Raw genomic sequence first — 57,671 nt, forward strand, 5'->3', positions numbered from 1 at the left:
GTAATGCTTCTTGATCAAGACTTGGGTCTACTCCCCAACTAACTTCTGCATTTGAAATTGAACCGTCTTTTTCAACAATGAAAACAACAAGCACCTGTCCTTCTATTCCATTCTTTTTAGCATAAGAAGGGTATTTCATATTCTTTTTAATCCACTCCCTTAGCTTGGCATCACCACCAGGAAATGAGGGAAGTTCATCATCTACATTAGTATTTTTCTCTTTACCGTGCTGTGTAACCAACTGATATTCAGACTGCATATTCAGGGGTTTCACAGTATAAAGGGCACTCTGTTCTGACTTATTCTCACAATTATACGCCACCAAAGAATATGCCCATTGCATTACATCATGCTGAGGTTCTGCCGTTGTATGACTCTTGCTATCTGCCGAAAACATTGCAATGGGTAGCGCAAGACCGAAAAGTGTAAGGATAAATATATTTTTGTTCATATCTTGTTTGCCGTTTATTTGTGTCTGTTTTATACCGAATGAAACGTGCTTGTAGCCCTATGACAACGCTTTTAAAAGGGTTTAAGCACTATAACAATTTGGGTTACAAGTAGTTTTATATGCTGTTTTATTATGCGAAATTAATGCTTTTTGCGTAAAGACGCAATAATTTATTAGCTTTTTATGTTTTATAACTTATAAAATATAAAATTCAGATTAAAAAGAAGTCATAACTTAGGCTGGTTTCTGGCATTTAAAGATAAAAGGAACGTCCCCTCTTTTTTCTATTCCACAATGCTCTCGTTATCAATTCAAGCATAAATGAATAATAAGAACAACAATAGAATATGGGAAAAGAGTGGTAAAAGAACAGAAAATACTCCGTCTCTTTTCTAATTTCCATTATTCTCTGATATAAGAATGAAGTATAGGACTATACCAATATCGAAGATTTTCAAATAAAAAGGAAAAGTATCAAGCGGGAGTTGTTTCCAAAAATGGGAAACAAAAAAGTATAAAAAAAAGAAATAAGGACAAAGGAATTAAACCTTTGCCCTTATATTTCTGTATTATTGTAACTTGAATGTTACAGGCACATTGTACTTAACACGTACAGCGGCACCATTTTGTTTACCTGGTATCCACTTAGGCATTTGACGTACAACACGTGCTGCTTCTTTATCAAGTGATGGGTCTACAGAGCGAACTACTGTAACGTCTGTAACTGATCCGTCTTTTTCTACAACGAAAGCAACGATAACACGTCCTTGAACACCATTCTCTTGAGCGATTGCAGGATATTGAACATGGCTACCAAGCCACTTCATTAACTCTGCAGGTCCACCTGGGAATGAAGGCATTTGTTCTACGATATCAAACACCTTGTTTTCTTCTACGTGCTTAGGAGGTTCTGGTTGTGCAATCACTTCTTTGGCTTTTAGCACAGTACCACCATCTTCGTCGTTACCTTTCACATTGAAAGAACCAATCGCAGTCTTAGTATTCATCAACTCGTTCTGCGTCTTTATTTCTTCTTCAGGCTTAACTTCTGCGTCCTTCTTGATCACAGGAGGGGTGAACTTAATAGAAGATTTCACTTTCTCAACAACCTGTTCTTGCTCTTGAACTTTTGGTTTTACCTTTTGTTCAACCTTAGCTTCTTCTTTAGGTTGGTTCAATTGTGAAAGTTGGTTCACTTCTGTGACATCGAATTTTGCAGCTCTTTCGTCTGCCATCTTCTTCAATGCTAAACCAGCAAATATGAGAATAGCAAGAATAATAACGGCAATAATAGAGATGATGTTACGTTTAGTTGTGCCTTTACGCAACTGATAAGCACCATAAGCCTGGTTCTTACCTTCGAACACCAAGTCGGTCCATTCACCTGAAACTAAATCTATTTTTGACATTTGTTTTCAGTTTTAAATTGTTAATTACATGTACCGATTAATTATTGAATATTGGCTTTCTTCAATAATTGAAGATCCTTATCACTTAACTTATCGATAACGTACTTACCTATGCCGTTAATTTGCATCTCATCTAGAGCATCAACCATGTTCTTGTATTTAGCGTCGTCGGTTGATTTGATAACGATTGTCATTGTAGAAATCTTACCACCATCAATCTCTCCGGCCTTAATCTTACCTAATTCTGCATTATAAATAGAATCGGTATATTTCTTTGGGTCAGCTAAACGCTTCTTATCAAGAGCTTCTTTGGCTGTTAAAACCTGCAATACAGGTTGTGTTCCATCTTCTGTAACGTGAGTTCTTAACACCTTACGAATACCATCTTTGCTCCAGTCTGTTAGCTTTAAACATGAAGGATCATCATACTTTGGAATACCTTTAATATAATAAAGCTTGTTATCTTTAGCTAGATATAATGTAATTGTGTAAGATTCCTTACTTACAGATTTGTCTGCGTCATTCACATTCTTGTCGTTACTAGGCATACTTAACTCCATTGATTGGGGTTTTGCCAATGACGTACAGACCATAAAGAAAGTGATCAAAAGCATCATCATGTCCACCATCGGTGTAAAGTCTACACGGGTGCTCATCTTTTTCTGCTTGCCACCTTTGCCTTCGCTTAAATCTACGTCCATTGTTAATCCTCCTGTGTTTTTAATGAAGTTATAAGATAGTAACGATTCTCTTGCATGTCTTGAAGTTCAGACATCACCTTCTTGATGACTTTATAAGGAGTTCCTTCGTCAGCTTTAATCGCAAGTTTAATGTCTTTATTGACATTCTTTGCAGACTTAACCCAAAGTTGGAATTCACTCATTTTGCCATCAATACTATCTGTAGGGATACCTTGTCCACTGATTTCCTTAGCCATATCTGCTTCATCAAGATTTAGATAAGCGCTAAGTTTGTCCATTGGAACACCCCACATAGGATCTTTCTGGAACTTCTCTTGCTGTTTACCAGTAAGAGACACACCGAATGTACCTGTCATATCTGAGAGTACTTCAGCAACCTGAAGTTGGTTGTCCATGCTCATAAACACTTTACCTTGCTTATCAACAAGAATGTTTAGAACATCTTTCTCAGGTACTTTGATCTCAGAAACCGAGTTAGGCGTAAGCACTTTCACTGGTTCATTCTTTACGAATGTTGATGTCAACATAAAGAATGTAAGCAAAAGCACCATCACGTCCGACATCGGAGTCATGTCGATCCAAGTGGATTGCTTTTTAATTTTTACTTTACCCATAATGATAAATGTGTTAAAGGGTTAGCAAAAATTAAGCTTCTTCTGTGTGGTTAGCTTCAAATGTCTGAGCAATAGAATAACCAACCTCATCAAGAGCGTATGTCAACTTATCAATCTTGTTTGTGAAAGTGTTGTAAGAAACAACAGCAAACCAAGATGTTGCGATACCAGACGCAGTGTTAACCAACGCTTCAGAAATACCTTCTGACAAAGCCAAAGAGTCACCACCACCACCAGCTGCAAGCGCTGCGAACGAACGGATCATACCGATAACGGTACCAAGAAGACCGGTAAGTGTACCCAATGTTACGATAGAAGCGATAATTGGAAGGTTCATTTGTAATGTAGGCATTTCCAATTGAGTTGCTTCTTCGTGAGCTTGTTGAATCTTAGAAACCTTTTGGCTTAGTTTTAAACCTTTAGAGTTTTCCATTTCTTTGTAAGCATTCAAAGATGCAGAAACAACGTTAGCTACAGAACCTTTTTGTTTGTTGCAAAGGTCTTGTGCTTTAGCGAAGTCGTTTGCATTCAACGCTGCTTTGATGTTTGCAACGAATTTAGAAAGAGAACCCTTACCAAAAGCTGTGTTAAGAGCCAACCAACGCTCAACAGAAAGAGCTAATACAGTAAGCAATAAACCTTGGATGATAGGTACGATAAATCCACCTTTGTACATCAAACCTAGGATGTTACCTTCTTTTACTGCTGCAGTAGGATCGTTATTAACGAAGTTGTCTGGGTTACCCAATACAAACTTGAAAATACATACTGCAATAATGAAACATACAACGATCACCCAGAACGCTGCTCTGATTCCTTGAAAGCCCTGTGATTTCTTTGGGCTGGCTGCTTGTTTTGTTGTTGCCATAATTTTTGAGTTACTTTAGTTATTAATAATTTTAATTGTTATTATTCGTCATTTATATTTTTCTTAAGACGGATGTTTTATTGACATTAATCAAACTTAGTCCGTCCAAAGAATAACGCAAAGATAATTATTTTATGCAGAAACACAGCGGTCATTAAGAAGTTTTAACGGCATTACGATATATTTCTCCGTTCTTTCTTCTTTTTTGCCACCGTTTTTCTATTTTACTATTGTAGCTTAGCCAAAGCCACCTTTATTCTATTAAGAGCTTCGGTTATTGTTTTATCATCTGTTGCGTAGCTCATTCTGAAATAATCAGGAGCTCCAAAGGCATCTCCGCTCACTGTTGCCACATGTCCTTCTTCAAGCAAGTACATAGCAAAGTCGGTCGAATTAGAGATTTTATATTTGCCATATTCCTTTCCAAAGAATGAAGAACACTTAGGGAAAAGATAGAATGCGCCTTCAGGAACATTCACTTCTAATCCTGGAATATCTTTTGCAAGCTTTACAATTAGATTTCTTCTGCGTTCGAAAACCAAGCGCATATCTTCTACGCATTGTTGACTTCCAGTGTAAGCAGCCTCTGCAGCCTTTTGACTAACAGAGCAAGGACCACTTGTATATTGTCCTTGTAGCTTGTTACAGCCTTTTGCTATCCATTCAGGAGCAGCCAAGAAACCAATTCTCCAACCAGTCATTGCATAAGCTTTCGACACACCATTAATAATAATTGTGCGTTCTCTCATTCCAGGGAACTGCGCAATTGATTCGTGATTGCCTATATAACTAATGTGTTCATATATCTCATCAGACACAACATAAAGGTTTTCGTGTTTCTTAATCACCTCTGCTAAAGCTTCGAGTTCATCTTTAGAATAAACCGAACCTGTTGGATTACTTGGAGAACACAATATCAACATACGTGTTTTCTCAGTAATAGCATTTTCTAATTGTTCTGGAGTGATTTTGAAGTTTGTTGAAAGATCAGTAGCAATATACACCGACTTTCCGCCTGCAATCTCAACCATTTCAGGATAGCTCACCCAATATGGAGCAGGAATAATAACCTCTTCACCTGGGTTCACCAATGCAAGAACTGCATTACACACACACTGTTTTGCCCCGTTTGATACAGAAATGTCAGTAACGCCATATTCTAAATGATTTTCGTTTCTTAGCTTTTCAACAATTGCTTTACGAAGATCTACATAACCAGGAACAGGAGAATAGCGAGAGAAGTTATCGTCTATCGCTTTCTTTGCTGCTTCTTTAATATGGTCAGGGGTATTAAAATCAGGTTCGCCAACACTCATATTAATGACATCAATGCCATTAGCTTTCATTTCATTACTCTTTTGAGACATGGCAAGTGTTGCCGAAGGAGACAGTCTTTTTAAACATTCTGATAATTGTGTCATTATTTTAAGATTATAAATTAATACCGCAACAAAAATAATAAAATAATTTGTTATTTAAGATAAAAGGTAAAACTTTTAAGTTTTTGCAAGACAAAAATATGCAATTTGCAAGAGAATTATTCTCTAAAGCAAACTGCATATCTTTGAATAGTGCAAAGAAGCCACTTTTCCTCTTCACCTATTTATATATAAGGGCATTGATATAAGACGAGTGTCTTATGCCCCTTTTTCTCTTATTCTAATGAAAGAGTGTGACCCATACGGTCTTTTTTGGTCTTCAAATACTTGTAGTCGTATTTGGTTGGAGCAATTTCAATTGGCACATTCTCTACGATTTCAAGTCCATAAGCCTCCAAACCAACTCGTTTAGTAGGATTATTGGTTATCAAGCGCATTTTATGTATTCCTAAGTGACGCAACATTTGCGCTCCATAGCCATAATCTCTTTCGTCGGGTTTGAATCCTAAGTGAACGTTAGCCTCAACAGTATCCATTCCTTCTTCTTGTAGTTTATAAGCCGCCATCTTGTTCATTAGGCCTATACCTCTACCCTCTTGTTGGATATAAATAATCACACCTTTGCCTTCTTTCTCAATCATTTGCATTGCTTTGTGTAGCTGTTCGCCACAATCGCAACGCTGACTGCCCAAGATGTCGCCAGTAGCACATGACGAGTGCACACGAACCAAAACAGGTTCATCTTCTTTCCACTCACCTTTCACTAAGGCAAGATGCTCCACCCCGTTTGTTTTTTGGCGGAAAGGAATGATGCTAAAGTGTCCATATTCTGTTGGCATATCAGCTTTTACACCCACTTCAATAGCCGATTCTTCCTTCAAGCGATAAGCAATAAGGTCTTTAATGGTAATGATTTTCAGATCCCATTCTTGTGCCATCTTAATCAAGTCTGGCATTCTTGCCATGGTACCATCTTCGTTCATGATTTCCATTAGTGCTCCAGCAGGATACAAACCAGCAATATTACATAGGTCGATAGCAGCTTCAGTGTGTCCACTTCTGCGCAAAACGCCATTTTCTTGAGCATATAAAGGATTGATATGACCTGGTCGTCCGAATGTTTCTGGAGTTGAGTTAGGATCTGCTAAAGCTTTAATTGTTGCCGCTCTGTCGCTTGCCGACACACCTGTTGAGCAGCCTTCTAACTTATCTACAGTTACAGTAAATGGAGTTCCAAGCATCGAAGTATTATCATTTACTTGGCGAGGAAGGTCAAGTTCTTTGCAACGTTCCATTGTAATGGGCACACAAAGCAATCCTCTTGCGTTTTTCAACATAAAGTTCACCTTTTCAGGTGTTATCATTTCTGCAGCAATAATCAAGTCACCTTCATTTTCACGGTCTTCATCATCCACCACAATAACAAACTTTCCTTCTTTAAAGTCTTTTATGGCTTCTTCTATACTGCTTATCTTAAATTCTTCTTTTTCCATATTATAATTATGTTCCTTTACGTTTTATTTTTGTTGAATATTATCTATTTCGTCTACAATTAGCTTGTTTGTCACTATCAGTTTTTTGATGTCGTTTGCCAATCGCAATCTAAATCGCCACATTCTAATATAAAGAATAATTCCAAGAGGGAAACAAATAGCTGCCAACACGTTGTATCTCTTTCTATCAAAAGGACGTGTATGAGCCTTTGCCGACAATATTGGAAGCTGATTTAGATAAGCGATTATTCTCGAACTACGGGTATTTGCTAAGTCTTGCACAACCTCTTCCAATTGCTCACTCAATCGTTCAATTTCGTGATCGTCTTGGTATTTAAAGAACACTTTAATAGGATTGGGCAGACGGAGCAATTTCTTTCTTTTCAAATAGTCGTCAAACAAACCGTCTAAATATCTTAGTTTCTCTTTAGATTCTTCGTAATGAGGTGGATAAATCACCACTTCTTTCAAAGCAAGGTGGCGTTTTAGGCGCAAGCCCAATAGCTTTGTAAAGAACACTCGATAGGCATCCATATTGAATACCACAGAGTCGTTATTGGCTTTGTAGGTCACAAACACTGCAATAGGCGTCAATACCATCATTGCAAGGGTCTTTCCAAACCATATTGCCCATATACCTTCACGAGCCATTCGATAGCCCGAGTTATCTAATATATAGTAAGTAATGAACACCAACACCGATACAATGATCGGAATACCTAAGCCTCCTTTTCGGATAATGGCTCCCAGTGGGGCACCAATAAAGAAGAAGAGCAAGCAAGATAGTGCCAATGTTATTTTGTTATAAGCTTCTATCCAGTGGAAACGTATTGCCACATCGCCATCAACGGTCAGCATACTACGATAGTCTAACTCACTAATGTCTCTTTGTATGTTGGCAATTGCACTGCTCACAGCTTGTTGTTTCTGTGCGCTCGACAATTTACTATAATCTGTTTCTACGTCGAATGTCTGTTTTAACGATGCTCGCTTGGTTTCTAATCGCAACGAGTCACGGCTCGTTTTTACTTTTACAGGATTGTACAAATACGACAATTCTTTAAAGTTCACATTTCCTACGCTGTCGTAATAGTGGTTCAACGAGTCTAACGAATGCCAAATAGCACCCATACTCTTGCTCTTTGCACTTCCACTTAACAAAGAAGCGTCGGTCAAGTTAAATCCATCATCAAAAGGAATAATGATCTTTTTATCCACAAAAGTTTCACGACGATAAGGCACTGCCGCTGTGTTTGTGAACTCTTGAGATTGCATATTCTCGAACCATTCACCGCTCCAAAGCGACAAAAGAAGGTGTTTTCTGTCGGCAGTAGACTGCAACATACCCGAGTCGGCTAAGATAATGGCTTGGTCTTCATAACTTCCCGTCATACGATAAATCATGATTCCATATAGCTTTCCTGTTTCATTATCTTTCTTTTGCACATAGATGTTGCTGTTAGGAATACCATCATAGAACACACCCACAGGTATTTGGGTTTCAGGACTCTTATCTCTCATCGACAATATCAGCTGAGCTAGTTTCAAATTGGCAGTAGGACCGATATTGTTTTGGAAATAAAATGAGGCAAAAGCAATCATGATTGTAATGACGATAAGACCTCTAAACGATTGCATGAGCGATATACCCGCTGCCTTAATAGCTGTTAGCTCACTGCTTTCACCTAAGTTTCCATAGGTAATAAGCGATGATAACAAGATGGCAAGGGGCAACGCTTGTGGAACGAGCATCAAGCCCATGTACCAAAAGAACTGTGCAAGCACGTCCATGGTAAGGCCCTTTCCTATCAAATCGTCAATATAACGCCATAGGAATTGCATCATTAGTACAAACTGACAAATAAAGAATGTACCAATAAAAAGCATTCCAAATTGCTTGACAATAAATATATCTAGTTTCTTTATTCTAAACATTACACTTACTATTGCTTTATTCAAAGCCTATAATAGGCTACAAATTTAGTATAAAAAAACGACATTCGTCGTGCTTTATCTTTTTTTTCACTTCCACACACTCAAGTTTTCTATGTTCATCGATATTGAAGTGCATCGCAACAACATTTTAAACAGACAGGAAGAAGACTACATATCTACAAGAAAATTGCCCTTTGTTGCATATTTCTACACATCAAAGAGCAATCTTTTTTATTCGTATTATCAAAGCAAGGCGAACCTTTTCCTTTTATTTTATGCTTACGAAATAAGGCTTTTCTCTATCAGCTAAACCCAATTCGATGATATATTTCTGCGGATTAGGCTTTGCCATTTCAATTGAAAAGCCCATAGGACAGCCATTTTTATTGGGCATTCTTTCATCAAAAGTGCACCAATCGAACACCATTTTCGAAACATACACATTGTTATAAGATAGCTTACAGAATGTTTTTCCATCTACAACAAGCTCTTTTATCTTCTGTCCTTTCACCAAAGCAGTATCTATCACCGCCTTATTTGTTGCACGCTCAATAACTCTTATGTGCACAACGTCTAACTCATTACTTCGTGCAAGTAAGGCATCTATCCCGCCTTCGGTTCCAAAGTCGATCACATCTTTATTCACAGAAAGTTTTTCTTTAAAGTCTAAAGCATCGCATGCTGATAAAAAGCATGCAACAAACGCCATTAAAGTAAAGGCAACTAATTTAAAATTTTTCATAGTTCCATCTTGTTTTTTAAGTTGTTAAATCTGCACCTACAATTATTCTCCACCACACGAACATTACAATAAACAAACCCAACTTGTTCAATTCTCAACAAGTTAGACATCTATTTTTTGGCTTTTATTGTGTTATCCGATTAGAATGAATTATTTTCAAGGGCAACAAAAGTAAAATTACTGGGGACAAAACTACTTATAAAAAACGATAAGTAGTACCTAAGCGAGGGTAAAAGATGCTAAAAATGGATATAAAAAGAAAAACGCCTAAGAAATAAATCTTAAGCGTTTTGTTTGCGTTGTAGCGGGAACCGGGATTGAACCGGTGACCTCATGATTATGAATCATGCGCTCTAACCAGCTGAGCTATCCCGCCATTAGCCGTTAAAAGCGTTGCAAAGGTAATACATTGTTTTTAATCTCACAAATATTTTTTATTATTTTTCTGCTTTTTGTTCATTCCTCTTGCATTTAAGCACACCGCAACTGCTCGGCAAAAGCTATGTTTTTAGAGCGCAAAAGCATTGACATTACACGCTAAAAGCTATGCTTTTGAAAAGCAATAACAATACTATTGCTACACCATGCGTAAGTAGTTAGAAGTCAAACTATTTACAAAAGAAAAACAACTGCGATTTCTTTATACAAAAGAGATGCAGTTGTTCTGATTAAGAGAGAAAGGAAATAATCTTTAGTTCTCTATTGTTTGAATTATTCTTTATTGATTATTTTTCTCAAAACAGCAATGAATAAAAGTTCAAACAGAAAACCAAAGAGAGTATTTTTATTTAGTTACTATCAATAAGATGTATTCTTAATGGCAATACAACATCACTAAGTGCCACCTCATTTACTTGTAATAATTTCACTTTAAGATTCAACCATATACCTTCTTTCTTTGCTTCTATCACCTCAAAACGTGGTTCTAAGAAGTAAGCATCAAGGTCTGAACCTCTATTAGATGCTGCTTTCCACACTGGAGAGAGATAATTTCCATTACTCATACGCACCTCTTCTCTTTCTAAGTCTAAGTAACCATAAGACTTTTTCAAGCTAAAATGCACATTTTTAATCCAGTTTTGAATTGGAAGAGCCTTCACTTTTGCAAGTAAATCGCCATCAGCAGAAGAGCGAAAACGTTTTCCCATATAAGCACCAAGGTCGGCTGTTGTAGATAATCCCAACTCTGTTGCAAGCAAACTCAATGGTTTAAAGCCTTCAACTTCTTCGGTAAACTCTGCTAAAACATTCTCATTACCACTTTTATCTTGTAGCTCTATGGTTACAGAAAGTGTGTTTTGAGAATCGCTTTTGTTTACTGATTTAAGGATTGGAGCATAAATATTGTTATCATAATCAAAGAAACCAGCATAGAACACAGCTGCATTTTCGTAAACACCACGCATATAATACTCTGCAGCTACTTCTTTTTTCAATTGTAGCTTCGATGCATAATAAGCATTTTTATCGAAAGACAAAGTGGGTTGAGCATAGACTCCAGAACCAACATAGCCCTTATTCCCATTGTAAGTAACCACAAATGTAAGTGTACCAGTACTTCTACCACTTTTAAACTCAAAATTACTTATCTGCAATTTTGCAAGGTCGTCGGCAGTGTACTTATAAACATTTTGTGAGTTTTGCTCTAAAACCGTGAAGTCTACAAATTGTGAAAGGTATTCAGCTGTGTACTTTTCGTTTTTCTTTAAACGATAAAGTGTATCGAAATCGAATTGTGTTTGATAGTCAACCCCATTTTTCCACTTAACAGAAAGGCGGTGCGACATATCATAATCTGATGGTTTCTTTGCGAAACCTGCATAAGTGATGGTGTGCGAAAATGGTTTGTTTTGAACCTTTCCCGATACTAAAACTTTAAAAGTTCCTTCGCTATCGTTACGCTCTTGAATAGAGGTTGAAAGCACTTCGAGGGCCTTTCCATTAACAGTCTTTGCACTTGTTTGCGCTGTTAGCGATTCAATTGCCTGATAAACATACTTTGTTTTATCGAGATTAAAATAGCTAACAAGGTCGTTATCTGTCACTTTTATATCTTCATTGGTAGGAGTTGGGGGCGTAGGAATAGGGTCATTTCCAGACGAACTGCCTCCACATGACGCCATAATAAGCCCTACGATCATTGTTATCCAAATTTTCTTCATACCTAACTTCTCTTGCAATCTGTTTTATATACAATCCTTCTTTAAGCCCTTTCTACACTACTCCATCTTGATAGTCAACACTTTTCAGATCTAAAGAAGCGCTGCAAAGGTAATAAAAATAATTGAATTTTGAGGTAAAAGCAATGTAAAACACCCCCTAAAAACAATAAAATTGCACATATTACCCGCGAAACAACACGACATTAAAAGGGCAACAATCACGAAAGAAAAAGAGAGCTAAAATTGAAAATTTCACCTTTAACGAATTGAAAAGTATCATTTTAAGGCATAAAATATAAAAACACACGAAAAAAGGAGGGGCATTTCTGCTTATTTTTTATACCTTTGCAGCATTAATCACATAATTAATAATAACAATGCCCGAAACAAAACAAATTAAAACCGCATTGATATCGGTTTTTCACAAAGATGGTTTAGACGAGTTGCTTGCTACACTGCACGCTCAAGGAGTTAAGTTTTTATCTACAGGAGGTACTCAACAATTTATCGAATCATTAGGCTACGAATGCCAAAAGGTAGAAAGTGTAACCTCATATCCTTCTATATTAGGAGGTCGTGTTAAAACTCTTCACCCTAAAATATTCGGCGGAATATTGTCACGTCGTGAACATGAGGGCGATAAAAAAGAAGTGATCGAATACGAAATACCTGCTATCGACCTTGTAGTGGTAGACCTTTACCCATTTGAAAAGACTGTCGAAAGTGGCGCATCTTCAGCAGATATCATCGAGAAGATTGATATCGGAGGTATCTCTCTCATTCGTGCTGCAGCTAAAAACTTTAATGATGTGGTTATTGTTCCTAGTAAAGAAGAATACAGCATACTACTCGATATCTTAAAAGAGAATGGTGCTCAAACCACACTTGCACAACGCCAAATGTTTGCAACACGTGCTTTTGGTGTTAGTAGTCATTACGACACAGCAATACATAGCTGGTTTTCTTCACAAAAATAGAATATCAAAGAACTGTTATTGAGGTTTGATTGCCTTCTTATCACACATAAAGCACAAACCGAGAAACAACAAGTTAAAAAGAAATAGAATATGGGATTTTTTTCATTTATCCAAGAAATTGCAATGGACTTAGGTACAGCTAACACCATTATCATCAGCGATGATAAGATAGTTGTAGACGAACCTTCGGTTGTTGCACTTGACAGAACAAACAACAAGATGATAGCTGTGGGTGAGAAAGCTAAGCTCATGTATGAAAAAACACATGACAACATCCGCACAATACGTCCTCTTCGTGATGGAGTTATTGCCGACTTCACTGCTTGCGAGCAAATGATGAGAGGCTTAATTAAAATGGTTCACAGTGGAAGTAGATTATTCTCTCCTTCTCTAAGAATGGTTATTGGTGTTCCTTCAGGCTCTACTGAGGTGGAACTTCGTGCCGTTAGAGACTCTGCAGAACATGCTGATGGACGTGATGTTTATCTTATCTTCGAACCAATGGCTGCCGCAATAGGTATCGGTATCGATGTAGAGGCACCCGAAGGCAACATGATTGTTGACATTGGTGGTGGTAGTACTGAGATTGCAGTTATCTCTTTAGGTGGTATTGTGAGCAACAACTCAATCCGAATTGCAGGAGATGACCTTACAGCAGATATTCAAGAATACATGAGTAGACAACACAATGTGCGTGTAAGTGAAAGAATGGCAGAGCGAATTAAGATACATGTAGGTTCTGCTCTTACCGACTTAGGTGACGAAGCACCTGAAGATTACATCGTACATGGTCCTAATCGTATCACAGCTCTACCAATGGAGGTTCCCGTTTGCTATCAAGAAATTGCGCATTGCTTAGACAAAACAGTGGCAAAGATTGAGAATGCGGTGCTAAGTGCATTGGAAAACACTCCTCCTGAACTATATGCTGATATCGTAAAGAATGGTATCTACCTAAGTGGTGGTGGTGCTTTACTTCGTGGTTTAGACAAACGTTTACAAGATAAGATTAACATTCCATTCCATATTGCAGAAGATCCACTTCACAGTGTGGCTAAAGGTGCGGGCATTGCATTGAAGAATGTTGATCGCTTCTCATTCTTGATGCGTTAAGAACAAAGCCTATGAGAAACCTTTTAGAGTTTCTATCTAAATATAATCATTGGTTTGTTTTTGTTGTCTTAGAAATCATTAGTATCGCACTTTTATTTCAATACAACAGCTATCAAGGTAGTGTTTGGTTCACATCTGCCAACTCTGTTGCTGGAAGAGTGTATGAGTTGAGCGCAGAAGTGGAGAAGTATTTCTCGCTTGTAGATGTGAATCAACAACTAAGTTTGCGCAATATTGAGCTCGAACGACAAATAAACGTGCTCGACCAACGCATTCTTAACACCACAAAGGATAGCTCTAACATCATAGTCGATAACAAAGAGTTATTCAATGGCTTTCAAATCATACCCGCAAAGGTAGTTACCAACTCGGTAAATGAAAGCGATAACCTTATAACTCTCGACAAAGGACGAGCTGATGGCATTACTCCTAACATGGGAGTAGTGAGTGGTTTGGGTGTAGTGGGCATCGTTTACATGGTTTCGGAACACTATTCTATCGTGTTATCGGTGCTTAACTCGAAATCAAACATTAGCTGTACGATTAAGAATAAAGGCTATTTAGGATACTTACATTGGAACAAAGGAGCAAGTGATTTTGCCTTTTTAGATGATATTCCACGTCATGCTCGACTCAATAAGAACGACGAAATCGTTACAAGTGGATATTCTTCAATATTCCCACAGGGTATAACTGTTGGTAAAGTAACCAATGCTTACAACTCAGCAGATGGTTTATCCTATCGCTTAAAGGTGAAATTAGCAACCAATTTCAGTACGCTTCGTGATGTATTCATCATTAACAATGCCCCAATGCAAGAGCGAATTGAACTGATGAGGGCTGCTCAAGACTCCATTCAAGAAAACGAATAAAATAAATAAAGATAGCATTCAGGCTATAACCAGCAAGAAAAGGACGCATATTCTTTTTCTTGTTGGTTTCTAATTAGATTGGAAATATCCAGGCAAACACCAGCATAAAGGAAGAAAGAAATAATGACTTCGAAAACACTTAAAAGTATTTTATGGTATGTACTATTACTTCTTGCACAAGTATTAGTGCTTAATCATATTCATTTATTTCAATGCGCTACACCTTTATTATATATATATATGGTGATTGGAATACGTCGTAATATTCCAAAATGGCTTTCTTTAACTGCTGCTTTCATAACAGGTTTAATCGTAGACATATTTGCAAACACTCCAGGAGTGGCGGCTGCATCAATGACTTTCATTGCTCTTATACAGCCATATCTGCTTTTATTGTTTATGAACCGTGAGAGTCCCGAGGATTTAAAGCCTACTCTTAGAACTTTAGGATTTGCCCGTTTCATCTATTTTGCATTACCATTAATACTCATTTTCTGTCTACTCTTCTTCACATTAGAGACCTTTAACTTCTTTAATTGGATACGATGGCTCGAGTGTATCGGTGGAAGTACATTGTTAACATTGATACTTATTCTTGCAATTGAAAACATAAGAAAGAACAATGGTTGATTATAATCTCGAAAAAAGACGTTTTATTATAGGTGGAATTGCGATGGGAATTGTTTTAATTTACATCGTAAGGCTCTTCACTTTGCAGTTATTAAGCGACGATTATAAGAAAAATGCCGACAGTAATGCATTCCTAAAGAAAGTTGATTTCCCTTCTCGTGGCGTGATATACGACCGCTCTGGAAAGCTTCTTGTTTACAACCAGCCATCTTACGACATCATGGTTGTGATGAATGAAGAAAGTGGAAGGCTCGATACTACGGAGTTTTGTAACGCCATTGGTATTACAAAAGAGTTCTTCATCAAACGTATGAAGGACATAAAAGACCGCTCGAAAAACCCTGGCTACTCTCGTTTTACACAACAATTGTTCATGAGTCAGATCTCAGATAAAGAGTTTAGTGTATTCAGAGAGCGTATGTTTAGATTTCCAGGATTCTACATTCAGAAACGAAGTGTACGCCTTTATCAATACCCTTACGCTGCTCATGTATTGGGAGATGTGGCAGAAGCGTCTCCAAGTGATATCGAATCAGACGATTATTATCAACCAGGTGACTACATAGGAAAGCTCGGTGTGGAGCGTTCGTATGAGAAACAGCTACGTGGAGAGAAAGGAGTTCAAATCCTATTGCGTGATGCTCACGGCCGAATTCAGGGTAGTTATCAACACGGAAAGCTTGATCATAAACCCGTTGCAGGTAAAGATTTGACTCTAAGTATAGACCTTCAGCTACAAGCTTTGGGTGAAAGATTGATGGAAGGAAAGATTGGAAGCATCGTAGCTCTTGAGCCTTCAACGGGCGAAGTGCTATGTATGGTGTCTTCACCAACGTACGATCCCCGACTAATGGTGGGCAAGCAACGTGGTAAGAACAACCTTGCTTTATCTCGAAACGTGTGGAAACCGCTTCTAAACAGAAGTATTATGGGTCAATATCCACCTGGTTCAACCTTCAAAACATCGCAAGCTCTCACCTATTTAACCGAAGGAATCCTCACTCCTACAACGATGTTAAGCTGTCATCACGGCTTTTATTATAAAGGACTTCACGTTGGTTGTCACGCACACTCATCGCCTTTGGCTGTAACCGAAGCCCTAAGTACATCATGTAATGCCTACTTTTGCTGGGGACTTTACTACATGATAGGTAATAAAGGCAAGTATGGCAACGTCGATAACGCTATGAATACATGGCGAGATTATATGGTTAGTATGGGATTTGGATATAAATTAGGAATCGATTTGCCTGGAGAAAAGCGTGGATTGATACCTAATGCCACCTTTTATGATAAGGCTTACAAAGGTTCTTGGAATGGATTAACTGTCATTTCTATATCTATTGGACAAGGAGAGGTGAATCTTACGCCCCTACAAATTGCCAATCTTGGCGCCACAATCGCTAATAGAGGATATTATTATGTACCTCATGTGGTGAAGAAAGTAAAGGGAGAGCCACTCGATACCTTATATACAAGAAAGCATTACACCAAAGCAAACCGCCGTTCTTACGACTGGGTAGTAGCTGGTATGCGCTCTTCTGTTATCAAAGGAACATGTAGATCTGCCAATAGAGCAGACTATGCAGTGTGCGGTAAGACTGGTACTGCGGAGAATAGAGGGCACGACCACTCTGTATTTATGGGCTTTGCGCCTATGGATAGCCCCAAGATTGCCATTGCAGTGTATGTAGAAAACGGTGGATTTGGAGCCGATTATGGTGTACCTATTGGCTCTTTAATGATGGAACAATATATAAAAGGAGGCTTATCTGCCAACTCTGAGAGAATGGCAGCAGACTTCCAACGACGCAGAATAGCATATGGTTCAGGTGACAGGTAGAAAAAAAGAGAAGTCAACGAGCATTCTTAGCTCCTTAGACTGGTGGACAATAGCTATATATATCGCACTACTTGCTTTTGGATGGCTAAGCGTGTGCGGTGCAAGTTATACCTATGGCTCTACCGAAATACTCAGTTTAAGCTCTCGTTCAGGCATGCAAATTGTTTGGATTGGAACGTCAATATGCCTTGGTTTCGTTCTTCTTATGATGGACGACCGCTTTTATGACACCTTTGCTTACGTTATTTACGGCCTACTCTTACTGCTTCTCTTTGCCACTATCTTTAATCCTCACGAGATTAAAGGCTCCCGTTCGTGGATTGTTATGGGACCCTTGCGACTGCAACCCGCTGAGTTTGCGAAGTTTGCCACGGCATTAGCGGTTGCAAAGTTTATGGGAAGATATACTTTTAGCATGCAGAAATGGAAGGATTTTGCCATTGCCATTGCCATTGTTGTGTTGCCAATGATCTTTATTATTGGGCAAAAAGAAACAGGTTCTGCACTGGTTTATTTCTCATTCTTCTTGATGTTTTATCGTGAAGGAATGCCAGGTAGCGTGCTGTTCACAGGAGTTGCCATGGTGGTTTACTTCGTTGTGGGCATTAAATACGAAGCGGTTATGCTGAGTGAAACCCCCACTTCGGTTGGAAAATTCATAGTATTACTTCTTGTTCAACTCTCTTCAATAGGCATGATTCATGTTTATTGCAAAGAGAAACAAATGGTTCGACAACTTCTTGCATTGACTATAGGAACAACAGTCCTTGCTTTCCTCTTTGCAAAGTTCGTTATTCCATTTAATATTGTTATTGTACAGATTATTTTAAGTGTGTTGCTCATTCTTTATTTCATTTATAATTGGCTACACACTCGCATACATAATTATCTTTATATTGCGCTATTCTCTATCGGTTCTATTGCTTTTTTCTATTCAGCAGACTATGTATTGAATAACGTAATGGAGCCTCATCAAAGAGTTCGAATCAACGTTTTGCTTGGATTAGACGAAGACTTGTCGGGCGCAGGCTATAATGTTCACCAAAGTGAGATAGCTATTGGCAGTGGAGGTTTAAAGGGAAAAGGATTCTTAAACGGCACACAAACAAAGCTAAAGTTCGTTCCTGAGCAAGATACCGACTTCATTTTCTGTACCGTTGGTGAAGAAGAAGGCTTCTTAGGGTCGGCAGGTGTGCTCTTATTATTCTTGGCATTGATCCTGCGTCTCATTCATCTTGCAGAACGACAGACCTTTAAATTTGGAAGAATATACGGCTATTGCATTCTTAGTATCTTTCTCTTTCACGTTTTCATTAATGTGGGAATGGTATTAGGTTTGTTGCCAGTTATTGGTATTCCGTTGCCTTTCTTCAGCTATGGAGGTTCTTCTTTGTGGGGATTCACCTTGCTTCTATTCATCTTCTTGCGAATAGATGCTTCTCGAAACTTAGTTCGTTCTTAGCATAATACCTACATCTGAGATTCCAGGAAGAATCTCTCTCTTCATGGCATGACGCACAACAAGCGCCAAAGAATCGCCCTCTTTTAGGCGAAGAGTAGACAAAGGGAAGTCGTATTGATAGTAGCTCACCCCTTTACCCTCAGCATTTCCTCTCGAATCCATTATCGCACAATTCAAAGTGTCTACTCTAATGTCTTTCGAAGGATATATTTTCCGTTCAACAACTAAGCTCAATCCCGTGAAAGGATAGTCGCTTGTAATGCGCAACCCCACTCCAATAGAATAGAGACCGCTTGTTTTTATGCGAGGAATGGCATACGAAATAGTGTCGTTTCGCTCCCACCCTGCAATTGAAGTATGTTGATAACGATGATAAACAACATTTCTTTTGCACGACATGCAGAATGTCAATATCGTGCAAAAGAGAAAGCATAAATAGGCAAAGTGCCTCAATTTATTGTTGTTTTGTTGGTTGTTCACTGCGTGGAGTATTGTTTTTTACATTCTCATTAGAATGTTGTGGCACACCATTTCGGCGATTTTGTCCTCTGCCACCATTTCTGTTACCTTGTCTACGACCCTCGTTCCCTTGGCCGTTACGTTGGTTGTTGCGTGGTTTTCCGTTGTTATTACCCTTATTTCCACGACCTTTCGACTTATCAAATCTACTGATATCTGCGTCAGCCAATAAGTCTTTAGGACGTTCGGGTTGTTTTCTTTCCTTCGTTCCAGTTAAGTTCTCAGGCTTTTCACCACGCTTATTCATTTCAATAATACGTCGTGCACGCTCAGCTGTTATTGTTTCAAGGTTAGCAGCCATATTCTTATCGGTAGAATAAGTAACCAAACCTGCTAAAATATCCATTTTAAAGAAGAAGTATTCTGCCTCTAATGTGTGCAGAGAAACCTCTCTACTTGGAAGTCGTTTGCCCGACTCAATGTAGTTATCTACCTCATAGTTCAAGCAACATTTAAGCTTTCCGCACATTCCTGCCAGCTTTTGTGGGTTCGGAGAAATATCTTGATAGCGTGCAGCATTAGTGCTTACAGAAACAAAGTTCTTCATCCACGAAGCGCAACACAATTCTCTTCCGCACGGACCAGTACCGCCAATGCGTCCAGCTTCTTGTCTTGCTCCTATCTGCTTCATCTCTATTCTCACGTGAAAAGCATCGGCAAGCACCTTAATCAGTTGGCGGAAATCCACACGTTCGTCGGCAATATAGTAGAAAATAGCCTTGTTTCCGTCGCCTTGATACTCAACGTCTCCAATCTTCATGCTAAGCCCTAAGTCTTTAGCTATTTGTCTACTCTTAATCATTGTCTGCTGTTCTCGGCTCTTTGCCTCCTCATATTTCTCGATATCCACTTGTTTAGCAAGACGATAAACACGGCGAATTTCTTCGTTTGGTTTGAGGTTTGCACGTTTCATTTGCCACTCAACAAGGCGTCCTGTCAATGAAACTACGCCTATATCGTGACCTGGATTCGATTCAACAGCAACGACATCACCTTTTTTTAGGTCGAGATTATTAACATTATGATAATAACCTTTTCGTGTATTTTTAAATTGAACTTCAACTAAATCAGTACTTTCTATGTTACCAGGAGTGCCTGCAAGCCAGTCGTAAGCATTGAGTTGTTTGTTTTGTCTTCCACAACCTTTGCCACAAATGCCACGGTTACCTCCGTCTAACATATGAAACTTCATATCTTTATAATTCATTCTTTCTTGTCGCTTTATTTTTAGTTTGATCACTTTCTCACCAGAAGCATCGTTACACGGAGTGTAAAATCGAAGAAAACAATCTTAGGATTGGCATTCTGTGAAAGGTCTCTTATATTTAGTTCAACAAGTTCATAGAGTTCAACAATGTTTCTTTCGTTGATGAAGGGGGCAAATTTTTGTGCAAATTGCTCTTCATCTTGAGTGAAATGAATCAATGAATCTTGTTTAAAGTTATACATAAAATTCTCTCGGAACATTCTATGAAAATACAAAAGCATACGTTTTTGCTTTTCTCTGCCATAGGTAGCAACACGTTCGCTCCATGCTTTCATCTCACGAATGTCACGTCGATACGAAGCACGCATAACGCCCACAAAGTCGTTAAAGAATTGTTTTGCCTCGCTATCTGCGTTCAACATTCTGATAGCATCTAACCAACTGCCATTGGCAATCTGTGCAACACGACGTGCGGTGTCGCCATCTAAGCCTCTTTTCTCCACCAAAGCACGTTCTAAAACGGCTGTATCTATGCGCTTCACCTGAATCATTTGCGTTCTACTTCGAACGGTTTCTAAAAGACGTTCGGGTGCTTCGCTCACCATAATGAATATGGTTTGATGTGGAGGTTCTTCTAATAATTTAAGTAGTTTGTTAGCACATTCAACGTTCATGCGCTCGGGCAACCAGATGATAGACACCTTGTAGCCACCCAAACTCGACTTTAAATTGAGCTTTCTTGTTAGATTGTCGCTCTCAGAAGCAAAGATAATGGCTTGTTGATTGGCTGCGTTCATTTGCTCAAGCCATGCGTCCATGTCAAAATATGGACCTTTTTTGAGCAACACGTGCCACTCTTTTGCAAAGTCGTCACTAATCATTTTATGATCAGCAGTGGTGCCAGTAGGACGAATAACAGGATAGCTAAAATGCAAATCGGGGTGTTCCCAGCGATCAAGCATAGCCTTAACACTCGCTGCTTTGGGATTATTAGCATCGTTCTCGCCCAACAAATGCGATGCAAGAGCCAAGGCCAACGCCATTTTTCCGCATCCTGGTGCTCCATGAAGAAGCAGAGAATGAGGCATTTTTCCCGATTCTATAAGCGTTAACAAACGATTTTTTACGTCGTCTTGTCCTATTACTTCACTGAAATTCATTCAATAATTATGTGTGTTGCAACAAAGAGTTGTGTTTTGTTCCTTATTTCTTTATCTGCAAAGTTACTAAAAAATAGACGTTATTCTGCACTCTATTGCTTTTTTATACACCTTTTTTGTTTATTCATTAGAATAAAGTATTCTTTCAAGTTGCTATCTTCTTGAAAAACAAGTAGTTTTTGCTTGCCATGCAATTGCATTGATATTGGCGTTTAAAAGCATTGTTTTTACACCCCAAAAACAATGAGTTTGCACCCTAAAAGCACTGCTTTGGGAAGGTAAGAGAAAGGAATATAAAAAAGCGAAACACCTTTTATGGAGATGTTTCGCCTATCTTTTAGCTGATAATTTCGTTATTGAATGGTAATGGTTACTGGTCCTGCCTCACCCATTATATCTGCTTTAAGAATGTATTGTTGTGTATGTGGAGCCCCAACCTCAATTTCATAAAGAAGCGGTTTATTGTTTTTTGTAAATCTTTTCGCCTCTATCTCACACCAATCAAAGTCTACTTTCACCACTGCACCATTGCTATAGGCAATTTTGCAATATCTTTTTCCATTCAAAACAATTTCGGTTGGACGACTTCTTAATACCGAATCGAGCACAGTTTTGTTGGAATTGCGTTCTATAAGCTGTAAATGGTATATTCCTAGCGAACCTTTTTCTTTATCAAATAAAACGTCTTTACCTCCTTGTGTGCCAAAAGTAAAATCTGTTTTATTAAACTGCATCTTGGTATCTCCTACAATATCAGAGCATGAAACGCATAAAACAAGTACAAATAAAGTGGACAATAAGCCAACAAAAGCTCTTAAAGTATTTTTATTTTTCATCTTTATAAAAGGCATTTAGGTTGATATTATTATTCTATTTTTTAGTGTCTATTCGCAAAGATAACTGAAAAGAATTGTATTTGCAATGTTCTTGGCTATCATTTTCTTTACAAACAAAAATAAAGCGCACAGACTTTCGTCTGTACGCTCATATTATTGTTGGTTGATATGTTGCTTATTTGTTCGTTGTTGCGGTGACCTTACCCGACTTTGAGAAGGTCATTGTTACGTTGTGCAATGAGTGATTGGTGCAGTTAAACATGATAACAGGATTAAAACGATGGCCTTTCCACTTTACTTCGAAATGAAGATGCGGTGTTGTTGCACGACCTGTGCGACCTGTTAAGCCTATAAGATCGCCCGCTTTCACCTTTTGTCCCACCTTAACGAGGTTCTTTGATTGGTGACTATACAATGTTTCGAGTCCTTCGGCATGCTTAATCACAATGCAATTTCCATATCCATAGTGTGGAGCCGACATGGTAACCACTCCGTCGAAGGCTGCATATATATTGTCGTTGGGCTTTGTTTTTATATCAACTCCTGAATGTCCACGTCGCCCTCCGTATGGACTTATGATGTGACAGCCAGGCAATGGGAATGCCCACTCGCCTTTTTTAAGGGTTGAAAGGTTGAGAACATAGTCGCCATTCTTGTTATACGAGCCGCTTTTTACTTTCTCTTCCTTCTCTTCTGCTTTCTTTTCCTTATCTTCTTTCTTGATATTTGTTTCGTCTTTCTTCTCAACTATGGTGATATCAACGTGCTTTCCTTTCTTTTTACACTGCAAAATACTTTGCTTAAGCGTTTTCTTCTTAACATCAAGAATAAGCTCAGGATTCACTTTTCCACCATTCACCATAATGTAAAACAAACAAGTTGCTTTCTTGTTCTTTGTTCCTACGATGGCAATTGTTTGTCCTGCTTTTACCTTTTGCCCCACCTTTACAAGGTTTTGAGCATTGTTTTCATACACCGTTTCTAAGCCATTGTCGTGGCGAATCACCACAACATTGCCTCTATTGCCCATCTTTCGAGCCAAACGCACAGTGCCATTAAACATGGATTTCACCGCATCGCCTTCTGAAGTGGTTATTTCTATGTCTTTATTGCTTAACAATGAGGCCTTACCTATGGGCAAAGGAAAAGAGTATTCGTTAGCAGATAAAGCTCCAAGGGAGATATAGAACGTATTAGTTTCGTCGAACAAATGAGGTGTTTCGATACTTATTTGTTGCTGTTCGGCAGCTGTAAAGGTGTCGTTAGCAGGCATAAAAGCCACCAACAAGCCTAAAAGAGCTACATAACAGAGTGTAATTAGTTTCTTCATTTAAAATCTTTTAGGTTGAACAAAGGTGTAATGTGTGTTTTCAAGGCAGTCTACCCACGAAGGAGAATGCCTGTATATATTCTGCCAGAGGCCGTTCCTAAACGACGAGCAGAGAAGTATTTGTGATGATTTGAATAGGTGCAAATGCCCGATAAGGTGATGTTTTGAGCGGGAACACCTAAGCTTTCGAGCTGTTTTTTATTGCATTGAGCCAAGTCGATGTGCCACTTTGGTTCGTTATCTTTTGCGCTGTTGTCTACCAACACATTGTTATTGTTGATAGAAGGCAATTGAGCCGACGAACAAACACATCGCTTGTCGGTGGCAAGTCCTTTCTCATTAAAAGCGTTGAACACATCACGTCCTACCTCAAACGATTCGAATGAGATGGAAGGACCTATGACTACTTGCAATGTTTTGGGGTCGGTATTGAACGAGCGATACATCTTTTCGACGGTCTTTCGCATTATATTCTCTACTGTTCCACGCCAACCTGCATGGGCAACGGCTATGGCTTTGTGCTCGGCATCATACATAACAACAGGCACACAGTCGGCAGTTGAAACGCCAATGCACACATTTGGTTCATTGGTTATGAGTGCATCGACTCCCTCTAACAGCATACCTTGAACCGAAGGGGGTAATGAAAGGAATTCAGAAGCAATTTGTCTAACCTCGGTTTGATGTGTTTGGTGAGGTAAAACGATGTTTTTTTCGTCGATTTCTAATGCTTTTGCCAATTCTAAACGATTGCTACTTATCTGCTCTTCGTTATCTCCTACCCAAGGATTGATATTGAATGAGGCATAAGCATCGTTTACTTTGCCCTCTGCTTGCAATGAGTTGTCATCGCAAGAGCGCATGGTTGAAAAGGCTTTTACGTTGTTATCGAGTTGGTATTGATGCAGTTTTGGAATCATTCTTCATCCTCCAAATCTACATATTCAAAGTCTTCTAAATCGTCAATATCTTCGTCTTCTACGAAAATAACCTCGCCTTCGCCTTCTGCTTCCAACTCTTCTGTAATGCGTTGAATGTCTTTATCACGATGAACAAGAGTATCTTCGGCAATAACTCCCTTAATCTTATTGCTCTCACTGTTGAGCTCTTTCCATAGAATATCTTTCAACTCGTTAAGTCCTTGACCTGTAACTGCCGAGATAAACACGCATGGAAGGTCGTCGGGAAGGGTCTCTTTAAGCATTGAAATAAGCTCTTCGTCGAGCAAATCGCTTTTTGTTACGGCAAGAACTCTATGTTTGTCGAGCATATCGGGATTGAAATTGCGAAGCTCGTTCAATAAAATTTCGTATTCTTTCTTGATATCATCGGTGTCACCTGGCACCATAAAAAGAAGTAATGAGTTGCGTTCTATGTGGCGTAAGAAACGCAAACCGAGTCCTTTTCCTTCGCTTGCACCTTCGATAATACCTGGAATATCTGCCATAACAAACGACTTATTGTCGTGATATCCAACAATACCAAGAGAGGGTTCTAATGTGGTGAAAGGATAGTTGGCTATCTTTGGACGTGCACTTGACAACGAAGAAAGAAGTGTTGACTTACCTGCATTGGGGAAACCAACGAGACCTACGTCGGCAAGTAGCTTGAGTTCGAGAATGATTGTCTGCTCTTGCATGGGCTCACCAGGCTGTGCATAGCGTGGAGCTTGATTGGTTGCGGTTCTGAATTGGAAGTTACCTAAACCGCCTCTACCACCTTTTAGGAGTAGAACTTCTTGTCCATCGTATTTAACATCACACACATACTTACCTGTTTCGGCATCATATACAACGGTTCCGCATGGCACATCGATGTATTGATGCTTGCCATTGGTTCCGTGACACTTATCTCTTCCGCCGTTTCCACCATGTTCTGCGTAGACATGTCGTTGGAATTTAAGGTGCAAAAGGGTCCAATAGTTATGGTTTCCACGCAAATAAACGCTTCCTCCATCACCTCCGTCGCCTCCGTCGGGACCGCCATTTGGATTATACTTAACGTGTCGCAAGTGCATAGAACCACGTCCTCCTTTTCCACTTCGACAATATATCTTTACATAATCAACAAAATTTGAATCTGCCATAACTTTACTTCCTTTCTCGTTTTAGTGCTATCCTATATGCGTTGCAATATCTTTATACAAACAAATGGGCTGTTTATAAGGCCTGAATGCCTATGTTGTAGCCTTTTAAAAAACAAAATAAGGAATTATGAAGTTGATGTTATAACTCCATAACTCCCTATTAGATATAGTGAGAAAATATTACAACTGATCGATTACAGTAGTGATATCTCCAAATATTGTGTCAAGTTCTCCTAAGCCATTGATGTGGTTGTGAACTCCTTCTTTCTTGTACCAATCAATCAATGGTGCTGTTTGATTGTGATAAACACCAAGACGTTTCTTGATTGTTTCTTCGTTATCATCGCTTCTTCCGCTCTCTTTTCCACGAAGAATCAATCGTTTCATCAACTCTTCTTCAGGTACATCAAGCTCAATCATTGCAGCAATGCGATGTCCACGCTCTGCTAACATAGCCTTTAAAGCCTCTGCTTGTGGTATTGTTCGTGGGAATCCGTCGAAGATTACACCTTTATGTTCTTTGCCAAAGCTATCGTATACGCTTGCAAGAATATCCACCATCAACTCGTCTGGGATAAGTTGTCCCTTGTCAATGTATTCTTTTGCGGTCTTACCTAACTCGGTTCCGTTCTTAATTTCACTACGAAGTACATCGCCAGTAGAGATGTGTTCGAAACCATATTTAGCAATAAGCTTGTCGCTTTGAGTGCCTTTTCCTGAACCAGGAGCACCAAAAATAACGATATTGTTCATTTTATAGGATGATATATTAATATTGTTTGTATTCTAAAAAGATGAGGACAAAAGCTTTATTAGGGTGCTTTCATCTCTCGTTTTACCTGTCTTCACAATGCACACGCTTTCGATTCCACGTTCAAAGAGCGTAGTATTAAAAATTAATTGTGAACAACTTAGGGTTTATTCTACGATTGTGTAGATGTCTCTTAGGTTGCGTCCTTGATGATCATAGTCAAGTCCATAACCAAGAATAAAGTCATTTGGGATTTCCATTACAGCATAGTCTATCTCCAAAGGCACTTGAAGTCTCTCGGGTTTAACTAGCAATGAGCAGATATGAATAGACTCTGGATTGCGTGTTCCGAGTGTTTCTATCATTCGTTTCATTGTTAATCCTGTTTCAACTATGTCCTCAACAATAATAACTGTTCTGTTAGTTAAATCCTCATTGATACCTAACACCTCTTTAATTGTTCCTGTAGAGGTTGTTCCTTGATATGAAGCTAGCTTCACAAACGATATCTCACAAGGAATAGTTAACATTCTCATAAGATCCGCAGCGAATATAAATGAACCATTTAACACCGCTAATAGTAGTGGATTTTTATCCTTCATATCGTGGTTTATACGATCTGCTACTACTTGAATTCTCTTCAATATCTCTGCTTCCGGTATAGAAGTCTTAAAGGTTTTATCCTTAATTGTTATTTCAGCCATCTCTAGATACACTATATTTTGTTGCAAAATTACTAAAAATATACCATACTTTGAGCACATTAGCATTAAATTTTGTATTTTTGCATCTATGAAGATATTCACAAGTAATCAAATAAAAGAGCTCGACAAATATACAATCGAGCATGAACCCATTAGTTCTTTAGACCTAATGGAGCGTGCAGCTAAAGCCATAAAAGAGGTGATTTGCGAGCGTTGGAACACACAAACACCCTTTGTTGTATTTGCAGGTCCGGGCAATAATGGCGGAGATGCACTTGCAGTTGCACGTCTTTTACTTGGTGAGGGATACAGCGTTAAGGTGTATTTATTTAATATCCACAATAGTCTTTCGCCCGATTGTGAACAAAATAAGCAACGTTTATTAGAGCATAAGCGTGCTAAAGACTTCACAGAAGTTATCACAAACTTCGATCCACCCAAGCTAACTGAAAAGGAAGTAGTGATAGATGGTCTCTTTGGTTGTGGCATAAACAAACCTTTGTCGGGCGGTTTTGCATCGCTAGTGAAATACATCAACCAATCACCTGCAAAGGTTGTGAGCATCGATATACCTTCTGGTTTAATGCCTGAGGACAACACTTACAATGTAAGAGTAAATGTTATCAATGCCAACTTGACCCTTACTCTACAACAAAAGAAGCTTGCAATGCTCTTAGCAGACTGTCAAAAGCACATAGGAGAATTGAAAGTTCTTGACATTAGATTATCAAGTGAATTTATAAAGAATACTTCTTCGACTTTTAATGTTATCGAAGAAGGTGACATCGTACCATTACTTAAGAAGCGAGAGCTATTCTCTCACAAGGGATTAATGGGTCATGCGCTACTCATTGCTGGCTCTTTGGGAATGGCAGGAGCTGCAGTTTTATCTGCAAGAGCGTGCCTTCGTAGTGGAGTTGGTAAGCTAACGGCTCACGTTCCACAAGCTCTTTACCCCATATTGCAAACCGCTGTACCTGAAGCAATGGTACATTTAGATACCAACGAACAATTCTTTTCTGAAGCAATAGATTGCGATAGCTATCATGCAGTGGGTCTTGGACCTGGCTTAGGCTTAAATGAAACCACCGCAATAGCACTCATTGCGCAGATAAGACGTGCGCAATGCCCTCTCGTTATCGATGCAGATGCCATCAACATCTTTGGCAATCACCGTGCATGGCTACAACAATTGCCCAAAGATATCATTATGACTCCACATCAAAAGGAATTAGAACAACTCACAGGAGCAACCTCAACAAGTAGCTACGAACAGCTAATGAAGGCCTCAGAGTTTGCTCAACACTTTGAATGTTACATCATATTGAAAGGACATTACAGCGCATTATGCCTCCCAGATGGCAATATCTACTTCAATACAACAGGCAATCCGGGTATGGCAACAGCAGGAAGTGGAGACGTTTTAACTGGAATTATCACCGCATTGCTTGCTCGTGGCTACTCACAACGTGAGGCTTCGCTACTCGGAATGTATCTTCATGGCTTGTCGGGAGACCTTGCTGTTAAGGAAATAGGCGAAGAATCGCTTATCGCAAGTGATATTATTAACTTCCTTCCAAAGGCATTTAAACGATTAAACGACTAAATTTCATGAAAAAAGGACTATTTATTCTCTTCCTTTCTATAATGGCTCTTTGCGCTAATTCGCAAACAACTGCAAACAATGGAATATCTTATTTCTTACCCAAAACGCAGATGAAGTTGGCGATTTTAGTTGAAAAGACCACCTATACTCCTGGAGAATACGCTCAATATGCAGAGATTTATTTGAAGAAGAAGGCGGACTTAGAACCCAAAACTTCGTATAAAATAGTGGGATTGGATATGTATCTCACCGCAATACCTGACTCTTCTAAGCGTTATACCCTTGCAATTGACCGCAAGCACAGTATTGTTGACTTGAAATTGGAGCAAAATGGCGTGATAACTGCTATCAACGGACAAGCTCAAAGCATTGCTCCTTTCAAGCAGTTCACTCCTTCTTTAAAGCCAAAAGCCCTCGATCCAAGAGACTTCCTCAGTCAAGATGCGCTCAATGCAGACAGCAAATGGAAAACAGCTGAATTGATTGCGCAAGACATTTACGAAGTGAGAGAGAGCAAAGACATGCTTTCTAAGGGAGAAGCTGAATACATGCCGAAGGACGGAGAGCAACTAAAACTGATGCTCAACCAACTTAATCTGAAGGAAAAAGGATTAAGAGAACTATTCGAAGGCAAGGTGGTTTGCGACACAACTCAATTCTTTATCACCTTGACACCAGAAAAAGAGCAACAACGTTCTGTTGCCTTTAGATTCTCAAAGCATTTTGGTTTATGCGCAGCAGACGACCTTAGTGGTGAACCTTGCTATGCTGTTGTAACCGATTTAAATAGTATTCCTGCTATTGAAACCAGCGCATTAGCAGACAAAAAGCAAAAAGACGACACAGGATTGTACGTTAATCAACCTGGAAAGATTAAGGTTTCGTTCGAAGGAGAGCCTATCAATAAACAATCATTCGAATTCTATGCGGCTCAATTTGGACGTGTAGAAATGCTCAATAGCACACTCTTTGGAAAGAAATTTATAACCCACATCACCCTCAACCCTATCAATGGGGCTATAGAACACTTAAAGACTGAGCCTTTAGATTAATGCTCATCATTTGCAAAAGATAAACTATTGCTCGCACCTTATTATATATAAGAGAGCAAAGAACAAGATATAAGAAAATAAAAGAAGCGTTGAAAAGGAAACAATTCCTTGTTCAACGCTTTTTTTGTGTCTTGCGATTAGCTCTTTGTTGGCGGTATTTTGCTTTTTGCTTTGCCGACCCACTGCCATGAGCACCAGTGATATACTGTTTTTTCTTCGCTTTAGTTTTTACCTTTCCGTTATCCTTATCGCCTCCAGCTGATGTCTTTTTAAAAACCATTCCACCACCTGATATAATCTCATCGATATCTGCCATAATCTCAGTTTTATGTTATTTACACTACAATTGCGCAAGCAGTCTTGCCTAAACCCATTAAAACAAGGAAAGAACATCAACCTGTTGAATACAAGTATAATGCCCTTTCTCTTGCAAAATGATATGCTTTATATCTCTGCAAGATGACATTGCATTTGCAAAGATACGAAAATTATTTATTAATGATGGAATAAACGAATGCCAGTGAATGCCATTGCGATATTATATTTGTCGCAAGTGTCAATAACATTGTCGTCTCTCACCGATCCACCAGCTTGTGCAATGAACTCAACACCACTCTTATGAGCACGTTCGATGTTGTCTCCAAATGGGAAGAAAGCATCGCTTCCTAAAGCCACCTTATTGTTCTTTGCTATCCATTCCTTTTTCTCTTCACGAGAAAGAGCCTCAGGTTGTTCTGTAAAGAATTGTTGCCAAGCACCATCTTTCAATACATCTTCAGAGTCTTCGCTGATATAAATATCAATTGTATTATCTCTGTCGGCACGTCCAATACCTGCTTTGAAAGGCAAGTTCATCACTTTTGGATTTTGGCGCAACCACCAAATATCTGCCTTACTACCAGCAAGACGAGTACAGTGGATACGACTTTGTTGGCCAGCACCAATACCAATTGCTTGTCCGTCTTTTACATAACAAACCGAATTACTTTGAGTATATTTTAAAGTAATCAATGCAATCATCAAGTCTCTCTTAGCTTCTTCGCTGAAATTCTTATTCTTTGTAGGAATATTAGCGAACAACTCTTCGCCATTTAGTTGTATTTCGTTTCTACCTTGTTCAAAAGTAACGCCATACACCATTTTAGTTTCAAGCTCAACAGGCTTATAGTTCTCGTCAATTTCAATGACATTGTAAGTGCCTTTGCGCTTTTCTTGCAAAATAGCCAATGCTTCAGGAGTATACCCAGGCGCAATAACGCCGTCGCTCACTTCTCTTTTAATAATCAAAGCAGTAGCTTCGTCGCACACATCACTAAGTGCAATGAAATCACCATACGAACTCATGCGGTCTGCTCCACGTGCTCTTGCATAGGCACAAGCTAAAGGAGAGAGTTCAACTTTTAAGTCATCAACAAAATAAACCTTTTTAAGTATGTCGTTAAGAGGTAATCCCACTGCTGCACCTGCAGGCGAAACGTGTTTAAAAGAGGCTGCTGCAGGTAGGCCAGTAGCTTCTTTTAGCTCTTTAACCAACTGCCAACTGTTCAATGCGTCCAATAGGTTTATATAACCAGGACGTCCATTAAGCACGGTAATAGGCAACTCTCCCTCTTGCATATAAATACGAGAAGGCTTTTGATTTGGATTACATCCATACTTTAAAGCTAATTCTTTCATTGTTCATTTATTTTGAATAGTTATATCTTTATATTCTCTTTGTTTTTTATTTCGTCAGCCCTTGTTTTGCAAGCATGCAAAATGAAGCTTTTCGAAGTAAAATAATTGTATTCATTATATTGCGCTATTAAGTATTTTTCAATACCTTTGCATGTAAATTTTTCAGCGATAAACACTGACGTTTAAATCAAATAGAGCGATACAAATATAGACATTTAATATCGATATTATTTACATAGCACAATGAAGCATGATTTATCTACACTCAGAAAGGTGATTGAAAAGAGTTTGGGAAAAACTATTTCTGCCACAACAGATATGGAGAAGGTTGTTCTTTCGTTCTCTAAACACCAAATAACACTTAGTGGGAAGATTCTAAAACAATTGTGGAGCCACATTAAAGGCACCGAAAAATTGTCCCCAGACACTCTTAACAAGCTTGCACTTCTTGCCGGTTTTCAAAATTGGAGCGATTTTCAAAAGGCTTTACATGGTGAAAGCGACGCCGAAATTAACTACGAAGACCACACCGAACACCCCACTCCTCCGTCGAAAGACTAATTCTATCATTCCGTGCAACTGCCCTTTTTATCTTTTAAGAAAGATATTGTTGCCTTTTGATAGGAATATTATCCAACCGCCACTCAATTGCTATTGCCTTGCGCACACATACTATCTATATATAAATAGGTGAATGCAAGAGGCTTTCTGCAAAGATTATAGGAAACAAAAATGCAGCACTCATCTGAATGCTGCATTTTTATTTTACTCTCCAACAGGAGTTTTTCTTTCTTTAATACGTGCTTTCTTACCTGTAAGTTTACGTAGGTAGTACAACTTAGCACGACGAACTTTACCACGTTTGTTCACCTCGATGCTTTCGATGTTTGGTGATTCTAATGGGAAGATACGCTCTACACCGATAGTTCCAGACATCTTACGAACTGTAAAACGTTTTTTGTCACCATGTCCGCAGATCTTAATAACTACACCACGGTAACGTTGGATACGTTCTTTTGAACCTTCGACGATTTTGTAAGCGACAGTAATTGTATCACCTGCTCTAAACTCTGGTGCTTGAATGCCACTTGCAAATGCTTCTTCAGCAATTTTAATTAAATCCATGTTTATTTAATAATTAAATTTGTTTGTCGTTCCAATGTAACATAACGAGCAACACTTCTTCTCGCCAGCGATTACACCGAAAAGCGTTGCAAAGGTACAATTTAATTCTAAATACAGCAAAGATATATCTCTGTTTTTGTGCTTTTAGGTGATATTTAATAATTTATTGAGGTGAAACAAGGTCTTTTTTCGTTCTCACTTCACCCCTACTTCGATTAACATTTTAACCTTTATTCAAAATAAAACACCTCTCTCTTTTTCTTCTTCTAAGTAGAAAACGCTCCAAAAGAGATGCTTTTAGGAACAAACTACAATCTATTTTTTAATAACCCCACCCCACTTCTACTTCAATTCAATTGCTTTTATTCTCCTAAAACAGAATTACACTTTATATTTCCATCTTACAAGATAGACAAAAGCAGTGATATTGTAGTGCAAACGTAATGTCTTTGCTTTGTAATAGCAGTGCTTTTATATTCTATTTCTTATGCTTTTTCCATCTAAAAGCAATGATTTTGCACCCTATTTCCTATCTAATTGCTACAAAACGAGCATCTTTTTATCTACACATCTCATGGCTGTTCAAAACAATGAGAACAATATTCAAGAAAGAGCATCAACACAAAAGCGTTCTATTTTTGCCCACATTAAATTAAGTTACATTAACTTTTAAACGCTCATTTATAGTTAATTCTTCTTCAATAAACATTCTACCTATAAACAACTCGTATTTCTTTTATTTTAATTAGGATCGACATTGAAGTGCAGAAAACAAACTATCGAGATACAAGTTCGTGAAAATAAAAAAAGGAAAGATGTAGTTCATCTTTCCTTTCGTTATAAATTGAGTCGGGATTACTGGACTCGAACCAGCGACCTCGCGCCCCCCAGACGTGTGCGCTACCAACTGCGCTAAATCCCGTGCAATCGTTTTGCAAAGGTATACAATTTGTTTTATTCACGCAAATATATCATTCTGTTTTTAAAGAAAAAGTAAAATCATGAAGTTTTATCATCGCACTTGCATTATATTAATGTATAATTTGTACCTTTGTGTAGGTCTAAAGGCCTTTAAAGGCTCACAAACAGCAACTGATATATACCCAAAATGAATAACATACAACAGCACATTGGTCAACACGATGCGACATACAACATATCAATACAGCCGCCCACAAGTTTAAACGGCAATGTAGAAATACCCACATCGAAGAGCATTGCCAACAGAAGTATTGTGATAGACGCACTTTCGAACAACACTTCTACTTTCCAAGGAGCTGTCAATTGCGACGATGTTGCGGTGATGTTGAATGGAATAAAAGGGGACACTTGCGAGTTAAACATTATGGCTTCGGGCACTGCAATGCGTTTTTTAACGGCTTATTGGAGTATTCAACCCAACTCTACCCACATCTTAACGGGTACAGAGCGCATGAAACAACGCCCCATTAAGGTGCTTGTAGACTCGCTTAGAACGCTTGGTGCCGACATTGAATATATGGAAAAAGAGGGCTATCCACCACTCAAAATAAATGGAAAGGCACTCGAAGGGGGTACGGTTACTATGCCTGCCGATGTCAGTTCGCAATATGTTTCGGCACTATTGATGGTTGCTCCGTTCTTTACAAAGGGCTTAACGCTAACGCTGAAGGGCACTATTGCCTCTCGTTCGTATATCGATTTAACGATAGATATCATGACTTCGTGTGGCGCAAAGGTGCATTGGACCGACGTAGATACGATTAAAGTGGAACCAAAGAGATATGAAGCTACTCAAAGAATGATTGAGAACGATTGGACTTCGGCTTCTTATTGGTATCTGCATCTTGCCCTTTCTAATTGCCAAGAGGCTCAAATCACGATGAAAGGTCTTAGCGAATCGTCGAAACAAGGTGACTCTGTGGTGCGCTATCTCTTCTCTTTACTGGGCATTAAAACTGCCTTTATAAAGGAATCGGCAGATAATGACATGGCAAAGGTGGTGCTTTCGAAAGACAAGAAGAAGCTTTCGATGTTGCACTACGATTTTATTAATGCGCCAGACTTAGCCCAAACGATGGTTGTTGCATGCGTTGCAATGGGCATTCCCTTTCGTTTTACAGGATTATCAACATTAAAAATAAAGGAAACAAATAGGATAACGGCACTTCAATCGGAGCTTCTTAAACTGGGATTTGTTGTGAATAACGACAAAAGCGACGAACTCTCGTGGAACGGAGAACGATGTGATGTGACCTCAACTGATATCAATACGTTTGAAGATCACCGCATGGCACTCGCCTTTTCGGCTTTGACTTATCTGTTTCCAAATATCACTATCAACGCAGCCAACGTGGTTTCGAAGTCTTATCCACACTTTTGGAGCGACTTAGAGTCATTGGGTTATCTGCTAAAAGTTAAATCATAATATGCTTATATTAATATTATCACTTGTCGTCTTGGGCTGTTTTGCTGCCCTTTTAGGTCTTATCTCGCATAAAAAAACAGGTAAAGACGATGTTATTCTCGAAGGTTCTGGCTCGTGTTCTACATGCAATGGCGATGATGAACACTGCATTCACGACTGCATTTTGGAAGCTGCTGTGAAGGAAGTGGAATACTTTGACGATGAAAATTTGGACGCTTTTATTGGCAGAGAGAGCGACAGTTACAATGAAAAAGAAATTGAACAGTTTCGTGAAATACTTTATACTATGAATCAAAAGGAGGTTGCCGACTGGAATAGAAGCTTGACTATACGGGGCATTAATATTCCTAATGATTTGAAAGACGAAATGATAATGATGATAGAAAACAACTAAATGGATATTTTAAGCTATTCTTTCTTTCAACATGCACTCATCGGAAGCTTGCTGGCAAGTATCCTTTGCGGAATTATTGGCACTTATATTGTAACCCGAAGACTGGTTTTTATAAGTGGAGGAATTACGCATGCATCGTTCGGTGGCATTGGTATTGGGGTGTTCTTGGGCATCAATCCCATTCTATCAGCAATGGTGTTCTCTATCATGAGCGCTTGCGGTGTGCAGTGGTTGTCGACTAAAGGGAACATAAGAGAAGACTCTGCGATTGCTATGTTTTGGACTCTTGGAATGAGCATCGGTATTATTTGCAGTTTCTTAACGCCTGGATTTATGCCCGATTTGCCTTCGTTCTTGTTCGGAAGTATCCTTACGATTGGCGTTTCCGACCTGCTTTTGCTCGGCTCTTTGTGCCTCATCACCACCCTTTTGTTTGTGTTTTTCTATCAAACAATTATCTGTGTGGCCTTCGATCCCATCTTTGCTAAGTCGCAACGTTTGCCTGTTCAAACGATAGAATACGTGCTGATGATTCTCATTGCCATGGCTATTGTCTCTACATTGCGCATGGTTGGAATTGTATTGGCTATGAGTTTGCTCACCATTCCACAAATGACTGCCAACTTATTTACCTACAATTTCAAGCGAATGATTCATCTAAGTATTGCCTTTGGCTGGTTAGATTGCCTCTTAGGTCTTAGCATTAGCTATTGGTTTAACGTGCCTTCGGGGGCTTCAATCATCTTCATTGGAATTGTGATGTATGCCTTATGCAAAGCATTTAAAACCATTCAGCAACATATTCATTAATATAAAACAACACACTTAACGACGTGAAACAGTTAAAAGCCATATCAGTTCCATTGCTAATGTTGATAGTTCTACTAACAACAATAGCCTGCTCGTCGCATAAAAACACGGCAAGTAGCCGCTGGTGGCAAGGCTTTAACACCCGATATAATGTTTATTATAACGGAAAATTGGCGTATATAGATGGTGCTTTGGAGAAAGAAAACTCGAATAAAGATAACTTCACCGAGCTACTTCCATTGTACACGGTAGCCAATAAGCAGTCGAAAAACCTCGGAAGTGGTAGCTTTGACCGAGCAATAGAGAAGTCTAAGAAGGCAATTAAGCTGCATAGCATTACCAAAAGACCTGAATGGACAAAGCAAAGACGCAAAACCGAGAAAGATATAGAATGGCTTAGTCGCAAAGAATATAACCCCTTTATTTGGAAAGCATGGCTACTTATGGGACGTTCTCAATTCCATAAGGGTGAATTTGATGAGGCTGCGGCTACCTTTTCGTACATGAGTAGACTCTATAAGACGCAACCTGCCATCTATGGAAGGGCTCGTGCGTGGCTCGCTAAGTGCTATATTGAACAAGGATGGCTATACGATGCAGAAGATGTTATTCGCAATATGCAACGTGACTCCATTCATTGGAGAGCACAAAAGGAATGGAACTACACTTTAGCAGATTACTATATCCACACAAAAGACTATCAAAAGGCGGTGGTTTATCTTCGTAAAGTGATTCAACAAGAGATGAGAAAGAAGCAAAAAGCACGTGAATGGTTCCTCATGGGACAGCTTCAAGAACTCTTAGGGAATAACAATGAGGCTTATAAAGCATATCAACACGTTGTGCGTTTGAATCCTCCTTATGAGACAGAGTTCAATGCTCGCATCGCAATGACGGAGGTATTGGCAGACAAACAATCGGCTAAAATGGCTGGAAAGCTAAGAAGAATGGCTCTTTCTGATAAGAATAAGGACTATAAAGACCGTATTTATTACGCTTTAGGAAACATCTATCTACTTCAAAAAGACTCACTAAAGGCCATCAGTTCGTATGAAAGAGGGCGAAAAGAGAGTACCCGTAATGGCGTTGAAAAAGGCGTATTGTTACTTAAACTCGGTGATATCTACTGGAATAAGGAGCAATACGACAAGGCAAAGTCGTGCTATGGAGAAGCTATTGGCTTGATAGATAAGGAGCGAGAAGATTATCCTGAACTATCGAAAAGATCGACTATTTTGGATAAGTTGGTGCCTTTTACCAACGAGATAGCCCTTCAAGACTCGCTACAAGCATTGGCATTAATGCCCGAAAGTGCCCGTAATGCAGCCATAGACCGTGTTATTACGGCTCTAAAGAAGAAGGAAAAGGAAGAAAAAAGCAAGGAACAAGAAGACTATGCACGCAACATTCAAAGAGAGAATGGTGGCTTTGACGTAGACGATGGACGTGATATCATTAGCAACAACAATGCTAATGACTCTAAACAATGGTATTTCTACAACCAACAAGTGGTGAATCAGGGTAAAGCTGCATTCGAGAAGCTTTGGGGAAGACGTGAGAATACCGACAACTGGCAACGAAGTAACAAAACAGTTGTGGGCACAAACACCAATAAACAGAATGTTGTTGGACAAGAAAACAACGACACTACAGACGTTATTGATATGGACTCGCCTACTGATTCGGTTTCTAATATGAGCGATTCAAACGACCCTCACAAGCGAAGTTACTATCTTGCGCAAATTCCTTTCACGCCAGAACAACTCAAAGAAAGCAACGATAAGCTAAGCAACGCATTGTATCAGTCGGCGGTTATCTTTAAAGATGAATTGGATAACCTACGCTTAAGCGAGCGCAACTTTATGCGTTTAGAGACTCAATTCCCTGGAAATAGCCACGAAGCAGAGGCTTATTACCATTTATATCTATTGTATTCACGCTACAAAAACACGGCAAAAGCCAATCATTATCTTGCTCTTTTAAAGGATAAGTATCCTAAAAACGAGCTAACAAACATCTTAACCGACCCTTATTTCGTGCAAGATGCACAGAATGGAAAGCACTTTGAAGATTCATTATATGCCGAAACATACGAGGCTTTCAAAGCTAATGATATCTATAAGGTTAGAAACAATCTTGCAATATCAACCAAACGCTTCCCCAAAGGCGCCAATAGAGATAAGTTTTTGTTTATCGGTGCGCTTGGAAAGTTAAACAATGGAGAACCCAAAGAGTGCTTAGAAGACTTAGAAAACATTGTTACCAACTTCCCAAATAGTAAGCTTAACCACCTTGCAGGCAATATTATTAATGGCGTAAAAGCAGGTAGAAAGCTTCAAGGAGGCAAGTTTGATATGTCTAAAATGTGGAATCAAAGAAGCGAAGTGTTGAACAACACCGACTCAACTGCTGTTAAATCGTTTACCAACGACACCAACATTCCATTCATGGTGTTGATGGTTTACAACCCCGATTCTATCGATAAAAACAAGCTTTTATATGCCATTGCGAAATACAACTTCACTGGTTTCCCTGTAAGAAGTTTCGACATCGATACCCAAAGCTCACCCAATGGCGAGGAAATGCAGATTGGAGGCTTCAATAATTTCGATGAAGCGTTGCTCTATGCTCGTAAGATTAGACAACAACGAGATATCATTCGCTTGCTCAGTAAGGCGCACATATATGTCATCAGCAATAAAAATGCTGAGCTACTCCATAGCGGTTTGGGTTATGAAGCATACGAAAAGTTCTATAACAAGCACTTCTCTGCAGCTAAACTTCCACCAATTACGCTACTCAACGAGCCAAGTTCTATCACAACGGCAAAAGAGTCAGACAACAATAAGACCGAAGAAGCGCCCAAAGAAAGCATAGACAATGGTGCTACGGTTATTCCTTTAGAGCCCGAATTGGTTGCTCCTAAGGCTGAAACGATTATTCCTTTAGAAGAAATAAAAGAGCAAACGCCTCAACAAGGCACTCAACAAGGCTCTACAACTGTGATTATTGAAGACGAAAAGCCACAACCAAAGGCATCGACAAACAATGACACTAAGAAGGAAACAAAGGCTACTCCTGCCCCAACTACAAAGGGTAAACAGCCTCAAAAAACTGCCACTAAGCAGCCAACCACAACTAAACCAACCACAAAGACACCACAACAGCAACCTAAAAAGTTGCCTGCGAAAGAGGAAACAACCACTACTCGCACTGGAATTTACTTTGGAGATGGTTTTGGCGAGCCTGCTTCTAAAACTCCAACTCAAAACAAACAGGAGAAGAAGGACACGCAAAAGAAAGACGAAAAGAAAACAAAACGTTTTGATTTAGAAGACGATTATTATGAACTTGAAGGTTTTTAAGCTATGAATAATGGACTACTTTTATGGATTGATGATGAGATTGAGCTTTTAAAAGCACATGTCTTATTCTTAAAGCAAAAAGGATATGAGGTGATAACTGTTAGCAATGGCTTCGATGGTATTGAGCAATGCAAACAACATTCCTTTGACCTTATCTTGTTAGACGAGATGATGCCTGGTATAACTGGGTTGGAAACGCTTCAGCAAATAAAAGAGATTACGCCTTCAACACCCGTTGTTATGCTCACAAAGAGCGAGGAAGAAGATATCATGAACCAAGCAATTGGTTCTAAAATTGCCGATTATCTCATCAAACCTGTTAATCCAAACCAAATCATTCTATCGTTAAAAAAGAACATACACCGCAAAGAAATTGAGACGGAAGTGACGCAAATGAATTATCAACAGAGCTTTCTCGACATCTCAACTCAAATCAGTAACTGTTCAAACTACAACGATTGGATCGACGTTTACAAGCGTTTGGTGCGCTGGGAGCTTGATTTAAGCAACACAAACAGCGCAATGAGCGAGATGCTAAGCATGCAAAAAGAGGAAGCTAACAATGGATTCACTAAGTATGTAAAATCGAATTATATTGATTGGGTGAACGGAAAAGACGCTAACAAGCCTTTGATGAGCCCTGAAATATTCAAAACTAAGCTCTTTCCCCTTATCGATCAAGGCGAAAAAGTCTTCCTACTTATATTAGATAACTTGCGCTTCGATCAGTGGAAGGCGCTCTATAACGACATCGCTTTGCTATATGATATCGATGAAGACCTTTACATGAGCATTCTACCCACAGCCACTCAATATGCCCGAAACGCTATTTTCAGCGGCTTAATGCCTATGAACATTGCTAAAATGTTCCCTCATTTATGGGTAGAAGAAGATGAAGACGAGGGCAAGAACCAACACGAAGAGGAATTGATTGCAACGCAAATAGAACGTTATAGAAGACATGATACTTTCTCATACTTTAAAGCTAACGACTCAACGGTATTAGAAAAGTATCTTGAAAACATTCGTTCTCTTGAAAAAAATCATTTCAATGTGTTGGTAATTAACTTCATTGACATGCTCTCACATGCGAGAACTGAGTCGAAAATGGTGCGTGAATTGGCATCAGATGAGCAGGCTTATCGAAGCTTAACCTTAAGTTGGTTCAAGCATTCAGCGGTGAGTGAGCTACTTAAACAATTGGCTGAAAAAGACTATAAGGTTATTATCACGACCGACCATGGTAGTATTCGCACCAATAAACCTATCAAAATCATCGGTAAAAAGAATATCAATAGCAACTTACGATATAAATTTGGCAACACACTTGCCTACAATCAAAAGGAAGTTTTTTGTATAAAAGATCCACAAAAGGCACTTCTTCCATCGCCTAACATCAGTACTGAATATGTATTTGCAACGGGAGATAGTTTCTTTGCCTATCCCAACAACTTCAATCACTATGTGTCTTACTACAAAAACACATTCCAACACGGTGGTATCAGCATGGAAGAAATGTTGGTTCCGCTCATCACTTTAACTCCAAAGAATAAATAACAATTACACAACAATAATAAAAATGAAAATAAAAATCAATAGTATTGCAGACATTAAAACTGCTGCACAAGAATTTATTAACAACATAAACGGCAGTACTGTTTTTGCTTTTTATGGCTCAATGGGTGCTGGAAAAACCACATTTATCAAGGCTGTGTGCGAGTGTTTGGGTGTAGATGATGTGATTACATCACCCACTTTCGCTATTGTTAACGAGTATCATGCTGACAACGATTCGAAAGTAATATACCACTTCGATTTCTATCGCATTAAAAAGTTAGAAGAAGTATACGACATGGGTTATGAGGATTATTTCTATAGCAATTCGCTTTGCTTTATTGAATGGCCCGAATTGATCGAAGAGTTGTTGCCTGCTAACGCTAAAAAGGTTACGATCACCACTTTAGAAGACGGCACAAGAGAGATCGAAATGTAATTTTTCACCTTATTATATATAAGGTATAGATAATAAAAGAATGAGCCTTTGGTTTTCAAAGACTCATTCTTTTGTTTTTATAGTTATCGTAATTGTCTGCCGAAGACTATCTGCCTACCTTCTTAACGAGGGCATTTTGAAATGCGAATAGGCAAGTCGAGCACTTTATCGGGTGCGACACTACGAGTGGTTGTCGTTTTCTTTGGACCTGGAATAAGTGGACTATAATAAAGCACTTGGCGCATTCTATATTGCTGATTGGGTGTGAATGCGTAAGAATAGCAATAAGCATAATCCATTATATTGGTGGCTTCATAAACCTTTCCCGAGCAATCTTTGCGTTGGAAGAGCTCATGTACGTTGCTTGATGTTAAGCGACTTGCCAAATCTAACGCATCTTTTTCATATTGCTTTTTATTATATGAAGGTGTGTCTTGGCAATAATCGCTATCAACACAACTATCTATCACACCATTATTTCTATCTTCTGCAAACACATGGAACAAGCCTAAGTAGTGTCCAAGTTCGTGTGCAAGGGTCACAACAACATCTTCTTCTTTATATCCTCTAAAGGTTTTCTCTTTCAAACTCGAAGTGTAACGAGCCGAAAGCGTATTGATATACTTTGCATTGATTGACACTGACAATGGGAAAGAAATGTTTTTCTTTGTCATTTTTCCAATGGCAACCTGTTCAAGTCCTTGTAATGTGGCGTTTTCTTTGGTCTTATAAGGCATGTGACTGATACCTAACACCTCGCCTTCACCACCATCTTCATCGAAAAGATACACGAATACGTTGATGTATTTATTAGGATCCCAAAGGTATTTGGTGTATTTATTGCCGTTACTGGTCATGAAATTTTCGCAGTTAATGGGGTATTTCTCGTCCCATTGGTCATACACCACGCCTTGTGTTTTCATCTTTTCGCCCTTCTCATCTTCTGTTGCTGCAACAAACTTTACACGAATATTGGCACTGGGTCCATAAATTCCACCTGCATAAAGTTCATTAACATAGAAAAGAAGACGGCGCAAATGGGCGTCGTTTGGAATGTATTCTTGCTTTGTTGTGCTGTTCGAAAGCACATGAAACACCACTGGCAACTCGTATAATGTGTTGTCGTTGATCTCTTTGGGAGTTTCTTTTTCTTCTTTTGGTATTGTTTTTCCGTTGTCGATAGGCTCTTTATCGCAAGCCATAAGTGCAACAACTACAAACAAACAACAAAATATTTTTGCTATTATTGTTTTCTTATTCATAAGTATTATGTTATCTTTTCTTTTTACCTAATATCTTCTGAGAACGACAAAAATACGCTTTATTTTTTTATTTTCAAAAGGTTTGGCTCTGAATTTATTATTTTTTGTTAGAATCTTCTACCCTATTCTCTTTCTATTTGCATTGTTATTGCCATCTAAAAGCATTGATTTTGATTGGCAATTGCATTGAGTTTTGTCGATAATTGCATTGCTTTTTGCTGGTAATAGTATAAACTTTGGGTCGTAATAATATTACTTTTATCAGCTATTTTCACTGAGTTAGCAATTCTGTTGCTATCCTTTCGGCATAAAAAATAGGCGATAGCTCGCAATGAGTTATCGCCTATTGAATATTAAATCGAAATAAACTTTCTTATTAGTCGATTTGAGCTAGCTTGAAATCAGAACCAAGAACGTTCTTAACTTTGTGCTCATAAAGCTCTGTCATCAAGTCACGTGCAGGTCCACAGTACTTACGTGGGTCGAATTCTCCTGGGTTTTCAGCAAACACTTTGCGTACTGCTGCAGTGAAAGCAAGACGAGAGTCAGAGTCGATGTTAATCTTACATACTGCACTCTTAGCTGCTTTACGAAGTTGTTCTTCAGGAATACCAACTGCATCAGGTAACTTACCGCCGTTCTCATTGATAATTTTTACATACTCTTGAGGTACAGATGAAGAACCATGTAGTACGATAGGGAATCCTGGAAGTTTCTCCATAATAGCATCAAGGATATCGAATGCCAATGGTGGTGGAACCAAAAGGCCAGTCTTTGGATCACGAGTACATTGCTCTGGAGTGAACTTATAAGCACCATGTGAAGTACCAATAGAGATCGCAAGTGAATCAACTCCAGTCTTAGTAACGAAGTCAATTACTTCTTCAGGGTGTGTATAGTGTGACTCTGCTGCAACAACATCGTCCTCAACACCAGCTAAAACGCCTAATTCACCTTCAACAGTTACATCAAATTGGTGTGCATATTCTACCACCTTCTTTGTTAATGCAACGTTTTCGTCGTAAGGTAAGTGTGAACCATCAATCATTACAGATGAGAAACCGTAATCAATACAGCTCTTACATGTTTCGAATGTATCTCCATGATCTAAGTGAAGAGCAATCTCAGGATGTTTGTTTCCAAGTTCTTTTGCATATTCAACTGCTCCTTGAGCCATGTAACGAAGAAGTGTTTCGTTAGCATAAGCACGAGCACCTTTTGATACTTGAAGGATAACTGGTGACTTTAATTCAGATGTTGCCTTAATAATTGCTTGCAACTGTTCCATGTTATTGAAGTTGAAAGCAGGAATAGCGTAACCGCCATTGATAGCTCTTTTAAACATCTCACGAGTGTTTACAAGACCTAAAGATTTGTAATCTACCATATTCTTATTATTTTTTAATGAATAGTTTATATTTATCTTAGTGTTGCAAAGTTAACATTTTAATTCTTTCCTAACAAAGAATAGCATTGTTTTTTATATATTTCTTGCCATTAATGAATCCCTTTTACGTTTTATTTCATCGTAAATGTACTTTCTATTACTTATTTATTTGTCTTCTACCCTTTAGTAAGTAGATTGCATACAATGTGACAACATTAAATCCTACCGCTGGAATGATAAATGGAAGAACGTGATTTGTGGTATCAGCAATATAGCCCATAAGCAAGAATCCGCATCCTCCTATAGGCGTCATCATCAACAACGACGATGCTCTTTTGGTTAAACCGCCTAAGTTTTGTAATGCAAGAGAGAAGATAGTGGGGAACATTATGGCCTCGAAAAGATACACTCCAAGAAGCCCAACCATTGATATTACCTTGAAATTCATTAGCACCAAAGCACAACAAAGGGATGCTCCCAATCCACAAACAGTCAAAACGAGTTGTGGGCGTATGTGTTTCATAATGTAACTGCCTAAGAATCTACCCACCATAAAGAAGCCCAAAGCCAACGTTAGCAATAATGATGCAGTGCTATCGCTCATCCAATTCATTCCAGTTACAAAGTTTATGAAATAGCTATTGATTGATATTTCAGCTATTTCGTAAGCTAACAACGCTGTTAAACCAAAGGTAAATGACTTGATTTGAACGAGTTGAATAAGTGATTTACCTAAACTTTCGCTATGTAGATTATCGTTATGAGGTATTTCGGGAAGCGAAACACGAGAGAATAAGAATGCAATAAAGAGCACAATAACGCCTAAGATGACATAAGGCACAAGCACATCGGTTATTCTTGAGGTTGATTCTGCGTCCGAAGTAGCTGTTTCTCTGAAGAAGAAAAGACCCACAACAGATGTTGCAAACAAACTTCCTAAGCCGTTAAACGATTGAGATAGGTTCAATCTACTTGTGGCTGTTTGAGGAGATCCCAATTCTGTTACATACGGATTGGCAGCCGTTTCGAGGAAGGTTAAGCCACAACCGATAACGAAAAGAGCCAAGAGAAAGATGTTAAAGCCACCTATATACACTCCAGGAATAAAGCTAAACGAGCCTATTGCAAAGAGAATGAGCCCTAAAACCACTCCTTTTCGATATCCAAATTTATTGATAAACATACCAGAAGGTATGGCCATGAGGAAATATCCTAAATAAGTTGTAACCTGAATCCATGCCGATTGGGTAATAGTGATACCCAATTCGTTCTGAAAATGTTTGTTGAGCACGTCTAATATGGCACGTGCAAAGCCCCATAAAAAGAACAAAAGAGTTATCATTACGAATGGAATGAGATACTTTTGTTCGGTTAGTTTGTGCTGTTTTTTATCACTACTAGCATCCATTATTATATTGTTTAGTCTTATTTTATTTTCTTATTCAGTCCTTTTGCTCTCCCTTCAAAAAGCAAGCGAGCATCAATCCTTTGATAAGTTGTATCAAATCGTTTTGTTTCTGTTTACTCAACAGATTCCTTTTTTTGCATTGCAAAGGTACATATTATAGGTAAAACACCAAAACTTAAATAATATTTATATTTTTCCTAACATCATTATCTTTCCCAACTTTTTATTTTTCGACATTCAATAGGTCTCTAACTTGATTAAAAACAATGAAAATACGCACAGCTATAGAATTAGTCTTATTCTTGAGAAGTTCGTTGTAAATAAGTTGTATAGCACACTTTTAAATTGTAACTTTGCAATTGGTAGAGCTTAAAAGCCTATCCAACAAGAATAAATATCACAAAACATAACATCAAATAAAAGGGTAACACCTTCATAATTATGGCACGACAATTCTTTATTATCTTTGGTTGCTTAGCCATAGGCGAGTTTATTGTTTGGCTAACGGGCATCAAACTGCCTTCGAGTATCATAGGAATGCTTGCGCTAACAGCCCTCTTAAAGTTCAATATTGTAGAACTTTCGTGGGTTCAAAAGCTATCAGAGTTCTTGATATCTAACCTTGGTTTCTTCTTTGTTCCACCAGGAGTAGCTATCATGTTGTATTTAGATTTAATCCAAAAAGAATTTATTCCAATCATCTTGGCAACGGTTGTCAGTACCATTTGCGTGCTTATCGCCACAGGACAAGCCCACCAATTGGTGATAAAGATTGAAAGAATGATTATCAAGAACAAGTTACTTCATATTAGAAGACTAAGAAGAAACAAAAAAGAAGAATAGTTATGAGCAGTTTCTTTTCTAACCAATATATTATATTAGCACTCACCTTCGGCGTATTTTACTGCGCTCGTCGTTTACAACAACGCACTGGTTGGATTTTGCTTAATCCCATCTTCATAGCCATAGTTGTAATTATTTGCTATTTAAAGATCACCAAAGTTCCTTTCTCTGTATATAGAGAGAATGCCCAACTCATCGAGTTTTGGCTCAAACCAGCCGTAGTTGCTCTTGGAGTTCCTTTGTATATGCAGTTTAAAGCCATACAACGTTTGTGGTTTCCACTGATGATAGCCCAGTTTATTGGCACCTGTGTAGGTATTATTAGTTCCGTTTTAGTGGCGAAACTCTTTGGCGCTTCGAAGCTTGTTGTTATATCAATGGCAGCCAAATCGGTAACAACTCCTATCGCAATGGAGGTCACTACATCTTTAGGAGGTATCCCTGCACTTACCGCTGCCGTTGTAGTTATCACAGGAGTACTTGGTGCAATCATGGGATTTAAAACGCTTTATTATGGTCATGTCAGCAGTCCTATCGCCCAAGGGCTCTCAATGGGCTCGGCAACTCACGCCGTTGGAGCCTCAACAGCCATGATTCACAGTCCCAAATACGGTGCATTCGCCAGCTTAGGAATCATTCTTAACGGTATCTTTACATCGTTATTAACCCCCACCATATTGCGCTTAGTAGGCATCTTATAATCCTTTGTAAATGAATTAGATACCTATTAAAAAAACAAAAGCTATCTTTTTACTGGGAAATAACATTCCTTTTACAATGCAATAGCTATCCTTTTACACAGGAAAAGCAATCTTATTACAATCTTAAAGCATAACCATCAAAGAACAATGACTAATCAACCGCAACACCAATGGAGCAAGTTCTATCTTAAAGATGTGACCTTTGCCAACTTAATGATGCGACGCATTTATAACATTTTGATTGTGGCTAACCCCTATGATGCCTTTATGCTTGAAGATGATGGGCGCATTGAAGAGAAGATATACAACGAGTATATGGAGCTTGGAATGCGCTATCCGCCTACATTTACGCAGGTGAGCACCATTGAAGAGGCTGAGGATATATTGGAAAAGACCAATATAGACCTTGTTATTTGTATGCCAGGTAATGCCGACAACGATGCTTTCGACGTGGCAAGAGCCATTAAATGCAAGTTTACAGCTATCCCATGCGTGGTTTTAACACCCTTTTCTCATGGTATAACAAAGCGTATGCAGAACGAAGATTTAAGTATTTTCGATTACGTTTTCTGCTGGTTAGGTAACACAAACCTCATTCTTTCAATCATTAAACTGATTGAAGACAAGATGAATATCGAGCAAGATATCGAAGAAGCGGGCGTTCAAATGATTCTATTGGTCGAAGACTCCATTCGCTTCTACTCGTCTATTCTCCCCCATTTATACAGTTTCATTCTTGCACAAAGTAAGCGTTTATCAACCGAAGCGCTCAATCGTCATGCCGCAACTCTACGTCAACGAGGTCGACCTAAAGTGGTTTTGGCTCGTACCTACGAAGAGGCTATGGCGTTGTACAATAAATATCGTGACAATACTCTTGGTGTTATTAGCGATGCACGCTTTCCTTTTAAGGGCGAAAAAGACCCTGAAGCGGGCTTAAAGCTATTGTCTGAGATTAGAAAACACGACGAATATATTCCGCTTATCATGCAAAGTGCAGAGTCGGAGAATAGAGAAAAGGCTGAAAAATCAGGCTTCCGATTCGTTGATAAGAACTCTAAAAAGATGAGTTTAGACCTCCGTCACCTCATGGAAGAGCACATGGGATTTGGTGATTTCATCTTTCGTGACCCCAAAACACGCAAAGAAATCATGCGAATTAGTACACTAAAGGAGCTTCAAGACAACATCTTCACCATTCCAAACGACTCTATGCACTACCATATATCACGCAATCACGTGAGTCGTTGGCTATGTGCTCGAGCCATTTTTCCCGTTTCTGCGTTCCTAAAAGATATCACTTGGCATAAATTACAGGACGTAGATACGCACCGACAGATTATCTTTGACGCCATAGTTCAATATCGACACATGAAGAATATCGGTGTTGTGGCTGTATTCGACCGCTATAAATTCGACCAATATGCGCACTTTGCACGCATTGGAGAAGGCTCTTTGGGGGGCAAAGGTAGAGGTCTTGCATTCTTAGACAATATCATTAAGACCAATACTGAGTTCGAACAATGGCAAGGAGTGAGTGTTCAAATACCCAAAACGCTGGTGCTTTGTACAGATATCTTCGACCAATTTATGGAGAAGAACAATCTTTATCACATCGCATTGAGCAATATTTCGGACGAAGAGATATTGAATAACTTCTTAAAAGCTGAGCTTCCGCAACAATTAAGAGAAGACTTTATCACCTTCTTTAAGGCCACTAACACCCCAATAGCTATTCGTTCGTCATCGCTTTTGGAAGATGCTCACTACCAACCGTTCGCTGGAATATACTCAACTTACATGATTCCGCATCTCAATGATCAAGAATTGATGCTCGATATGCTTGAATCTGCTATCAAAGGAGTGTATGCTTCGGTGTATTATAAGGACTCAAAAGCTTATATGACGGCCACAAGTAATGTGATAGACCAAGAGAAAATGGCGGTAATTCTGCAAGAAGTGGTGGGCAAAAACTACGACCATTACTTCTATCCAACCATCAGTGGGGTACTAAGATCTATCAACTACTACCCCATTGGTAACGAAACGGCTGAAGAAGGCGTTGCTTCTTTGGCCTTAGGATTGGGTAAATACATTGTAGATGGAGGCTTAACGCTTCGTGTTTCGCCACATCATCCACACCAAGTGTTGCAAACAAGCGACACAGAAATAGCGCTTCGAGAGACTCAAACACGCTTTTATGCGCTCGATCTCAATGACATTGATTCGCTGTTTAAGGTAGACGACGGCTTTAATATCAAGACTTTGCGTGTAAAGGAGGCTGAAAATCATGGCTCTTTAAACTACATTTCGTCTACATACGATGCATACGACCAAATCATTCGTGAAGGTTTTTACCCACAAGGACGCAAGATTATCTCTTTCACAGGGGTGCTTCAACAAGGCGTTTTCCCTCTTCCTGAGTTGTTACAGATAGCTCAACGCTGTGGAGCAGACGCCATGAAACGACCTATTGAGATTGAGTTTGCTTGCAACATCAACGACGATAGAACGGGAAGTTTGTATCTATTGCAAATCAGACCCATTGTAGATAGTAAGCAAATGCTGAACGAAGACGTGGCAGCAATAGACGATTCGCAATGCATTTTGCGCTCGCACAACTCGTTAGGGCACGGCATTATCGACGATATTACAGACGTTGTGTATGTTAAAACAGACGATTCTTTCACCGCTGCAAATAACTATTATGTTGCAAATGATATCGAACGTCTGAACAAAAGCTTTGTAGATGAGAACAAAAACTATATTCTTATAGGTCCAGGACGATGGGGTTCGAGCGATCATTGGTTGGGAATACCTGTTAAATGGCCTCATATTAGCGCAGCAAAGCTCATTATTGAGACCTCATTGGCTAACTATCGCATTGATCCAAGCCAAGGAACGCACTTCTTTCAGAACCTAACAAGCTTTGGAGTGGGCTACTTTACGATTGATGAAAACACCAAACAAGGATTTGTTCAACAACAAATTCTCGACGAAATGCCTGCTGTTGAGGAAACAAAATATGTGCGACACGTGCGTTTTTCTCAACCTCTTAGAATCTTAATGGACGGCAAACGCCAAGAAGGAGCGGTGCTTTTTCCCGAAACCAACTAATCTATCACACTGCAACTAAAAAGCAAGAAGATGACAACCGAAATGCTCATGCTTTGCAAGTTCTCTGCAACGATATTATAATTTTATAACATTCTCTTATTAACTTAGCCATAGTTAGTAAGGGAATTTTGCATTTTTATTGTGCAATAATTATTCTATATTCTGTAAATTTGCAATACTAAACCCTACAACTAAACATCTATCCAATCATGATACGCATCATATTCTTAACCGACTTCACTGAAACCTATTCGCATTCGTTGCTTTTAGGGGTACAAAAATACGCCAAAGAACAGCCCAAAGAATCGTGGGTGATATGCCGTATGCCCCCTTCTTACAAGCAACAACATGGCATTGAGGGCGTAGTTCAATGGGCTTTGAACTGGAAAGCCAATGCTATTATCGGCAGATTTGAGCAAAATGACAACATAGAACTGCTCTTACAGCATGGAATTGCAGTGATTGCGCAAGATTTTAAACGGAGATTTAGTTCTATTCCCAATATCACTGGCGACTATATCGCTACTGGTGAGATGGCTGCTCGATTCTTTTTGCAACGTGGCTTCAAGCATTTTGCATTCTTAGGATATAAGAATATTGTGTGGAGTGATGAGCGTTTCTATGGTTATAGACACGAACTTGCGAAACAAGGACTTAAAAACGACATCTTTATATACGACAATCAGAAGCTCGAATCGTTTTGGTTTGACGACCTACAACAGCTCTCTTCGTGGATAAAACACCTACCACCGCACACCGCTTTGTTTTGTTGTGACGACAATCAAGCCAACAATGCCATCGAAGTGTGTAAGCTTTCGGGGGTGAAGATACCACAAGATGTAGCCATATTGGGCGTTGACAACGATAAAATGATTGCCGATTTGTCTGATCCAAAGCTATCAACTATCCGTTTAGACATCGAAAAAGGCGGTTACGAAACAGCCCAGTTCATTGCGAAAACCATTAAAAACAAAGAGCTTATTCGTAGCAATCACAACATATATATCAAGCCTATTTCGGTGATTAGCAATGCATCTTCGGACATTTTTGCCACCAAAGACAAGTATATTTTGCAGGTGTTGGATTTCATTAAGCACAACATCAATCGCTCTATCAATGTAAAAGACATTCTTTCACAAGTGCCTTTGTCTCGTCGTTTACTTGAAATGCGATTCAAAGAAGCCACAGGAACATCGGTATATCACTATATCATTGAATGTAGAATTGATCATTTTGCATCGTTATTAGAAACAACTAACCTTGCCATTTGCGACATCATTGCGCAATTGGGCATTAATAATTACGGCAGTTTCTCGCAACTTTTCAAAGCAAAGAAGGGCTGTACGCCTCATTGTTATCGCAATAGAAACAAGTAAACACACGCCTTTACGTTCTTTTTAGGATTCATTTTTTGTGGGGATAGCATCGCTCACAAGGCATAATAATTTCATTATTTTTAGGTATTTTATGGTTATTCGCAACATTGTACCTTTGCAACCAACAAACCACGAATAACTTTTCACGATAAACAAAAATAATTATTATGCACTTAAAATCTACAAAATTTGCACTACTTGCTATTTGCATGCTTTTCATTTGCAATGCAGTGAAGGCCAATGGCTATGTTACTTTCAACTTTAAAAAGAACCCTTGGAAATTTATTAACGCTAAACAAGGTGACGAACCCAACGTTGGTAAGTTTGAAGATGGATTTGAAATTAAAGAAAAAGGCTTTACTATCGTAAACAAAAAGCACAACGACACCAACTGGAACCGTATTGAAAACGGCTTTTTTGTGGTGTATCCCAAGAACGATATCGTTATAACTGCACCTGCAGGTGTAGAGATTTACCGCATAAACATTGTGGTAAGAAGTATTTGGGACTTTGGTCTTAAGAACGATAAGCACCTCCTTCCCGATCCAGATGAAGAGATGGCGATGTCTGAAGAGACCTTTGGTTTCGACTATGTAGGTAAAGTTGCGACCTTTACAGGTAACAACAAGAACACCGTTATCGAAACAATTACGGTGAATTATACTGGTACTCCAACCGCAATAAACAGTATTAACAAGCCTACAATCTACCCCATTGCGGTGTATAACCTAAGTGGTGTGAAGGTGGGCGACACCAATTCGCTTAGCAATCTGCCTAAAGGTGTGTATATTGTGAATGGCAAAAAGGTGAGCAACTAAATGCTCTTGAATATAGATATTGAATAATCTGTAATATAACAAGCCTTAATTTGAGTCTGCACAAGTAAGGAAAACGAACAAAACTTGCTTGTTGCAGACTTGCTTTTTAATGCCTCTTTCACCCCTCACAACGATGATTTGAAAACCATTTGCACTGCAAATAAAAAAACAAGGAACCGACAGGTTGAAAATAAAAGCGATGCTATTACACTCTAAAAGCAATGCTATTAAATGGTAAAAGGATTGCTTTTGCAACATAATATCATTGCTTTTTCAAGACGAAGAAATAGCACATTTTTTATAAGCGTGCAACAAGTGTGATGAAAGGGAAAGTTTTTAGGTTAAAAAAGTGCAACAAGTTATCTGCTTTAAACATATACTCACGATGCAAATTCTTTTAAATAGGTATTCAACAAGTACTTAGTTATTTTCTTTTCGTGCAAAAATAAAGAGGCTCCGCCGAGCCTCTGGTCTCTTTTTGCGTAGCTATTTTGACATTAGCTACCAGTCTTTTACACAACATCTCGTTGTTTGTCAAAACCTTCCTTTTATAAAACTAAACAATCTCAATTACCTCTTAACCTAAAGAGACCCTCTTAAAGATTTGTAGTCGTGTAAATCCTGAACACAAATATCATTAACTAACAATGAATATGGTTGTCTTTACTTTTTCTTTTTGATCTCTTTATCCACCCAAAGCATTGCAGATGGAATGGTTCTTTCGGTTATATCTTTTGTAGAAAAGCCCACTTCGAGAGCTTGTCCCATGTAATTTTCAAAATAATGAAGTTCTAACTTATGAAAACCTGCAGCCAAATTCACTTTACCTTCGGCACGTTTTGCGCTGTGACCACCATCGTTATTCACCACTTCTACACCGTCTATGAAGAGCTTTGAGCCATCATCTGAATAGGTATAAAAACGATAAACTCCGCTTTCGGGCACCTTAATATAAGCTGAAAAGATGTAACCAAAATGATCTTTCGAGCCCTCTTCATCGATAATAAAGTTGGGCATCACACCTTCTTCCTTTAAAGTTGCCTTTGGAATGTCGGCTGTTTGCTTCATATTTCCTTCGTAATAGCGATAAGAAACACCATTTTGTATGGGTTGAAAAGAAAGAGCTGGCATTACTTTTAATTGCTCTTCGTCTTTTGAAGACAAGCCCGATGGATAGTAGAAATAATCGCAATTGCCCTCATTTGTAGCTATCCATGTGTCGAACTTAAACAAATCTTCGTAAAGTTCAATGATTCTTGCACCTGGTTTCAATGCTCCATAGGCATCATAGCCACTCACTCGGCCATAGCCTAAGGCTATTTTGCGCTCTAATCCGATAAAATCATTCTGATGATCGTGGCCTGTAAACACTCCAATAACATCTTTCTTATCTACCAAACTACCAAACATTCCGCTGTTGATGCGTGCCGACCAAATGCCATCATCTTCATATTTACCTTGATAATCACCTCTTTCAAGAACGTTATGATACTCTACTAAGGGGATATGAAAGAACATTAAAGATGGAAGAGGACGCTTATTGTTTTGCAAGGTGAATGCTTCTGAGGTGCGACGATACCACTCTATTTGGTCGAAATGAATCCAATCGTACTCTCCAAGATCTTTATCTGGCTGATAATCGTTTGAATCTATGCAGTAAAGAACGGCTTTTGGCTTTGCATTGGCTGTGTTATTGTCGTAGATGGGCAATGCACAATTGCCGTTTCCGCTAATCTCTTTAGGCGAAGGAAGGCCTGAATAGAATTTAGAAGCAAACAACATGCGATATATTTCGTCTCTTGAAAAATGCTCTGCATCGTGATTTCCCATTGTAACAACAAAGGGTATGCGAGCGGTTTCGAATATTTCTATAATCTGTTTCCAACCCTTTTCGTATGGTTTTTCGGTGACTACATCACCTGTAAGTATAGCTATATCGGGCTTTTCTCGTTGTAAGATGTTGAGAATTGTGGTTCGAGTAGAATCGCATTTTGGTGATTTAGCGTCCCAATGTAGGTCTGTAAACTGCGCAATTCTAAACTTTTTGTTATGAAAAACAAAAGGCTTTTGAGCCCAACTGCTCACCACTTGAAGGGCAAAAAGGATTAGTATTATGAGCGATTTATAGTTCTTTGTCATTCTATTTATATCTATATAATGTTGATATTCAATTCTTTTGTTCTTTGTTTTCAAACTTCTCCCTGTCGCTTTGTTTTGCTTTTAGGGCAGACAAGATGCACCTAACAAATTGCTATTGGATAGTTTTGAATAGCAAATGGTGGCTTCGTTCAATTCACTTGGATAAAGAAAGCCTTCGTGAAGCGACTCTATCATACTATAATTAAAGAACTCTGACGCTTGAGAAAGGCCTCCTCCGATGACAATTGCTTGCGGAGCATAAGTGTAAAACACCACTTGTAGAAGCTTTCCGAGGTGATATCCAAACTCTTCCCATAAGCGTTTAGCAGCTATGTTGCTGTTCTTTGTCTCTTTAAAGAGCTGTTCCCCTGTTGTATTATGCTTTGAAAAGAATCCACTACTGCAATAAGTTTCGTAGCAATCGTCGAGATATGGCAAGCAACCTATCTCGCCTGCACCTGTCTTTAAGCCTCTATATAGCTGCTTATTGATGATGATTCCAGCTCCAACTCCAGTGCCAAGGGTTATTCCTACCACATCTTTAAAGCCTTTAAGACTACCGAATCGTTGCTCACCAAGAACGAAACAATTAACGTCATTATCTACTTTTACGGGCACATGATATTGGTTTTCGAAGTAAGTTCGAAGGTGAACCTCTTTCCAAGAGGGTATGTTTACAAGGTTATAGGCTATTCCTTTCTCTGTATCTACAATGGAAGGAATTCCAAATCCTATTGTTGTTACATCACAATCGATGAGCTCATCGATCATTGTTTGTATTTGTTGAAGTACCTCTTGCTCTGTTCCTTGAGCCTTACACGTTTCCTTTTTGATACTTACAATAGTATTGTTGCAGACTTTAGCCACTCTAATATTGGTGCCGCCAAGGTCTATTGAGATAGATGTTTGCATGGTGTTACATTTAAATAGTTATACTTCCTTTTCTTATCTCAAATTCTTTTTTATTGTTTTCCCATAACAATAAAAGTTTAAATGGTTCGTTGGTGGTGATGGTTACTTTTGGTTTTACATTTTTATTACTACGTTTTTCTACTTTAATATCTATACTTCCGTTCTCTCCAAAGGGGTATTTTTTGATGCCATAAGCATCGGTTAAAGTCACATCAAGAGTGATTTCACGCTCTTGTAAGTTCGCTCTGATACCGAAGATGTATTCGATTAAAACGGCAATAGGAGGCAAACCTGTCCAGCCAACAAAGTCTTTTCGAGCCATAAAGCCTGGCTTTGCGTCTTCAGGAGCATAGTATTCCCAAAACGTTCCCGTGTCTTTATACACTTTAAAGACGTTGTCATAGTGGTTCATTGCAATGTCGAAAGCCAATTGTCGATATCCTTTTTGAGTTAAACCTGATATCAACATATAGTTAGTTCCAGGCCAAACGCCTCCTAACCAATATCTTCCATTCGCCTTATACTTAGGGTTTGAGGCTGCAAGAGATGGCGTTCTGTGAGGTCGATTGAATGAAGTTGTGTCGCTTAAATGCGCAACAAGCTGGTCAAGTCGGTCTTTTGAGAGTACATCTGTATGCAAAGCCCAATAGGCATAGATTCCTTTTACATTGCTTAAGCTGTCATCTGCATACTGATCGCATAGGAATTGCAGGTCTTTATTCCACATATTGCGCTCGATATAGGCAGAAAGTTGCTTTATATCGTCTTCAAATGTCTCTATTTCTTGCCATCTTTCGAGGTAAAATCCCATCTTTAATAAGATGTTTGCCACCATTATTTGCTGCAAACAAGCATCTAACCACACCATATGTCCATTGCTATAAATAGTATTATAGGGCTCTTTCACACGTGGCATGTTGTCCATTCCTGTTCCCCAACCACTGCTCCAATAGGTTCCATTGCGCCAAGTTCGGTTCAATTTGAGCCACTTATAGTAGGCAGCAAGAACGGGAAAGACTTTGTTTAAGCGTGCTTCATCACCATATTGAGTGAAGTATAGCCACTCAGACCAAGGCAAAATGTTAGGTCCAGTGCTTGTAGGATCATAGCGACTAAAGCAATCTGAGCCGTCAACTCTTATCTCTCTGCAAATGAATCCATCAGGATGTTGTTTCGAATAGAAGTTGTTTAGCGTTGCTTGAAAAGGGAAAAAGCGTTGTCCATAACGGCAAAACATGGTGATAAAAGCATCGTCCCACATAAAAATATTACCATTATAAGCAGGCGCAATGTAGCTATTTACGAAGCCAGAGTTCTCTTTTGGATGACAAATATTGCTCAATGCCAACTTCCAAGCATGCCAATACATAGCAATTTCGTCGTTATGATTCTCCCAATAAGGCTGTGGAAGCACCTTTTTAGCTTGCTCAAAAGTACCTGGAAGCGTTGTTGTTGGTTTCTCTGTGCGATAAGAATTCTCTGCAACAAGGGTCTCCATGACATACGTATTCTTATAAGGTAGCTTGTAAAGAGGCGACCCAGAGGGCATAAGATTTTGCCCAAATAACACCGAAACGATGCTAAAACAGAGCAAAACAACAGTGAGACGATGTATCCAAAGACTTCTATTATGTATTTTCATAAGCTACTTTACGTGGTTTTTCTTCAATAGTTTCTTGCTAAAAAGAGGGTTATTATCTAGAGATTGAGGAGCTTTTTAATCTTTTTGAATATGTCGGTATTATCCATAAAGCCTGTAAATTGCTCAGAACCAGGCCCAAAAGCATAGACAGGAACCATCGTTCCAGAGTGATCTCGAGTTGAAAAATGACAAGTAACAGTGCCCTTTTCAAGGTCACCACCTAACAAAGTCAATCCTCCTGTCTCGTGATCGGCAGTCACAACCACAAGCGTTTCACCATCTTTAGCCGCCCATTTCATCACAGCACCAATCGTTCTGTCGAAGTCGTGCGTTTCTTTCATGAGCATATCTAATTGATTAAAGTGACCATAATCGTCTAATTGCGAGCCTTCT

At 38.9% G+C, this 57,671-nt stretch carries 49 protein-coding genes and 2 tRNA genes (2 of these 51 cut by a window edge); 20 read left to right on the forward strand and 31 right to left on the reverse strand.

What is annotated here, in order from left to right; translation table 11 throughout:
* The 11 genes from A3GM_RS0108070 to A3GM_RS0108125 form a co-directional block, all read right to left on the reverse strand.
* Window positions 1-451: the 5' portion of an energy transducer TonB gene (locus tag A3GM_RS0108070; protein ID WP_018362876.1), read on the reverse strand. 110 nt of this gene lie to the left of the window's left edge; the window shows 451 of its 561 coding nt (coding positions 1-451); its start codon is at window positions 449-451; its stop codon lies off the left edge, out of view.
* Between the two features lie 569 nt (window positions 452-1,020).
* Window positions 1,021-1,860, reverse strand: a complete 840-nt coding sequence (locus tag A3GM_RS0108075; RefSeq protein ID WP_018362877.1) for an energy transducer TonB — start codon at window positions 1,858-1,860, stop codon at window positions 1,021-1,023.
* A gap of 41 nt (window positions 1,861-1,901) precedes the next feature.
* Complete coding sequence (locus A3GM_RS0108080) at window positions 1,902-2,561, reverse strand: ExbD/TolR family protein (protein ID WP_018362878.1); 660 nt, start codon at window positions 2,559-2,561, stop codon at window positions 1,902-1,904.
* Window positions 2,562-2,563: 2 nt separating this feature from the next.
* Window positions 2,564-3,175, reverse strand: coding sequence for an ExbD/TolR family protein (locus tag A3GM_RS0108085; RefSeq protein WP_025829933.1), 612 nt, complete (start codon window positions 3,173-3,175; stop codon window positions 2,564-2,566).
* Window positions 3,176-3,206: 31 nt separating this feature from the next.
* On the reverse strand, window positions 3,207-4,043 hold the full coding sequence (locus A3GM_RS0108090) for a MotA/TolQ/ExbB proton channel family protein (protein ID WP_018362880.1): 837 nt from the start codon (window positions 4,041-4,043) through the stop codon (window positions 3,207-3,209).
* A 227-nt stretch (window positions 4,044-4,270) separates the two neighbouring features.
* Window positions 4,271-5,464, reverse strand: coding sequence for a pyridoxal phosphate-dependent aminotransferase (locus tag A3GM_RS0108095; protein ID WP_018362881.1), 1,194 nt, complete (start codon window positions 5,462-5,464; stop codon window positions 4,271-4,273).
* A gap of 233 nt (window positions 5,465-5,697) precedes the next feature.
* A complete protein-coding gene (locus A3GM_RS0108105; RefSeq protein WP_018362883.1) occupies window positions 5,698-6,915 on the reverse strand; it encodes a bifunctional 3,4-dihydroxy-2-butanone-4-phosphate synthase/GTP cyclohydrolase II in 1,218 nt (405 codons plus the stop codon).
* A 24-nt stretch (window positions 6,916-6,939) separates the two neighbouring features.
* Window positions 6,940-8,850: an LptF/LptG family permease gene (locus A3GM_RS0108110; protein ID WP_018362884.1), complete on the reverse strand. Its 1,911-nt coding sequence runs from the start codon at window positions 8,848-8,850 to the stop codon at window positions 6,940-6,942.
* A gap of 268 nt (window positions 8,851-9,118) precedes the next feature.
* A complete protein-coding gene (locus A3GM_RS0108115; protein ID WP_018362885.1) occupies window positions 9,119-9,592 on the reverse strand; it encodes a hypothetical protein in 474 nt (157 codons plus the stop codon).
* Window positions 9,593-9,894: 302 nt separating this feature from the next.
* A tRNA-Met gene (locus tag A3GM_RS0108120) sits at window positions 9,895-9,968 on the reverse strand.
* Window positions 9,969-10,380: 412 nt separating this feature from the next.
* Window positions 10,381-11,754, reverse strand: coding sequence for a lipoprotein 17-related variable surface protein (locus tag A3GM_RS0108125; protein ID WP_025829935.1), 1,374 nt, complete (start codon window positions 11,752-11,754; stop codon window positions 10,381-10,383).
* A 377-nt stretch (window positions 11,755-12,131) separates the two neighbouring features.
* Here A3GM_RS0108125 and A3GM_RS0108130 point away from each other — a divergent pair, with 377 nt between their 5' ends.
* From A3GM_RS0108130 to rodA, 6 genes are all read left to right on the forward strand, one after another.
* On the forward strand, window positions 12,132-12,731 hold the full coding sequence (locus tag A3GM_RS0108130) for an IMP cyclohydrolase (protein WP_018362887.1): 600 nt from the start codon (window positions 12,132-12,134) through the stop codon (window positions 12,729-12,731).
* Between the two features lie 90 nt (window positions 12,732-12,821).
* Window positions 12,822-13,844 (forward strand): rod shape-determining protein, encoded by a 1,023-nt coding sequence (locus tag A3GM_RS0108135; RefSeq protein ID WP_018362888.1) that lies wholly within the window; start codon window positions 12,822-12,824, stop codon window positions 13,842-13,844.
* Between the two features lie 11 nt (window positions 13,845-13,855).
* On the forward strand, window positions 13,856-14,716 hold the full coding sequence (mreC, locus tag A3GM_RS0108140; RefSeq protein ID WP_018362889.1) for a rod shape-determining protein MreC: 861 nt from the start codon (window positions 13,856-13,858) through the stop codon (window positions 14,714-14,716).
* Between the two features lie 123 nt (window positions 14,717-14,839).
* Complete coding sequence (mreD, locus tag A3GM_RS0108145; protein WP_018362890.1) at window positions 14,840-15,346, forward strand: rod shape-determining protein MreD; 507 nt, start codon at window positions 14,840-14,842, stop codon at window positions 15,344-15,346.
* Entirely contained in the window at window positions 15,339-17,189 is a 1,851-nt protein-coding gene (mrdA, locus tag A3GM_RS0108150; RefSeq protein WP_018362891.1) for a penicillin-binding protein 2, read from the forward strand. Before mreD ends, mrdA begins: the two co-directional genes overlap by 8 nt.
* On the forward strand, window positions 17,170-18,651 hold the full coding sequence (gene rodA, locus A3GM_RS0108155) for a rod shape-determining protein RodA (RefSeq protein WP_018362892.1): 1,482 nt from the start codon (window positions 17,170-17,172) through the stop codon (window positions 18,649-18,651). The genes mrdA and rodA overlap by 20 nt, the downstream gene beginning before the upstream one ends.
* Here rodA and A3GM_RS0108160 read toward each other — a convergent pair.
* The 9 genes from A3GM_RS0108160 to hpt all read right to left on the reverse strand — a co-directional run bounded on the left by A3GM_RS0108160 (window position 18,637) and on the right by hpt (window position 27,244).
* A complete protein-coding gene (locus A3GM_RS0108160; protein WP_479691182.1) occupies window positions 18,637-19,104 on the reverse strand; it encodes a gliding motility lipoprotein GldH in 468 nt (155 codons plus the stop codon). The two genes, rodA and A3GM_RS0108160, sit on opposite strands and share 15 nt — an antisense overlap.
* Window position 19,105: 1 nt before the next feature.
* Complete coding sequence (locus tag A3GM_RS0108165) at window positions 19,106-20,377, reverse strand: PSP1 domain-containing protein (RefSeq protein WP_018362894.1); 1,272 nt, start codon at window positions 20,375-20,377, stop codon at window positions 19,106-19,108.
* Window positions 20,378-20,406: 29 nt separating this feature from the next.
* Entirely contained in the window at window positions 20,407-21,537 is a 1,131-nt protein-coding gene (locus A3GM_RS0108170; protein ID WP_018362895.1) for a DNA polymerase III subunit, read from the reverse strand.
* Window positions 21,538-21,890: 353 nt separating this feature from the next.
* Window positions 21,891-22,373: a hypothetical protein gene (locus A3GM_RS0108180; protein ID WP_154648133.1), complete on the reverse strand. Its 483-nt coding sequence runs from the start codon at window positions 22,371-22,373 to the stop codon at window positions 21,891-21,893.
* 175 nt (window positions 22,374-22,548) lie between these two features.
* Window positions 22,549-23,703: a M23 family metallopeptidase gene (locus A3GM_RS0108185; RefSeq protein ID WP_018362898.1), complete on the reverse strand. Its 1,155-nt coding sequence runs from the start codon at window positions 23,701-23,703 to the stop codon at window positions 22,549-22,551.
* 50 nt (window positions 23,704-23,753) lie between these two features.
* Entirely contained in the window at window positions 23,754-24,623 is an 870-nt protein-coding gene (gene pgeF, locus A3GM_RS0108190; protein ID WP_018362899.1) for a peptidoglycan editing factor PgeF, read from the reverse strand.
* Window positions 24,620-25,789: a GTPase ObgE gene (gene obgE / locus A3GM_RS0108195; protein WP_018362900.1), complete on the reverse strand. Its 1,170-nt coding sequence runs from the start codon at window positions 25,787-25,789 to the stop codon at window positions 24,620-24,622. The genes pgeF and obgE overlap by 4 nt, the downstream gene beginning before the upstream one ends.
* 180 nt (window positions 25,790-25,969) lie before the next feature.
* Complete coding sequence (locus A3GM_RS0108200; RefSeq protein ID WP_009228283.1) at window positions 25,970-26,542, reverse strand: adenylate kinase; 573 nt, start codon at window positions 26,540-26,542, stop codon at window positions 25,970-25,972.
* A 165-nt stretch (window positions 26,543-26,707) separates the two neighbouring features.
* The gene (gene hpt / locus A3GM_RS0108205) at window positions 26,708-27,244 is read right to left on the reverse strand and encodes a hypoxanthine phosphoribosyltransferase (protein ID WP_025829940.1); all 537 of its coding nucleotides are present in this window, start codon (window positions 27,242-27,244) and stop codon (window positions 26,708-26,710) included.
* Window positions 27,245-27,332: 88 nt separating this feature from the next.
* Between hpt and A3GM_RS0108210 the strand changes: the two genes are divergently transcribed.
* Complete coding sequence (locus tag A3GM_RS0108210) at window positions 27,333-28,850, forward strand: bifunctional ADP-dependent NAD(P)H-hydrate dehydratase/NAD(P)H-hydrate epimerase (protein ID WP_018362902.1); 1,518 nt, start codon at window positions 27,333-27,335, stop codon at window positions 28,848-28,850.
* A 5-nt stretch (window positions 28,851-28,855) separates the two neighbouring features.
* Window positions 28,856-29,902: a DUF4831 family protein gene (locus A3GM_RS0108215; RefSeq protein WP_025829941.1), complete on the forward strand. Its 1,047-nt coding sequence runs from the start codon at window positions 28,856-28,858 to the stop codon at window positions 29,900-29,902.
* 112 nt (window positions 29,903-30,014) lie between these two features.
* On the opposite strand, the gene A3GM_RS0108220 is transcribed toward A3GM_RS0108215, so the two are convergent.
* A complete protein-coding gene (locus tag A3GM_RS0108220) occupies window positions 30,015-30,218 on the reverse strand; it encodes a hypothetical protein (protein ID WP_009228279.1) in 204 nt (67 codons plus the stop codon).
* Window positions 30,219-30,397: 179 nt separating this feature from the next.
* A complete protein-coding gene (locus tag A3GM_RS0108225) occupies window positions 30,398-31,579 on the reverse strand; it encodes a phosphoribosylaminoimidazolecarboxamide formyltransferase (RefSeq protein WP_018362904.1) in 1,182 nt (393 codons plus the stop codon).
* A gap of 243 nt (window positions 31,580-31,822) precedes the next feature.
* Here A3GM_RS0108225 and A3GM_RS0108230 point away from each other — a divergent pair, with 243 nt between their 5' ends.
* Window positions 31,823-32,140: a hypothetical protein gene (locus tag A3GM_RS0108230; protein WP_018362905.1), complete on the forward strand. Its 318-nt coding sequence runs from the start codon at window positions 31,823-31,825 to the stop codon at window positions 32,138-32,140.
* Window positions 32,141-32,344: 204 nt separating this feature from the next.
* Here A3GM_RS0108230 and rplS read toward each other — a convergent pair whose 3' ends face one another.
* Window positions 32,345-32,704 carry a 50S ribosomal protein L19 gene (gene rplS, locus A3GM_RS0108235; protein ID WP_018362906.1) on the reverse strand — a complete coding sequence of 120 codons (360 nt, stop codon included), beginning with the start codon at window positions 32,702-32,704 and terminating at the stop codon, window positions 32,345-32,347.
* A gap of 849 nt (window positions 32,705-33,553) precedes the next feature.
* Window positions 33,554-33,626: transfer RNA gene (locus A3GM_RS0108245), tRNA-Pro, on the reverse strand.
* Window positions 33,627-33,812: 186 nt separating this feature from the next.
* Here A3GM_RS0108245 and A3GM_RS0108250 point away from each other — a divergent pair.
* Genes A3GM_RS0108250 through tsaE form a run of 6 tightly spaced genes read left to right on the forward strand, consistent with a single transcriptional unit; the run spans window position 33,813 to window position 41,673 of the window.
* Window positions 33,813-35,111 (forward strand): 3-phosphoshikimate 1-carboxyvinyltransferase, encoded by a 1,299-nt coding sequence (locus A3GM_RS0108250; protein WP_018362908.1) that lies wholly within the window; start codon window positions 33,813-33,815, stop codon window positions 35,109-35,111.
* A 1-nt stretch (window position 35,112) separates the two neighbouring features.
* Window positions 35,113-35,505, forward strand: coding sequence for a hypothetical protein (locus A3GM_RS0108255; RefSeq protein WP_018362909.1), 393 nt, complete (start codon window positions 35,113-35,115; stop codon window positions 35,503-35,505).
* On the forward strand, window positions 35,506-36,315 hold the full coding sequence (locus tag A3GM_RS0108260) for a metal ABC transporter permease (RefSeq protein WP_018362910.1): 810 nt from the start codon (window positions 35,506-35,508) through the stop codon (window positions 36,313-36,315).
* A gap of 23 nt (window positions 36,316-36,338) precedes the next feature.
* A complete protein-coding gene (porW, locus tag A3GM_RS0108265; RefSeq protein ID WP_025829945.1) occupies window positions 36,339-39,680 on the forward strand; it encodes a type IX secretion system periplasmic lipoprotein PorW/SprE in 3,342 nt (1,113 codons plus the stop codon).
* Window positions 39,681-39,683: 3 nt separating this feature from the next.
* Complete coding sequence (porX, locus tag A3GM_RS0108270) at window positions 39,684-41,237, forward strand: T9SS response regulator signal transducer PorX (protein ID WP_018362912.1); 1,554 nt, start codon at window positions 39,684-39,686, stop codon at window positions 41,235-41,237.
* 22 nt (window positions 41,238-41,259) lie between these two features.
* Window positions 41,260-41,673, forward strand: coding sequence for a tRNA (adenosine(37)-N6)-threonylcarbamoyltransferase complex ATPase subunit type 1 TsaE (gene tsaE / locus A3GM_RS0108275; RefSeq protein ID WP_018362913.1), 414 nt, complete (start codon window positions 41,260-41,262; stop codon window positions 41,671-41,673).
* Window positions 41,674-41,795: 122 nt separating this feature from the next.
* Here the strand turns inward: tsaE and A3GM_RS0108280 are convergent, their stop codons facing one another.
* The 3 genes from A3GM_RS0108280 to A3GM_RS0108290 form a co-directional block, all read right to left on the reverse strand.
* The gene (locus tag A3GM_RS0108280) at window positions 41,796-42,935 is read right to left on the reverse strand and encodes a zinc-dependent metalloproteinase lipoprotein (RefSeq protein ID WP_018362914.1); all 1,140 of its coding nucleotides are present in this window, start codon (window positions 42,933-42,935) and stop codon (window positions 41,796-41,798) included.
* Between the two features lie 376 nt (window positions 42,936-43,311).
* Window positions 43,312-44,322, reverse strand: coding sequence for a class II fructose-bisphosphate aldolase (locus A3GM_RS0108285; RefSeq protein ID WP_018362915.1), 1,011 nt, complete (start codon window positions 44,320-44,322; stop codon window positions 43,312-43,314).
* Window positions 44,323-44,479: 157 nt separating this feature from the next.
* Entirely contained in the window at window positions 44,480-45,730 is a 1,251-nt protein-coding gene (locus tag A3GM_RS0108290; protein ID WP_018362916.1) for an MFS transporter, read from the reverse strand.
* A gap of 441 nt (window positions 45,731-46,171) precedes the next feature.
* On the opposite strand from A3GM_RS0108290, the gene A3GM_RS0108295 reads away from it, so the two are divergent.
* The 5 genes from A3GM_RS0108295 (at window position 46,172) to A3GM_RS0108315 (ending at window position 52,585) form a co-directional block, all read left to right on the forward strand.
* Window positions 46,172-46,573, forward strand: a complete 402-nt coding sequence (locus A3GM_RS0108295) for a CidA/LrgA family protein (protein WP_018362917.1) — start codon at window positions 46,172-46,174, stop codon at window positions 46,571-46,573.
* Between the two features lie 2 nt (window positions 46,574-46,575).
* Complete coding sequence (locus A3GM_RS0108300) at window positions 46,576-47,274, forward strand: LrgB family protein (RefSeq protein WP_018362918.1); 699 nt, start codon at window positions 46,576-46,578, stop codon at window positions 47,272-47,274.
* 147 nt (window positions 47,275-47,421) lie between these two features.
* Complete coding sequence (locus A3GM_RS0108305) at window positions 47,422-50,391, forward strand: PEP/pyruvate-binding domain-containing protein (RefSeq protein WP_018362919.1); 2,970 nt, start codon at window positions 47,422-47,424, stop codon at window positions 50,389-50,391.
* Between the two features lie 209 nt (window positions 50,392-50,600).
* Window positions 50,601-51,767, forward strand: a complete 1,167-nt coding sequence (locus A3GM_RS0108310) for a XylR family transcriptional regulator (RefSeq protein ID WP_018362920.1) — start codon at window positions 50,601-50,603, stop codon at window positions 51,765-51,767.
* Window positions 51,768-51,934: 167 nt separating this feature from the next.
* Window positions 51,935-52,585 carry a hypothetical protein gene (locus A3GM_RS0108315; RefSeq protein WP_018362921.1) on the forward strand — a complete coding sequence of 217 codons (651 nt, stop codon included), beginning with the start codon at window positions 51,935-51,937 and terminating at the stop codon, window positions 52,583-52,585.
* 663 nt (window positions 52,586-53,248) lie between these two features.
* On the opposite strand, the gene A3GM_RS0108325 is transcribed toward A3GM_RS0108315, so the two are convergent.
* From A3GM_RS0108325 to A3GM_RS0108340, 4 genes are all read right to left on the reverse strand, one after another.
* On the reverse strand, window positions 53,249-54,724 hold the full coding sequence (locus tag A3GM_RS0108325) for a PA14 domain-containing metallophosphoesterase (RefSeq protein WP_018362923.1): 1,476 nt from the start codon (window positions 54,722-54,724) through the stop codon (window positions 53,249-53,251).
* Between the two features lie 81 nt (window positions 54,725-54,805).
* Window positions 54,806-55,636: an ROK family protein gene (locus A3GM_RS0108330; protein WP_018362924.1), complete on the reverse strand. Its 831-nt coding sequence runs from the start codon at window positions 55,634-55,636 to the stop codon at window positions 54,806-54,808.
* A gap of 10 nt (window positions 55,637-55,646) precedes the next feature.
* The gene (locus A3GM_RS0108335; protein WP_238299311.1) at window positions 55,647-57,185 is read right to left on the reverse strand and encodes an MGH1-like glycoside hydrolase domain-containing protein; all 1,539 of its coding nucleotides are present in this window, start codon (window positions 57,183-57,185) and stop codon (window positions 55,647-55,649) included.
* A gap of 149 nt (window positions 57,186-57,334) precedes the next feature.
* Window positions 57,335-57,671: the 3' portion of an alkaline phosphatase gene (locus A3GM_RS0108340; protein ID WP_018362926.1), read on the reverse strand. It continues 791 nt past the right edge of the window; only the last 337 of its 1,128 coding nucleotides appear in the window; the start codon falls outside the window, past its right edge; the stop codon is at window positions 57,335-57,337.

Source organism: Hoylesella nanceiensis DSM 19126 = JCM 15639 (assembly GCF_000379965.1).
In the GTDB taxonomy this organism is placed as follows: Bacteria; Bacteroidota; Bacteroidia; order Bacteroidales; family Bacteroidaceae; genus Prevotella; species Prevotella nanceiensis.

Excerpts from the sequence above, each read along its gene's own strand:
- A3GM_RS0108075 (WP_018362877.1), bottom strand. The coding sequence starts at position 1,860 with ATGTCAAAAATAGATTTAGTTTCAGGTGAATGGACCGACTTGGTGTTC.
- A3GM_RS0108080 (WP_018362878.1), bottom strand. The coding sequence starts at position 2,561 with ATGGACGTAGATTTAAGCGAAGGCAAAGGTGGCAAGCAGAAAAAGATG.
- A3GM_RS0108085 (WP_025829933.1), bottom strand. The coding sequence starts at position 3,175 with ATGGGTAAAGTAAAAATTAAAAAGCAATCCACTTGGATCGACATGACT.
- A3GM_RS0108090 (WP_018362880.1), bottom strand. The coding sequence starts at position 4,043 with ATGGCAACAACAAAACAAGCAGCCAGCCCAAAGAAATCACAGGGCTTT.
- A3GM_RS0108095 (WP_018362881.1), bottom strand. The coding sequence starts at position 5,464 with ATGACACAATTATCAGAATGTTTAAAAAGACTGTCTCCTTCGGCAACA.
- A3GM_RS0108105 (WP_018362883.1), bottom strand. The coding sequence starts at position 6,915 with ATGGAAAAAGAAGAATTTAAGATAAGCAGTATAGAAGAAGCCATAAAA.
- A3GM_RS0108110 (WP_018362884.1), bottom strand. The coding sequence starts at position 8,850 with ATGTTTAGAATAAAGAAACTAGATATATTTATTGTCAAGCAATTTGGA.
- A3GM_RS0108115 (WP_018362885.1), bottom strand. The coding sequence starts at position 9,592 with ATGAAAAATTTTAAATTAGTTGCCTTTACTTTAATGGCGTTTGTTGCA.
- A3GM_RS0108125 (WP_025829935.1), bottom strand. The coding sequence starts at position 11,754 with ATGAAGAAAATTTGGATAACAATGATCGTAGGGCTTATTATGGCGTCA.
- A3GM_RS0108130 (WP_018362887.1), top strand. The coding sequence starts at position 12,132 with ATGCCCGAAACAAAACAAATTAAAACCGCATTGATATCGGTTTTTCAC.
- A3GM_RS0108135 (WP_018362888.1), top strand. The coding sequence starts at position 12,822 with ATGGGATTTTTTTCATTTATCCAAGAAATTGCAATGGACTTAGGTACA.
- mreC (WP_018362889.1), top strand. The coding sequence starts at position 13,856 with ATGAGAAACCTTTTAGAGTTTCTATCTAAATATAATCATTGGTTTGTT.
- mreD (WP_018362890.1), top strand. The coding sequence starts at position 14,840 with ATGACTTCGAAAACACTTAAAAGTATTTTATGGTATGTACTATTACTT.
- mrdA (WP_018362891.1), top strand. The coding sequence starts at position 15,339 with ATGGTTGATTATAATCTCGAAAAAAGACGTTTTATTATAGGTGGAATT.
- rodA (WP_018362892.1), top strand. The coding sequence starts at position 17,170 with ATGGTTCAGGTGACAGGTAGAAAAAAAGAGAAGTCAACGAGCATTCTT.
- A3GM_RS0108165 (WP_018362894.1), bottom strand. The coding sequence starts at position 20,377 with ATGAATTATAAAGATATGAAGTTTCATATGTTAGACGGAGGTAACCGT.
- A3GM_RS0108170 (WP_018362895.1), bottom strand. The coding sequence starts at position 21,537 with ATGAATTTCAGTGAAGTAATAGGACAAGACGACGTAAAAAATCGTTTG.
- A3GM_RS0108180 (WP_154648133.1), bottom strand. The coding sequence starts at position 22,373 with ATGAAAAATAAAAATACTTTAAGAGCTTTTGTTGGCTTATTGTCCACT.
- A3GM_RS0108185 (WP_018362898.1), bottom strand. The coding sequence starts at position 23,703 with ATGAAGAAACTAATTACACTCTGTTATGTAGCTCTTTTAGGCTTGTTG.
- pgeF (WP_018362899.1), bottom strand. The coding sequence starts at position 24,623 with ATGATTCCAAAACTGCATCAATACCAACTCGATAACAACGTAAAAGCC.
- obgE (WP_018362900.1), bottom strand. The coding sequence starts at position 25,789 with ATGGCAGATTCAAATTTTGTTGATTATGTAAAGATATATTGTCGAAGT.
- A3GM_RS0108200 (WP_009228283.1), bottom strand. The coding sequence starts at position 26,542 with ATGAACAATATCGTTATTTTTGGTGCTCCTGGTTCAGGAAAAGGCACT.
- hpt (WP_025829940.1), bottom strand. The coding sequence starts at position 27,244 with ATGGCTGAAATAACAATTAAGGATAAAACCTTTAAGACTTCTATACCG.
- A3GM_RS0108210 (WP_018362902.1), top strand. The coding sequence starts at position 27,333 with ATGAAGATATTCACAAGTAATCAAATAAAAGAGCTCGACAAATATACA.
- A3GM_RS0108215 (WP_025829941.1), top strand. The coding sequence starts at position 28,856 with ATGAAAAAAGGACTATTTATTCTCTTCCTTTCTATAATGGCTCTTTGC.
- A3GM_RS0108220 (WP_009228279.1), bottom strand. The coding sequence starts at position 30,218 with ATGGCAGATATCGATGAGATTATATCAGGTGGTGGAATGGTTTTTAAA.
- A3GM_RS0108225 (WP_018362904.1), bottom strand. The coding sequence starts at position 31,579 with ATGAAAGAATTAGCTTTAAAGTATGGATGTAATCCAAATCAAAAGCCT.
- A3GM_RS0108230 (WP_018362905.1), top strand. The coding sequence starts at position 31,823 with ATGAAGCATGATTTATCTACACTCAGAAAGGTGATTGAAAAGAGTTTG.
- rplS (WP_018362906.1), bottom strand. The coding sequence starts at position 32,704 with ATGGATTTAATTAAAATTGCTGAAGAAGCATTTGCAAGTGGCATTCAA.
- A3GM_RS0108250 (WP_018362908.1), top strand. The coding sequence starts at position 33,813 with ATGAATAACATACAACAGCACATTGGTCAACACGATGCGACATACAAC.
- A3GM_RS0108255 (WP_018362909.1), top strand. The coding sequence starts at position 35,113 with ATGCTTATATTAATATTATCACTTGTCGTCTTGGGCTGTTTTGCTGCC.
- A3GM_RS0108260 (WP_018362910.1), top strand. The coding sequence starts at position 35,506 with ATGGATATTTTAAGCTATTCTTTCTTTCAACATGCACTCATCGGAAGC.
- porX (WP_018362912.1), top strand. The coding sequence starts at position 39,684 with ATGAATAATGGACTACTTTTATGGATTGATGATGAGATTGAGCTTTTA.
- tsaE (WP_018362913.1), top strand. The coding sequence starts at position 41,260 with ATGAAAATAAAAATCAATAGTATTGCAGACATTAAAACTGCTGCACAA.
- A3GM_RS0108280 (WP_018362914.1), bottom strand. The coding sequence starts at position 42,935 with ATGAATAAGAAAACAATAATAGCAAAAATATTTTGTTGTTTGTTTGTA.
- A3GM_RS0108285 (WP_018362915.1), bottom strand. The coding sequence starts at position 44,322 with ATGGTAGATTACAAATCTTTAGGTCTTGTAAACACTCGTGAGATGTTT.
- A3GM_RS0108290 (WP_018362916.1), bottom strand. The coding sequence starts at position 45,730 with ATGGATGCTAGTAGTGATAAAAAACAGCACAAACTAACCGAACAAAAG.
- A3GM_RS0108295 (WP_018362917.1), top strand. The coding sequence starts at position 46,172 with ATGGCACGACAATTCTTTATTATCTTTGGTTGCTTAGCCATAGGCGAG.
- A3GM_RS0108300 (WP_018362918.1), top strand. The coding sequence starts at position 46,576 with ATGAGCAGTTTCTTTTCTAACCAATATATTATATTAGCACTCACCTTC.
- A3GM_RS0108305 (WP_018362919.1), top strand. The coding sequence starts at position 47,422 with ATGACTAATCAACCGCAACACCAATGGAGCAAGTTCTATCTTAAAGAT.
- A3GM_RS0108310 (WP_018362920.1), top strand. The coding sequence starts at position 50,601 with ATGATACGCATCATATTCTTAACCGACTTCACTGAAACCTATTCGCAT.
- A3GM_RS0108315 (WP_018362921.1), top strand. The coding sequence starts at position 51,935 with ATGCACTTAAAATCTACAAAATTTGCACTACTTGCTATTTGCATGCTT.
- A3GM_RS0108325 (WP_018362923.1), bottom strand. The coding sequence starts at position 54,724 with ATGACAAAGAACTATAAATCGCTCATAATACTAATCCTTTTTGCCCTT.
- A3GM_RS0108330 (WP_018362924.1), bottom strand. The coding sequence starts at position 55,636 with ATGCAAACATCTATCTCAATAGACCTTGGCGGCACCAATATTAGAGTG.
- A3GM_RS0108335 (WP_238299311.1), bottom strand. The coding sequence starts at position 57,185 with ATGCCCTCTGGGTCGCCTCTTTACAAGCTACCTTATAAGAATACGTAT.